The sequence below is a fragment of the Streptomyces sp. NPDC092369 genome, from assembly GCF_044755245.1.
GTDB lineage: Bacteria > Actinomycetota > Actinomycetes > Streptomycetales > Streptomycetaceae > Streptomyces.
Genome location: NZ_JBIVQP010000007.1, coordinates 114,187 through 165,230, shown reverse-complemented (window position 1 = coordinate 165,230; position 51,044 = coordinate 114,187). Strand labels below are relative to the sequence as shown.

Below are 51,044 nucleotides of genomic sequence, written 5' to 3'. Positions count from 1 at the left end.
CCACCCGGGCCCCCCCGCCCGTCACCCGCGTCGTCCCGGTGGCTCAGGCGGCGTCCCGCCCCCCCCCCCCCACTTTGCCCCCGGGGGGGGCCCGGCGGGGCGGGGCCCCCCCACGTCTCCTCAAGCCGCTCCCCAAGTCGCTTCTCAGGTGGGGAAGTTCAGCAGGGCGACCGGCGTGGTCGTGGGCTGCTTCGAACCGCCCGCGGGCTCGACGGTGACGCCCACGCCCGAGGCTCCGTCCACGGCACCCCGCAGGAGTACGGTCTGGTCGCTGCGGCCGGGGTCCATCAGACCGGCGGACCGCATGGCGCCGCCGTCGTTGAACCACAGCTGGTAGACCTTCCCGTCGGCGGGATGCGCCATCTTGGACACGACGAACACGGCCCTGTCCTGACTGCGCGAGACCACGACACTCCCGGTGGCACCGCCGCCCAGCGACGCGGCGCGAGCCCTGGCGTCCGGCGCGGCCAGCACGGCGGCGATCTCGTCCGTGCGCTGTTCGGCCCGGCGCGCCTGGTTCGAGGCGTCCTCGGCCCGCTGGTGCTGCCACACCGCCGTCCCGCCGAGCGCGGCGGCTCCGGCGAGGCACGCGGCCAGCGCCCACCTGGACAGCAGCCGTGCGCGCAGGACCGTACGGCCGGAGCGGGCCGGTGCCGGCCCGCCGGGGGCGTCCTGACGGACGCCGGTGATCCGCTGCAGCACCTCCTGGCGCATCTCCCGGCGGGGCGCGGCGGAGACGGCGAGGCCCAGGCGGACCGCGGTGGCGGTCAGCTCGGCGGTCTCCTGGGCGCACGGTTCGCAGTCCGCGAGGTGTCGCTCGAACGCCTCGCGCTCGTCGTCGGGCAGGGCGTGCAGGGCGTAGGCGCCGGTCATCCGGTGCAGATCAGCGGTGATCATGCGGTCACCCCCAGGCAGTCGCGCAGCCGGATGAGACCGTCGCGCAGTCGGGTCTTGACGGTCCCCAGCGGCACCGCGAGTGCTTCCGCCACCTGGCGGTAGGTGAGTCCGCGGTAGTAGGCGAGCGTGACGGCCTGCCGCTGGATCTCCGTGAGCGTGCGCAGACAGCGGCGCACCTGCTCCCGCTCCAGCCGCGCCTCCACCTGCTCGGTCACCTGGTCGTAGTCGGGTGTACGGTCCAGCAGCGCGGCCTTGTGGTCCCTGGCGGCCGCGGCCTCCACCGAGCGCACCCGGTCCACGGCACGCCGGTGGGCGAGGGTGAGGATCCAGTTGATGGCCGTCCCGCGGTCCTGGCGGTAACGCGGCGCGGTGCGCCACACCTCCACCAGGACCTCCTGGGCCACCTCCTCGGACTGTGCCTGATCGCGCAGCACGGCCCGTACGACACCGAGGACCGGGCTCGCGACGGTGTCGTACACGGAAGCGAACGCCCGTTCGTCTCCCAGTGCCACGCGGCCCACCAGCTCCTGCAGATCTGGCTCCGTCGCGGGATTTGTGCCGATATGCACGGCTTCTTTCACGGGGATCCTCCGTGGTAGAGACATTTCCGGGCGTAATCCGATGCCGCGGAGCCCGCGGATTGGCCTCACGGTGATGAAATCGCAGGTGACACCGGACCGCGCGGGCAGAGAGGGCGGGGAACGGACAATACGGCCCACGATCGGCCAATCCACCGAACGGTCGGTGACGAATCACCGATGTGGGCGGCGATGCCGGCGACGCGAGCGCATGGCGGACGAGGAGCACAGATGGCAGGGCACGAGCACGCATCCGTCGGAGAGACGGCGGACACGTCCCCGCCCGCCCTGGTGACGCGCCGCGTCCCGCACACGCCCCGGGCCGCGGTGCTGTTCCTGCACGGCGGCAAGGAGGACAGCCGAGCGCCCTCCCGCCCGTGGCACCCGGCGGCCGTACGGATGCGGCCTTTCCAGCGGGCCGTCGCCGCGGCGACCCCCGACGACGTGCTGCTCGGCGAGGTCCGCTACCGCGTGCGGGGATGGAACGGCGCCGACGCCGATCCCCTGCACGACACCCGGCGCGCCCTGGCGGAGCTCTCTCGACGCCACGGCGACCTGCCGACCGTTCTCGTGGGCCACTCGATGGGCGGCCGCGCGGCCCTGCGGGCCGCGGATGCGCGGCAGGTCCGCGCCGTCCTGGCCCTGGCGCCGTGGTGCCCCGACGGCGAGCCGGTGGCACACCTGCTGGACAAGGACGTCGTCGTCCTGCACGGCGACCGCGACCGGGTCACCGACCCACGAGCGTCGGTGTCCTTCGTGCAGCGGGCCCGCGCGCAGGCCGCCCGGGCCGACGTCGTGCTGATGCCGGGCGGCGACCACGCCATGCTCCGCCACAGCGGCGAATGGCACCGCACGGCCGCCGCGACCGTCGTCGCTCTCCTGGCGGCCGGCGGTGTCGGCTGAACCGCACTGCGCATCCGTGCGGATGCACGCAACGGTGTCGTCAGTGACGGCCATGCGCGCTGTCGGAGGCGCCGCCGAAGAGTCGGGCGACGGCGCGGAAGGGCAGGGTCACGACGGTGGCGATGGCGCTCCCGATCGAGCGCAGCACGTCAGCTATGGCCTTGAACATGGAGAGTTCCAATCTGGGTCATCGAGTCTTCGGGAACGGCGTCAGGATCCGACGAGGGCCTTGTCGATCGCGTCGACGAACGCGTCGAGGTCCTTGGGTGTCCGGGAAGTGACCAGGGTGTAGTCGCCCGAGGTGTCGCTCACCACGGGCTCGTCGACCCAGGCCGCGGCTCCGGCGTTGCGGATGTCGGTGCGCAGTGAGGCGTAGGACGTCAGGGTCCTGCCCCGGACGAGGTCCGCCTCCACCAGGGCCCAGGGGCCGTGGCAGATGGCGGCGATCGGGCGGCCCGAGGCGGCGAACGCCTTGACGATGGTGAGCGCCTTGTCGTCCAGGCGGAGCTGGTCGGCGTTGAGGGTGCCGCCGGGGAGCAGCAGGAGCTGGTGGTCGCCGGGATCCACCACGTCGAAGGTGGCGTCGGGCCGCACGGTCTCGCCGGGGTCCTTGTCTCCCACCAGCGTCTGGACCGGGTCCGCCGTCGCGGCGGCGACGGTGACGTCCGCACCGTTCTCCCGCAGCCGCCTGAGCGGGACCAGGAGTTCGTCCTGCTCGACACCGTAGTTGGTGACGAGCGCCAGTACGCGGTGGCCGTTGAGGGGCTTGTCAGCCATGATGGTGCGCCTTTCGTCGTGGCAAGTGTGCGAGTGCGTGAGTTCGCGGGCCCGCGGTGGATGCGAGGGGTCAGTGGCCGAGGGCCTCGCGCAACTGCTGCTTGTTCATGGAGGAGCGGCCGTGGACGTTGCGCTTCCTGGCCTCCTCGTAGAGCTGGTCCCTGGTCGGGCTCATGGGGCCGCGGTGCGAGCGTTCGCCGCCGCGTTGCGAAGCGGACTTCTTGTCCTGCGTGGAGGTCCTGCTCGCCTGCCGTGCCTCGCCCGAGCGGGCCCGCTCCTTGTTGACCGTCCGCGCGGCGATCTCCTTCGCGCGTCCGGTGGAGGCTCCCCGCTTCTTCGCGCCTTCCTTGATGTGCTCGTACTGCCGCTCCCGCTTGGGGCTGGAACCTGCCGGCATCACTGCTCTCCTCGCCTCGGAATCGACATGGAGACGTGTGTCCCCACCCCCCGAGTGCTCAGAACGGCGCGAGTCATTACTCATTGCCGCTCCTGATCGGCTCAGTTCGCCTGATCGCAGATGTGTCCGCTGTGCGGTGACGTCAGGGTTTCCCGGGAAAAGAAAAGGCAGGGAGGCGGCGCTCGACCTCCCCAGGTGTTGCGCCGCTCCCCACCAACGCAGTCCAGGTGCCCGCGGAATGCCGCCCTACGCACACCCGGCCCGGGCGGGTACCGCGGTCAGCGCGCGGGGGGCCGCCAGGCGGCTTCGGCGGCCTGGGCGGTGGGGTGGGTGGCGAAGACCTGCTCCAGGCCGACCATGCGGAAGATCCGGGTCACGCGTTCGGGGACCGCGGCCAGCGCGATGGTCGCGTCGGCCGCCAGGGCGTGGTTGCGGGCGGCGATCAGTACGGTGATGCCGGTGGAGTCGCAGAACGTGACGCCTTCGAGGTCGAGGACGAGCTGCCCGCCCGGACGCAGACCGAGCCCGGCCAGCGCGGCGCGGACCTGGGGCGCGGTGTGATGGTCCAGGTCCCCGGTCAGTTCGATGACCGCTCCGGCGGTGGTGGCGCGGGTGCGGAGGGCCAGGTCCTCGGTCACTGCGGCTCCTGACTGGTGGGATGGGGCACGTGGACGGCCAGGAGGGCGGTGTCGTCGTCCACACCGGTGCCGAAGGTGTCGAGCAGGCCGCGGACCGCGTCGGTGGTGTCCGACGCGGTCGTGGGGGCCAGCGCGCGGCAGAAGTCGAGGAGTGCCTCGTCGCCGTACCGGTCCTCGCCGGTGGCGGTGTGGGCCTCGGTCAGACCGTCGGTGTGCAGGAGCAGGGTGTCGCCGGGGGCGAGACGCACGGTGGTGGTGGCGATGTGGGCGTCGGGCAGGACGCCGATGAGCTGTCCGCCGGGGGTGGGCAGGTGGTCGGCGGTGCCGTCCGCGCGCATCAGCAGGGCGGGCGGATGTCCGCCGCTGGCCAGGGTGATGTGGAAGCCGTCCCGGTCGGTGTCGGGGGTGAGCAGCCCGAAGACGACGGTGCAGAAGCGCGGGTCGTCCCCGTTGTACTCGTGGTTCAGGACCGTGTTGAGGTTGGCCAGGACGGCGGCCGGGTCGGGGTCGTAGACCGCTGCGGCACGCAGGGTGTAGCGGGCCAGTGAGGTCAGGGCCGCGGCGGCGGCGCCCTTGCCGCAGACGTCGCCGAGGAAGAGGCCCCAGGTGCCGTCGGCGAGCGGGAACAGGTCGTAGAAGTCGCCGCCCACCTCGTCGACGGACGCGATGTGGTAGTACGCGGCCACATCCAGGCCCGGAACATTCGCCAGGGTGGGCGGCAGCAGCGTCTTCTGCAGGGTGGCGTTGAGGCGCATGAGGCGGTCGCGTTCCAGGTCGGCGTCCTTGCGGGCGCGCAGCAGCTCCGTCTCGTAGGCGCGGCGCTCGCGGGCGTCGAAGAGGGTGGTGCGGATCAGGAGCGGCTGCCCGTCGCTGCCCGTCTTCACCGTCGAGGTGACCAGCACCGGCAGCCGCGAGCCGTCGGCGGCCTTGAGTTCCAGGGCGATCCCGCTGACCTCGCCCTGCATCATGAGCAGCGGGGCGTAGTGGGTCTCGTGGTAGAGCCGGCCGCCGACGGTCAGCAGGTCGGAGAAGTGCCTGCGGCCCACCAGGTCGTCGTGCGCGTAGCCGAGCCAGTCCAGCAGGGTGGCGTTGACCTTGGCGATCCGGCCGTCCAGCAGCGTGGACAGATAGCCGCAGGGCGCGTGCTCGTACAGGTCCTCGGCGCTGTCCTCCAGCAACGCGGAGAACTGTGCCTGCTCATCCCGCGGACCGCGCTGTTCGTTGGGGGTGCCCTCCTCGGCGCCGCTGGTCCCGCACATCATCCGCGCGCGCTGACGAACGCGGCGATCGCCGCGGCGGTCTCCTCCGGGGCGGCGAGCTGGGGGCAGTGCCCGGTCGCGTTCAGCGTGACCAGTCGGCTCCCCGGGATCCGCGCCTGCACGAACGCACCCACCTCGGGCGGGGCGATCGCGTCGCGGGAGCACTGGGCGACCAGGGTTGGCACGCTCACCCGGGCCAGGTCCCGGCGGTTGTCGGACAGGAAGGTCACCCGGGCGAAGACCCGGGCGATCTCCGGGTCGGTACGGCAGAAGCTGTTCGTCAGCTCCTGGCCCAGCTCGGGCCGCTCCGGGTTACCCATGATCACCGGCGCCATGGCACCCGACCAGCCCAGGTAGTTCGCGTCCAGCGACTCCAGCAGCTCGTCGATGTCCTCGGCGCTGAACCCGCCCCGGTAGCCGGTGTCCGGGTCGTCGACGAAACACGGTGAGGGAGCCAGGAGCACCAGGCCTGCGAACGCCTCGGGCTCCCGCGCGGCGGCCAGCACCCCCATCATCGCGCTCACCGAATGCCCCACGAACGTGACCGGACCGAGGGCCAGTTCGCGGCGCAGCTCCAGCACGTCGTCCACGTACCCGTCCAGCGACGAGTAGCGGTCCCGGGTCCACGCCGACGGGTCCGAGTTCCCCGACCCCACATGGTCGAAGAGGACCACCCTGAAGTCCTTCTCCAGCACCGGCACCACCAGACGCCACATGTTCTGGTCGCAGCCGAAGCCGTGCGCCAGCATCACCACCGGCCCACCGACCGGCCCGGTGACGGTCACGTGGTTCCTGCTGCGCACATCCATGCGGCACATCCTCGCAGACGGCACAGGTCAGCCTTCGGCCGTCGGCTCCTGCGTCGGCTCGCTGAGTTCCTCGCGCACGTAGTTCCACACCACCGCGATGAGTGCCGCGACCGGTACGGCGAGCAGGCTGCCCACGATGCCGGCCAGACTGCCTCCCAGCGTCACCGCCAGCAGGATCACGGCGGCGTGGAGGCCGAGCCCACGACTCTGGATCATGGGCTGGAAGACATTCCCCTCAAGCTGCTGCACCACGACGATGATGGCCAGCACGATCAGCGCGTCCGTCAGACCGTTGGAGACCAACGCGATGAGCACCGCGACGAAACCGGCGAACAGGGCGCCGATGATCGGCACGAAGGCGGAGACGAAGGTGAGCACCGCCAGCGGGAGCACCAGCGGCACCCCCACGATCCACAGGCCCAGACCGATCAGCACGGCGTCGAGCAGACCGACGGCCGCCTGGGAACGTACGAAGGAGCCCAGGGTGGTCCAGCCGCGCGTGGCCACGACGGGGATGTCGGTGGCGAGCCGGCCGGGCAGCTGACGGGCGAGCCACGGCAGGAAGCGCGGTCCGTCCTTGAGGAAGAAGAACATCAGGAAGAGCGCCAGTACGGCGGTGACCAGGCCGTTGACGACGGTGCTCACCCCCGTGATCACTGTGGTGACCATGCTGCCGACGCCGTCCTGGGCGCGGGCGACGGCGCTGTCCATGGCCTTGGGGATCTGGTCGTCGCCGATGTTCAACGGCGGCCCGGACGCCCACTCGCGCAGTTTCTGGATGCCGTCGACCACGCCGTCGGTCAGCTCACCGGACTGGGACGCCACCGGCACGGCGATCAGCGCCGCGACGCCGACCGCGACCAGGAGGAACAGCACGGTCACGGCCGACGCGGCGAGCGCGGGCTTCCACCCGTGACGTCGTAGGAAACGGCACATGGGCCAGGTCAGTGTGGTCAGCAGCAGGCCGACGACGAGCGGCCACACCACCGACCACATCTGGCCCAGAAGCCACAGGGTGACTGCGAGCATCGCGAATATCAGCAGCAACTCCGCGGAAAATCGCGCCGATGTACGCAGCGCGGCACGGGTCTTCGTGGAACTCAGGGTGGCAGTCACGGTGGAACCCTATGGGCACTGCCGCCGACGGCAGGACCTGGGCCGTGGAGCGCACACGACAGCTCCGCCCCTCGGGCTCCGGCTCGCCGCGGAAAATGAGGTGTGCGTGGCCCGCCCCGCTGGCAGGCTGCGCCGGTGAACCGTGAACAGATGTCCAGGATCGCCCATGCCGGCCACCCCATTAAGTCGCCGCTCGACGACGAGTCCGTACGCCGGCTGCTGGCCCGCGGCGCGCCGCGCGGCGACGAGCGGGTGCTCGACCTCGGTTGCGGCGGCGGGGAGTGGCTCCTGCGCGCACTGGCCACGGGCCCGCGTCTGCGCGCGGAGGGCGTCGACATCTCCGAGGACGCCCTGGCGCAGGCCCGTGAGGCGGCGAGCCGCCAGGGAGTTGCGGATCGCCTGGTCCTCCACCGGCAGGAGGCCGCGGACTTCGTCGCCTCGCAGCCGTTCGACCTGGTGCTCAGCGTCGGCGCCGCGCACGCCTTCGGCGGTCTGCTCCCCACCCTCGCGGCGGCGCGCAAGCACCTCGCTCCCGGCGGCCGTGTCCTGATCGGTGACGGATTCTGGGACCGTCAACCGTCCCCGGAGGCCGTCGAGATGCTCGGGGACTTCGCCGACCTCGCGACCACCGTGGACCGTGTCGTCGCCAACGGCTGGACCCCCGTCGACGGACACGTCAGCACGCGCCGCGAGCTGGACGACTACGAGTGGGCGTGCTGGGGGACCCTGGCCGAATGGGCCCTGGACCGACCTGCCGACCCGGACAGCGCGGACGTGCTCGCCACAGCCGGCACCCGCCGCTCCGAATGGCTGCGCGGCTACCGGGACACCTGGGGCTTCGTCTCCCTGATCCTGCGCCGGACGGCCGACTGACGGGGCGACCCGGACCGGCCGCCCAGCCCCTCGGGCGGTACACACAGTGCTCCGAACACCTAGTGCGCCGAGGACTCCTCGCGTGAGGCGGGCCAGCCGCGGAGTGCGACGAGGGCCAGCAGCGCCGAGAACAGTGCGGCCGAGCCGCAGACCACGAAGCCGATCGAGTAACCGTGCCCGAGCGCGTCCAGGGCGAGCGGGTGCAGGTCGGCCAGCTTCGCGGACGACTCCGCGGCGCCGTTCACCGCGAGCGGACCGCCCTCCTCCAGTACGGCCGTACCCGCGCCCTTGAGCGCCCCCGGCAGCGCGGAGTCGTGCAGGGACGTCGAGAAACTGCTCGCCGCGCGGCTGAGGGCGACCGCGCCGATGACCGCCGGGCCGAGGGTGAAGCCGAAGTCGCGCAGCAGATTGGTGGTGGCGCTGGCCATGCCTGCCAGGTGCACCGGCACGGTGTTGACGGCCGTTGCCGTGATCGAGGAGACGGTGACGGCGAAGCCGAGGCCGACCAGACCGAGCGGCAGGATCAGCGAGGTGAAGGCGGTGTCGGTGATCGGCAGGGTGGCCGCCAGGTAGTCGCCCGCAGCGATCAGCAGCAGTCCCGCGCCCAGGAGCAGGCCCGGTGCCACCGTGCGCAGCAGGCGTTCCGTCACGGGCAGCATCACCAGAGCGATGCCGTTGAGCAGGACGAAGGCCAGACCCGTCCGCATGGGTGCCTGGTCCTGCACCGGGCCGAGGCGGATGCTGACGGAGTAGGCGGTGCCCAGGAAGGCGAACATGCCGACCACGGCCACGATCGAGGCCACCGCGAAGGCGCGGTTGCGGAACAGATCGAGGCGCAGCAACGGGGACTTGGCGTGCTTCTCGGCCAGGACGAAGGCGGCGAGGAACACGGCCGCCAGCACGAAGGCGACGACGATCGACGGCGAGGCCCAGCCGTCCGTCGGCCCCTGGATGATGGCGTAGAGCAGGGCGAACAGGCCCAGGCCGATGGTGACCTGACCGGCCAGGTCCAGTGAACGGCCTTCGGGGGCACTGGAGTTGACGGCGAACCGGGCGCTGACGACCGCACTGACCGCCGCGACGACCGTGACGACGACGAAGGACCAGCGCCACGAGCCGTAGGTGGCGGTGACACCGCCGAGCAGCGGGGCCAGGAAGCCGCCGGTGGACAGCAGGGCCGCCCACATTGCGATGACCCGTGCGCGCTGGGCGGGCGAGGTGGTGCCGGCGGCCAGGATGGCCAGCGAGGTGGGGAAGAGAGCGGCCGCCCCCAGACCGGCCAGGGCCTGGCCCGCCCAGAGCTGGTGGACGCCGGACGAGGTGGCGCTGACCACTTCGCCGACGGCGAGCAGTGCCGCGCCGCCGACCAGGAGCCGCTTGCGGCCGAAGAGGTCGCCGAGCAGGCCGAAGGTCAACTCCAGTACGGCGACCGGGAGCAGGAACGCGTCGGAGATCCAGGTGAGCTGTGAACCGACGGGGTGCAGGTCGGACTGGAACAGGCCGTTGAGGGTGGCCGGTATGGCCAGACCGATCTGGGCGAGGCAGACGGCGAGGAGTCCGGCGACAAGAGTGCCGGTGGTCAGGCCGGGGCCGGTGGCCGTTGCCGCGGAAGGCTTGGTCGTCGTTGACACGGAGGGCTCCTGAGGGCGCGGGAGGTTCAGGAAGGGGAGGGTTGGTCTCTTCGTGATCGGGAGGCCGGTCGGAAGGTCTGGCCGTAGTCGACGGGGGCGGCCCAGCAGAACGGGAAACTCGAGCGGGGGGCTGGCCAGTGACCGTCAACGGGCGCCGGTAAGGCGGCCCGGCCCGTGGTCATCACCGCGTACCGGTCAGCCGGCTCGGCCGGTAGTCGGTGAAGGCCGCGCCGTCGGGACCCAACTTGTCGGCGGCGCGCTGGAGTTCGGTGGCGGTGGTGGAGTCGCCCCAGTGCCCGGTGTTCAGCCGGTGCTCCACGGCGTGCAGGCCCGCGACCACCTCGGCGGTGGTGAAGTTGCAGTGGCTCGGGCGGGCGACGTAGGCCTGACGCAGCAGTGCGGAGTCGCCGGCCCTGCGCACTCGTCCGGCGAAGGCCGACTCCTGCTCGACGGGGACCAGTTGGTCGGCGGTGTTGTGGATGTCCAGCAGCGGCACGGCCAAGCTCTGTCCGGCGGTGGAGGTCTGCTTCAGACGGTCGACCGCGGTCGGATCGGCCGTGATGTCGGCGCCGCGGGTGAGGTGGTTCAGGTCGGTCCGCAGGTCGAGTCCGGCGTCGCGGTAGAGCGCCTCGACCTGCTTGACGTGCGCGGACCCCCGCAGCAGCCCGGCGCAGTCGACGCCCTTGTTCCACGACGTGTTGCCGCCCACCGACTGCTCCACCGACCAACGTGCCGGAACGATGAAGCCGAGCAGGCCCTGCGCGAGCCAGGCGTACTGCTGCTGCTCCTGGCCCGCAAAGTCGTCGCTCTCGGGCGGGAGTTGGCCGGGCGCCCAGTCGGCCAGGTTGAGGAAGGCGGCGGCCAGCGCGATCCGCGCGCGCCCGGCCGCGGTCTGCTGGGCTGCTACGACAGCCTGCGTGAGCCGGGCGGCGAGTGCGGCGCCGTCGGCCTGGCTGTCCAGGTTCACGAGCTCGTCGGCGTCGGCCGGGTCGAAGAACATGGCGAGGGTGTACTCGGCGTCCAGTTGGTAGTTGTCCAGGTCGACGCCACCCGCGACCAGGCCGCAGAGGCCGAGTGCGCCGTCTATGCGTCCCGCGCCGTCCCGGGCGAGCCGCGCGTTGACCAGGCCGCCCATGGACTGGCCCACCGAGATCACCCGGCTCGGGGTGCCCACGTGGCGACGGAAGGCGTCGAGTGCGGCGAACTGGTCCCGCTCGGCCGAATCGAGCGCCCACATCGAGCCGCCTGGATCGTACGAGGAGCCGGCCAGGGCGTATCCACCGTCGAGCAGGGCCTGCTGGACGGCGGCGGACGGGGCGTCGGCGGCGGTGGTCGGGCCGAAGCCGTGACTGAACAGCAGCAGGGTGCCGTTCCACTGCGCGGGCTTGTCCGCGATCCAGGTGGCGCCGTCGGACAGCGTGCCGGTGAAGTGCTCGGCGGTGGCGGCCTGCGCGGCCGTCGCCGGTCCGAGCAGGGCGGTCGCGAGTGCGGTCGCGCAGGCGGCGGCGAGGATCGAAAGACGTGGGCGTGAGCGGGGACGGGGGCGGGGGTGACGACGGGGACGGGACATGGCGGCGGCTCCGCGGGTCGAGGGGGGACCGAGGTGGGGAGCGTGCTTAAGGGGTGCTTGAGGAGCGTGCTTGAGGGGCGTGCTTGGGGGGCGTGCTTGGGGGGCGCTGCGAATGTAGGTCTCTTTTTTCATTGCCGTCAAGAGACTGACCAATAACGAAGGGCACGGATCCACGTACGGACGCGCGGCACCGGCGTGCGGGTCAGCCCACTGCCAGGGTGTCCAACAGGTGTGCCGCAGCCCGCGCGGCCGGTCGCTCCCAACGGCTCGCCAGGCCCCGGAAGACGGTCTCCGCCTGCCCGGCCGGCCAGTCCGCCGGGAGGTGCTCGGCGGGCAGATGCGGGTCCCGTCGCACGAGGTCCAACCAGTCGGTGTGGAGCAGGAGCTGGCCTGCCAGCTCATCGCCGGAGGCGGCGGCGGGCAGCGGGTCGGTGCGGTCCCAGCGCTCCAGGAACGCCCGGTACCGCGCGCCGATCGCCGGTACGTCGAAAGCCTGCTCAAGCACCTCGCGGACCTCGGTGGGCGACTCCACCTCGGCGCGGAACACCCGCAGATACGACTCCAGGCCGAGCCCGGCCACCATCGCCCGGACGTCGACGGGCGCCGGGGCCACCCAGAGGCCGTTCTGCAACGGGCCGAAGCCCGCCCAGATCAGCCGCGAGCGCAGATCGTGCCGTTCCCGGCTCCACGCCTCGGGCAGTGAGAAGCCGACCATCGTCCACCGGCCGTCCCAGTCCCGGTTGACGGCGCCGGTGCGCCAGATCCGGTCCCTGCCGTCCGTCAGCACCTGGACCGCGTGCGGCGTCAGCTCGAAGTACGTCTTGCGGCCCTGCCGGATGCGCGCCAGCAGACCCCGTTTGACCATCCGGTTCAGCGTGGTCCGTACCGCCTCCTCGGTGCTGCCCACCTTGCCGAGCGCGGCGATCACACTGCCCGACGACACCGCGACGGACCGCCCCAGCACGTGGGCGCCGAAGAAGGTCAGCATCAGGGACTGGGTACGCGGCTCGGGCCCGCTCTCGGCGGCCGGCCCGGCGGCGACATCGACACTGGTCACCGGCACAGCGTAGGCCCGGGGTGCGCGGGCCCGGCCGCTGCCGCGCAAAGTGTGTCATTTCCGTGACGGCAATCCGGCAGTGGCCTGGTATCGCACTGCGAGCCGTCCGGCTGCCCGTGCTACCCGTGCTACCCGTGTGATCCGTGCTGTTCGTAGCGCCGCCACTCGCGTCCGCCGTCGCGAGAGGTCCACAGACCCTCGCCCTTGACCAGGTCGTACGACGCCGTCGGCGCGTCCGCGATGCCGTAGAGGGTCGTGCCGTGGACGGCGAACGACGTGAAGGTCGCCGGCGTCTTCAGCTCATGGAAGGTGTTCGCGGTGCGGTCGTCGGCGAGCCAGTACCGGCCGCCTTCCTCGCCGACCAACAGCCGTCCGTCCGTGAGGAGTTGCGGGACCAGCGACTCCGGGCCGCCTTTGAGCCTGTCCCAGGCGATGCCGCCGGCGCGGACCGTCCGCCAGTGTTCGCCGTCGTCCGTGGTCACCAACAGGCCGCGCACGCGCTCGCCCTGGATGAGGGACAGTGCCGCGGTGCCGCCCCGCGCGGTGAGGACGTCTCCCAAGTACGGCTTCGGGACGGGCGTGGAACCGAGGGTGCGACCGTCGCGCTGCCGTACCACGCTGTAGGGGTCGTCGGTCAGGGGCTGGCGCAGGCTCCAGACCGTGCCCCGCTCGTCGACGATGACGAGGACGGCGTCGCCCGGCACGCCGGACGGGCGCGCGACGGTTTGCGTGGCGGGGCGGTAGACGAGGGTCGGTTCCATCTCGGTGAGCGCGATGTCGCCGGGGCGGGTGCGCACCGGGGTTCCGCTCACGACGACCTTCCGCCGCTTGCCGTGCACGTCGAGGGCGTACATCCCGTCGCCCGACTCGTCCGACGGCACCAGCACGAAGCCCCCGGGCACCCCCTGGAACGCCGGCGGCACGTCCTCGGCGTTGGCGTGTTCCGCGTGCTCGGCGACGGTACGGCCGTCCGGGCCGACGATGCGCCAGGCGGTGGCGGCAGGACCCTCGTCGTCCTCGACATTGCCGGCGTTGTACGTCAGCAGGAGCGAGCCGTCGTCCGCGCGGGCCACACCGTAGGGCGCGCCGGCCGCCTCGATCACGTCGGCGGGGCTGGGGTGCGGGTCCCTGAGAACACGCAGGTACTTCGCCTCACGGCCGCCGGGATTCCCGTCGCCGGAGCCCCCGTCCTCCGTGCCACAGGCGCTCAGCGTCAACGCGGCACTCGCCACTGCCACGAGCCCGACCGTCCGCCACCTGCGTCTCCCCAGCCACCCCATGGCCCCATCCTCACATGAGCGCGGAGCGGCCGGGCTCCGTCGGATGGACAATGGGCAGGCCTCAGGAGGAGGGCGGCGATGGCTGAGCGCATGATCGAGGTGGACGGAGTCGAGCTGTGCACCGAGTCCTTCGGTGACCCGTCGGATCCGCCGGTCCTTCTCATCATGGGCACCGGAGCCTCGATGCTCTGGTGGGAGGAGGGCTTCTGCCGGCTGCTCGCGGCGGGCGGGCGTCGGGTGATCCGCTACGACCACCGGGACACCGGCCGATCGATCACCTACGAGCGGGGTCGGCCCGGCTACACCGGCGCGGACCTGGCCGGTGACGCCATCCGCGTGCTCGATGCGTACGAGATCCCGGCCGCGCACGTCGTGGGTGTCTCGGCCGGAGGAGGGATGGCGCAGGTGGTCGCGCTCGAACGGCCCGACCGTGTTCTCTCGCTCGTCCTGATCAGTACGTCCCCTGCCGTGTCCGGCGACCGCGAACTTCCCCCGCCGACCGCGGAGTTCATGAACTTCGTCTCCACCGCGCAGGCTGATTGGGCCGACTCGGAGTCGGTGATCGACTATCTGGTCGACTACGCACGGGTGCTCGCGGGAGACAGGCGCCCTTTTGACGAGGCCGCCGCGCGCGACCTCGTCCGTCGCGATGTCGAGCGCGCACGCGACTTCGCCGCGGTGACGAACCACGACGAGATCGACACGGGCAAGTTCCCGGAACAGCCTCTGTCGTCGATCACCGCACCGACGCTGGTCGTTCACGGGACGGCGGATCCGATGTTCCCGCTCGCGCACGGCGAGGCACTGGCTCGGGAGATTCCCGGGACGAGGCTGCTGGTCCTTGAGGGGGCGGGCCACGGGGTCGAGGGCGCCGACTGGGAGACGATCGCCGGCGCGATCATCCAGCACAGCGCGGCGGGCGGGACCGGTTAGCGCTGCGACAGGGAAGGTACCGGTCGGACGGCGTCTGTCGGTCTATCGATCGCGGGCAGGATCGCCCACAGACCGGCGACCGGCGGCAGCCCGGCCACGCCGGCGTACGCCATGACCTGCGGAACCAGGTACGCGGCCACCGTGACACCGGCCGGAAGGTCGCTCCGCACCCAGGCACGCCGATAGCCGGCGAGGGCGACGGCTCCGGGCTCCAGGGCGCGCCACCTGGGTATACGGACGCCCGACTGCCGTCTTTCCGAGTGCTGCCTTTCCGCGTCCTGGTATATGTGCCACCTCTCCCCGTTCGCTCCCAGGATCCACCGGCTAGGTCACCGTCGCGGCGGGATCACGCCCGGTGTCGGTGTCGCGCTGCGCTTCGCCGCCGACGCTGGCACTCTGATGAGGACGTCCATGTGGCCGGTGGCGAGGCCGCCTGCCCAGCACCTCGGGACCCCGATCCAGGAGGTGGAGATCATGACCGGCCCGAGCGGGCGGGAGCGCGGTGGCCGCTGGCTAGAGGGTCGCGGCGTGGTCGGGGACGTAGGTCTGCAGGTCGCGCGGCGGACGTTCGTAGCCGGTCGACGCGGGCCGCCGCGGCAGCTCCAGTACCGGCGGGGGCACCTCCCGGTACGGCACGGACGACAGCAGATGGGCGATCATGTTCAGGCGCGCCCGGCGCTTGTCGTCGCTCTCGACGACGTACCACGGCGCCTCCGGGACGTCGGTGTACACCAGCATCTGGTCCTTGGCCCGGGAGTACGCCTCCCAATGGGTGATCGACTCCAGATCCATCGGCGAGAGCTTCCAGCGCCGAAGCGGGTCGTCAAGGCGCTGGCGGAACCGCTCCTGCTGCTCGGTGTCGCTCACCGAGAACCAGTACTTGCGCAGCACGATCCCCGACTCGACCAGCATCCGCTCGAAGGTCGGGCACTGGCGCAGGAAGAGCTGGTACTCCTCCTTCGTGCAGAAGCCCATCACGTGCTCGACGCCGGCCCGGTTGTACCAGGACCGGTCGAACAGCACGATCTCCCCGGCGGCCGGCAGATGCTCGACGTACCGCTGGAAGTACCACTGGCCGCGTTCGCGCTCGGTCGGTTTCGGCAGGGCCGCGATGCGTGCCAGCCGGGGGTTGAGGTGCTCGGACACCCGCTTGATGGTGCCGCCCTTGCCCGCCGCGTCCCGCCCCTCGAAGATCACGACCACTCGGGCGCCCTCCGCGCGCACCCACTCCTGCAGCTTCACCAACTCCGTCTGCAGACGCAGCAGTTCCTTCTCGTACACCTTGCGCGGCAGCCGTGCCGCGTCCTTGCCGGCCATGCCGCCTCCACCACCCGTTGTGCACACCGATGACTTCCGGAGCCTCTGATGCCCAAGGTCGAACACCAGGACAGCACCGTACTTTCCGACGACGAACTGCGCACTCTGGACGCCCACTGGCGTGCCGCCAACTACCTGGCCGCCGGACAGATCTACCTGATGTCGAACCCGCTGCTGACCGAGCCGTTGAGGCCGGAGCACATCAAGCCGCGGCTGCTGGGGCACTGGGGCACCTCGCCCGGGCTCAACCTCGTGTACACCCACCTCAACCGCGTGATCGGCGCTCGGGGGATCGATGTGCTGTGCGTGTGGGGCCCGGGGCACGGCGGTCCTTCCGTGCTGGCCAACTCCTGGCTGGAGGGCAGCTACAGCGAGACGTATCCGGACGTGAGCCGCGACGGGCCGGGCATGGGGCGGCTGTTCCGGCAGTTCTCCTTCCCCGGCGGGGTGCCCAGCCATGTGGCGCCCGAGACGCCCGGATCGATCCACGAGGGCGGGGAGCTGGGCTACTCGCTCGCGCACGCCTACGGCGCCGCCTTCGACAACCCGGACCTGCTGGTCGCCTGTGTGATCGGTGACGGAGAGGCGGAGACCGGCCCGCTGGCCGCGTCCTGGCACTCCAACAAGTTCCTCGATCCGGTCCACGACGGCGCGGTTCTGCCGATCCTGCACCTGAACGGCTACAAGATCGCCAACCCGACCGTGCTGTCCCGCCTCCCCGAGGCCGAACTCGACGAGCTGCTACGGGGATACGGCCACGAGCCCATCCACGTGACCGGCGACGACCCGATGCAGGTGCACCGGGCCCTGGCCGCCGCGTACGACGACGCGCTGGACCGCATCGCCGCGATGCAACGGTCCGCCCGCGAGGACGGCGTCACCGAGCGCGTGCACTGGCCGATGATCGTGCTGCGCACCCCCAAAGGCTGGACCGGCCCCGCTGAGGTCGACGGCGTTCCCGTCGAGGGCACCTGGCGCGCGCACCAGGTGCCGCTGTCCGGGGTGCGTGAAAACCCGGAGCACCTACGGCAGTTGGAAGCCTGGTTGCGCTCCTACCGCCCGGACGAGCTCTTCGACGCCGACGGCCGGCCGGTCGCGGACGTCCTGGCCTGTGTACCCGAGGGCGTCAAGCGGCTCGGGTCCAGCCCGCACGCCAACGGCGGCCTGCTCGTCCACGACCTGCCGATCCCGTCCCTCGACCGCTTCGCCGTTCCTGTCGACAAGCCGGGCACCGCCCTGCACGAACCCACCCGCGTCCTCGGTGACCTCCTCGAACACGTCATGCGCGACACGGCGGCCAGCCGCAACTTCCGCCTGGTGGGCCCCGACGAGACCGCCTCCAACCGGCTGCAGGCCGTGTTCGACGCCAGCGGGAAGGCCTGGCAGGCGCAGGTGCTGCCGGTCGACGAGCACCTGGAGCGGCACGGCCGGGTGATGGAGATCCTCTCCGAGCACCTGTGCCAGGGCTGGCTGGAGGGCTATCTGCTGACCGGCCGACACGGACTGTTCTCCTGCTACGAGGCGTTCGTGCACATCGTCGACTCCATGGTCAACCAGCACATCAAATGGCTGAAGACATCAAGGGAGTTGCCCTGGCGGGCGCCCATCGCCTCCCTCAACTACCTGCTGACGTCGCACGTGTGGCGGCAGGACCACAACGGCTTCTCGCACCAGGACCCCGGTTTCGTCGACCACGTCCTCAACAAGAGCCCCGAGGTCGTACGGGTCTACCTGCCGCCGGACGCCAACACCCTTCTCTCCGTGGCCGATCACGCCCTGCGCAGCCGCGACTACGTCAACGTGATCGTGGCCGGCAAGCAGCCCTGCTTCGACTGGCTGACCTTGGACCAGGCCCGCGCCCACTGCGCGCGCGGCGCCGGGATCTGGGAGTGGGCGGGCACCGAGAACGGCGGCGAACCCGACGTCGTCCTCGCCTGCGCCGGTGACGTCCCCACCCAAGAGGTGCTGGCCGCCGCCCAGTTGCTGCGCCGCCATCTGCCCTCGCTCGCCGTCCGGGTGGTGAACGTCGTCGACATGACCCGGCTGCTGCCCCGTGACGAACACCCGCACGGGATGAACGACTTCGAGTACGACGGGCTGTTCACCACCGACAAGCCGGTCGTCTTCGCCTACCACGGCTACCCGTGGCTCATCCACCGGCTCGCCTACCGTCGCGCAGGCCACGACAACCTGCACGTGCGCGGCTACAAGGAGTCCGGCACCACGACCACGCCGTTCGACATGGTCGTCCGCAACGACCTCGACCGCTATCGCCTGGTCATGGACGTCATCGACCGCGTCCCCGGCCTCCCCGTGCGCGCCGCCGCGGTCCGCCAGCAGATGGCCGACGCCCGCACCCGCCACCACGCCTGGATCCGCGAGCACGGCACCGACCTGCCGGAGATCGCGGACTGGTCCTGGAACGCCTGACCGTCCCCGGGTCCGACACCGTGACCCCGTTCCCTGCGGCCCGATGACAAGGCCGGCGGCAAGCACTGCGTTCTTGTGAGCACTGCCTGAGCCCGGAGTCCCGGCGGCCCTACGGTCCGGCCATGAAGACGAGCCGCAGCAGAGAAAGGACGTGGCGCGGTGCCGCGCTGGCGGTGCTGCTGACCGCCGGCGCGCTCACCGCGGCCGCGCCGCCGGCCCAGGGAGAGAGCGCGCGGACCGAGACCCCTGTGGCGTCGACCCATCCGGCGGACGGTGTGGTCGAGTCGGTGGTGCGGGTGAAGGTGCCGTTGCCGCAGTCGTTCGGCGCTCGTCCGGGGGCGTGCGACCGGCTGTCGTATCTGCGCTACCGCGCCGCCGACGGGCCGCCCGCGTCGGCCGACGCCGACCGGATCCTCGTGGCCCAGCCGGGCATTCTGGAGGGGGCCGGAGCGTTCGACAGCGTTGCCCGCAACACCGTCGCCCAAGCCGCCGCGCGGGGGCGGCACATCGAGTTCTGGGCCCTGGACCGGCGCTCCAACTGCCTTGAGGACCCGACCGGCATCGCCTCGGGCGACCAGCACACCGCCGTCGACTACTACTACCGGGGCAGGGCCGTCGGCGGCCGGACCTTCGCCGGGTTCGTCGGCAACGACCGGCTCGGGTGGATGGCCAAGCTCGGCATCCAGCAGACCGTGCGCGACCAATACGACCTGCTCGCCGCCGAGTTGCCCGATCAGGGAGTCCGCAAGAACAAGGTGCTGTGCGGCGGGCACTCACTCGGTGGCGTGATCACCGGGTACTTCGCGGCGGCCGACTTCGACGGGAACCCCGCCACCACGGCCGACGCCGGGCAGAACCAGTGCGCCGGGTACTTCGCCCTCGACACGACCGTCTCCACCTCGCTGGCGGACCTGAGCGGAAGCATCCCGGACGACACCAACCTGCCCGACATCGGGCTCGGTTACGGAGTCGTACAGGCCGGGCTCGACAGCGGCGTCCTGCCGCGTTCGCTCTCCGCGCCGGTACTGCTCAATCCCGAGACCATGACCCTGCTCGCCATCACCGGGCTGGGGGCCGTGCAGGACCCGGACGGTGAGGCGGACCTGCCGTCCTATCTGCCGTCCAACGTGAACATCGAGGCCACCAACCGCTTCCTGTTCTCCAAGGACACCGCCACCTTCCTCACCGGCTCACCCGCGGTGAAGGACTTCCGGCTCACCAACGACGCGGTCCTCGGGGCGCTGATGGACGACAACTCCGTACCGCTGGCCTTCCTGCAGAGCAGCGTGGGCTTCTTCGACGGCGGGCCGATCGTCGACAAGAACTTCCCCGCTGCCAACGGGAGTTCGCAGCAGTCGCAGGTGTTCGGGGTCGAGTACAAGGCCATTCCTGCGCAGCCGCACGGGCCGCTCTACACCTGGCGCGATTACGACCGTGTCGGCGACGCCGACGACCCCGGGTACCGGTCGGCCGACGGCACCCCGTTCACCGACGCCGGCAAGGAGGTCACCGACATCCATGAGCTGGCCCGCAGCATGGGGGAGCAGCCGTTGGACTTCACCGAGCAGTACTTCCCGACCAAGCTGGTCACCGACATCGAGCTGGCCTCCTCGCCGCAGGTGAAGCAACTCGTCGTGCATCCGCAGGGGTTGACTGCCAACCCGACGCTCACCGTGCTCGCGGGCGACGGTCTGCTGGCAGGGCGGATCCCGGCCGACCTGCATCCCGTGATCGCCCCCGGCTACCAGCACCTCGACGTACTGACCGCGGCGCCCGTCCAGAACGACGGCCGGCCCGAGGTCGTGTCCACCACCCTCGCCGCGTTCGCCGAGACGCCGAGGTAGCAGCCGTCATCCGTGCAGTCGTCATCGCACACCGGTAGGGCCCGGGAGGATCGACTCCCGGGCCCTGCGGTGTCGCTGGGGATCAGAGCCGCGGATCAGACCTTGCCCGCGGCGAACGTGGCCGCCGCGTCGGCGTTCGCGGTGTAGCCGAGGTGGGCCAGGACGTCGGTTCCGCCGTTCTGGCAGATGGGGTCACCGCCCGCGCAGAAGTCGATCGTGCGGCTCTGGTAGGTGCCCGTGACGCTCCTGCCGAGGGCGCGGATCGGGTTGCCGAACAGCAGCACCGCGGCGACCCGCGGACCGACGGCGGCGGGAATGGTGGCCACGATCGGGCTGCCGACCACCGCGCCGTCGCTGCTGATTCCGATCGAGTTGTCGACGACGTTCGCGCCCTGCGAATAGCCGACGAGAATGAAACGCTGATTCGGGCAGGCGGACGCCTGCGAATTGACGTGATTCACCAGATCCGCGTTTCCCTGTGCGGCCGACGTCAGGGAAAGGTCGGCCGGATAGTTCACCGCGTAGTTGGAGAGATTCCTGCCCGTGATTTTCTTCTGGAGCGCGGAGAACACCGGGTCGCCGACGATCAGACCGAGCGTGCCCGGTTCGAAGGTGCCGCGCGCCGCCACGACGTCGATGTCCGAGCAGGCGGCGGCCGATGCCGAGGGTGCGGTCAAGGTGGCCAATCCGGCCCCGCCGACCAATGAGAGCGCCGCGAGGCACAAGCGAATACGCATGGGGATCCTTTGAGGGTGGGGCGCGTGAGACGCGCCTGTGGAAAGGACATCCCGAAGGTATTCGCGTTGTCTTACCCGGTGTTATGGACGGGAATTCAGAAACTTCCCTTGTTTTTGTCGGGGCGTGAGTCGTCGCCCTCCTCTCGCGACGCGGCGGAACGCAGCGCGAGGATCAGATTCAGGCGGGTGTCGGGAGAGCGCAGGGAATCGCCGAAGAGCTTCTCCAGCTGCCGCAGGCGATAGCGGACCGTCTGCGGGTGGATGTGGAGACGCGCGGCGACGTCGGGAACGTTGCTGCCACTGAGCAACCACGCGAGCAACGTCTCGGCCAGCCGCGCGCGTTGCCCCTCGGAGGCGGCGTCGAGCGGCGCGAGGGCCCGCGCCTCCAACTGGGCGAGCAGCGGCTCGTCACTGTGCAGCAACAGGGTCGACAGGTGATCGGCGCACAGCACCACGCCCTGCCGGGGCAGCACCCCGCGACCCATGAGCCCCAACGCGCGCGTGGCCCAACGCAGCGACAGCGCCGCCCGGTCGACCGGAACCGTGGGTCCGATCGCCGCCGGACGGCCACCGAGGCCCAGGATGAACGACCGCCCACCGAACCTGCCGTAGCCCTCCGGATCCGGCACCAGCACACGCGGCGGCCGTGACTCCATGTCCACGAGTGCTCCGGGCATCGCCGGCAGTCGGTCCTCCGCGCGCGGATCCGCCGGGCCCGCCAGCGCGACGACGGCGACCCGCGAAGGCACTCGCCACCGCGCGCCGTGTGCCAGATCCTGCACCGCCTCCAGCGGCACCGGCCCCTCGCCGAGCAGCAGATCGAGCAGCCGTCCGCGCCGCCGATCCAACTCGCCCGTGCTGTGCGACTGTGCCTCCGCGTAACCGGCCGCCGCCGCCTCCGCCACCTCGTGCACGGTCCGGAACGCCAGCTCCCCGAGCGTGGCCACCACCGCGGAATCCAGGCCGAGTTCCTCCGCCGTGCGCCCCATCAGCCGCCAGGCGTGCATGCCGCCCACGCGCAACGCGGACTGCAGCGCGTCCAGGCTGCGGCCCTCCAGGGCCTCGCCGCGCCCGAGTTCCTCGTAGTAGGCGGCCGCCATCGCGACCCCCTGGGCGCGCGGGTCCGCGATGTGGTCCACGAACAGGGTGAGCGCCTGCACCACCCCGGACCTGAGGTTCTCGCGATAGGTCTCGTCGTCCGGCCGCGCGTACTCGGGTACCTGGCTGCGGACCACCTCCGCCACTTCGTCGGCCACGACCGGGAGTTGGGCGCGCAGCAGCTCGGCCAGGTCGCGCGGAACCGGGACGGGTCCGGGTTCGACGGGTACTCCGCGCGGGGTGGGGACAGCCACGACGGACGCTCCTTTCCCCCGGAGGCGACTCACCCAGGGGCCGTTGCCCGTGGGATGAGGGGGACGTCCTGTGTTGGACGGGCGTCCCCTGCGCTCCGTTCCGTGCCCCGGCGGCACCGACATCACTCCGGCAGCCCCAGCGCACCGGCGAGCATCGGCCATGCGGCCGTGAACTCCCCTTTCCAGTAGGCCCAGCTGTGTCCTCCGCCCGCGTAGTAGTGGGTGGTCACGGGGATGCCGAGCAGCGCGAGAGCGTGGGTGAAGAGGTGCGCGGAGGGCCACAGCAGACTCTCCAACACCTCCGGCAGCCAGTCCCCGACACCGCCGGCCACACCGCTGCCCTGGGACACGTACAGGGGTGTGCCGCGCAGCCCCGTGGCGCGGGCGCGCGGATTGAAGTCGCGCCAGGTGAGCGCGCCGAGAATCGGGTTGCCCCACAGAGAGGCGGGCGTGAGGTTCTCCCGGGCCACGATGGCGTCCACGAGGGGCGGCACGCCCAGGGCCGTGGTGTCGAGGATGCCGCTGAAGGAGGCAGCCGCGGTGAACGCGCCCGGGTGGCGGGCCGCGTGCGCCATCGCGCCGTAGCCTCCGGTGGACACGCCCGCGACGGCCCGCACGCCGGACGCCCGGTAGTCGCGGGTGAGCAGCGCCGCTACCTCCTGGACCTGGAAGGTCTCGTAGTCGGGACCGGAGCGCCAGGCACTGGGGATGCCGGTCGGTCCCGCGTCCGGCATGGCCACGATCAGGTCGCGGCCCGCGGTGAAGGCCTCGATGTCCGTCTCCCGGGTCCAGGACGTGTAGTCGTCATGGGCGCCGTGCAGCAGGTACAGGACGGGGTACGTCCGACCGGTCTGCGCGTCGAAGCCCGACGGCAGGATCAGCCGTACCGGCGCGCTGCGGCCCAGCGCGGAGGAGGACACGGACACGTCGAAGGTGCGGGCTCCGACCTGGGTGGCCGCGCGGGCGCGTCCGGCGCCGACCGTGACGCCGAACAAGGCGGCCAGACCGGTGGCCGCGGCGGCTTTGGTGACGGCGCGACGGGACATTGCGGAGGCTCCGGAGGCGCGGGCGGCTCCGTCGGCTCCGGCGGCGGGATGGTGCGGCATGGCGGCTCCTCAGTCCGGTTCGGCGGGGGCGCCCGGCGGGGCGAGCAACTGCCGAAGATGGGCGGCGATCTCGTCGACGTGCGGCGGGTCGAGCAGCGACAGGTGATGCCCCGCCACCGGTACGACCGTCAGACGCGGGCACGGCTCGTCCCAGCCGAGCGCGTCGTCGTCCCGTTCGTACGCCGGGTCGCGCACGGTGTGCGGAGCCGGTTCCGTGGCCCGGTACAGGACCACGGGACCGTCGTAGCGCTGCGGCCGATGGGCCTCGCCGATCCGCAGGTCCAGGTAGGAGGCACGTTGGTGCTCCAGCGCGGCGGGCGGCACCTCGGCGACCTCGCGCAGGGCCCGCAGCACGAGGTCGATGCGCTCGTGGTCGTCGTCCATCGCCACGAGTTCGTCGTACGGCAGCGGCAGTTGGACCCCGTAGGCCTCGGCGACGTGTCGCGCGAAGCCCGTGAGGTGGGCGCGGATGCGGTCGGCGGGTGTGCGATCGGGCTGGGGGAGGGGGCGTACGGAATCGATGAGCACGACGAGTTCCACGTCCCGTCCGGCGGCCGTGAGGTGCCGTGCCGTCTCCTGGGCGACGAAGCCGCCGAAGGACCAACCGCCCAGCACGCAGGGGCCGTTGGGCTGGACGGCGCCGATCGCCTCGGCGTAGTGGCGCGCCTTCTCCGCAACGGTTGGGGCGTCCTCGATCCGGTCCAGCCCGTGTACCGGCCGATCCCCGCCCAGGTGTTGGGCGAGTGCGCGGTACACGTCGGAGCTTCCGCCGGCGGCGTGGAACAGGAAGATCGGGGGGCGCGTGCCGCCTTTGCGGAACGTGCGAAGGAGTGCAGGCGTGTCTGCCGACCTCCTTATCCGGTCGGCCAGTTCGTCCACCGTGGCGGCGTCGAACAGGTCGCGCAGCCGGAGGTCGATCCCGAAGTCGCGCTCCAGGGCGGTGCGGACGCGGACGGCCAGCAGGGAGTCCAGGCCGAGGTCGGACAGCGCCGTGGCGGGTGTGATGCGGGCCGCCGGATGGCCGGTGACGGAGGCGATGTGCTGGCTCACGCGGGCGGCGGTCGAGGGAGCCGTCTCGCTCGGGGGCGCCGCGGACTCGGCCCAACGGGCGGTCGTGGGCGCCGGGACAGGGGCCCGGCCGTCCGTCCACCAGTACCGGACGTGCCGCCAACGTGGTGTCGGAAGGTCGATGACCCGGCCGGCCGGCGTCGGCAGAGACAGCCCCGCCGTGTACAGAACGGCCAACTCCGCGAGAAGTCCGGCGGATCCGTCCGCGTCGCGCCGCAGCGAGCCCACCGCCAGCGCGCCGGGTATGTTCTCGGCGACGGATCCGGCCAGCACCGGATGCGGCGAGATCTCGACGAAGGCGGCGTGGCCGTCGGCCGCGGTTGCCGCGAGGGCAAGGTCCAGACGCACAGGGCGGCGCAGGTTGGCGGCCCAGTGGGCGGCGTCGAACGCGCAGTCGCCGCGCGGGTCGTCGAGGACGGTGGAGTAGAGGGGGATGCGGGGAGGGCGGCCCCGGACGTCCGAGAGGGTCTCGGTCAGTTCCGGCAGCAGCGGGTCCACCTGGGGTGAGTGCCCGGCGCCGACGACCCGCATGGCCCGGGCGGCACGCCCTTGCTCCTCCAGCCGGTGCACGAGCCGGTTGACCGCGGCCTCGTCACCGGTGACGACCTTCTGCCGGGGCGAGGAGTGAACGGCGACCCACACTCCGGGGAAGTCCCGCTCCAGCATGGGCAGTTCGGCGTCCGCCAGATCCACGACGGCCATCGCACCGCCGTGCAGCCGGCTGAGCAGCCGGGCCCGTGCGGTGATGACCCGAGCCGCGTCCGACACGTCCAGCGCGCCCGCGCAGACCGCGGCGGCCACCTCGCCCATGGAGTGGCCGATCACGGCGACCGGTTCGACGCCGTACGAGCGCCACAGGTCGGCGAGAGCCAACTGCAGCCCGAACAGCACGGGTTGGGAGACGTCGAGGCGGTCGAGATCTCCGGCGGAGGCCAGGTGCTCGTGGAAGGAGAAGCCGAACTCGCCGGCGAGCCGTGCGTCGAGTTTCTCCACGACGGCGGCGAAGGCGGGTTCCTCCGCGAGCAGCCGGCGACCCATTCCGGGCCACTGGCTTCCGTATCCGGAGAACACCCATACCGGGCCGCGCCCGACGAGATCGCGGTCGCCGGTCGACACCCGTGCGTCTGGCCCGCCCTGTGCCAACGCGTCCAGTGCGTCGGCCAGTTCGCAGCCGTGACGGGCGATGACGGCGGCCCGTACAGGCCCGCGCCCTGCGCGTCCCGCGAGCGTGCGTGCCACGTCGGTGGGGCGGGCCGCGCTCCCCTCCGGGGCGCGGAGCCACGCGGCGAGGCGGGCCGCGGTGTTCCGGACCCGTTCGGTGTCGATGTCGGACAAGAGGTGGAGGCGGGTGGCCGGTTGGTCCGTCGGGGGCGGCGGGAGGACTCCGGGTCGCCATTCCTCCAGTACGGCATGGGCGTTGGTGCCGCCGAACCCGAAGCCGGACACTCCGGCAGTGGCCGTGCCGCCGTAGCGGGGCCACGGTTCCGGCTCGGTCACCACCCGCAGTCGGGGATCCGTCAGGGCGCTGCCGTTGCCGTGCAACGACGGGGGGACGAGATCGTGGTGGAGCGCGAGGACCGTCTTCACGAGACCCGCGAGACCGGCCGCGCATTCCAGGTGGCCGAGGTTCCCCTTCACGGAGCCCAGCAGCAACGGCTGTTCGAGGTCACGGTCCGCGCCGAGCACCGCGGCGAGCGCGCCCGCCTCGATCGGGTCGCCCAGGGGGGTGCCGGTGCCGTGGGCCTCGACGTAGTCGACGTGGGCCGGGAGCAGCCCGGACCGGACGTACGCGGTGCTCAACAGGGCTTGCTGGGCCGCCGGGTTGGGGGCCAGGAGGCCGTTGGAGCGGCCGTCGGAGTTGACGGCGGTCGCGCGGATGACGGCGAGGACGCGGTCTCCGTCCCGCTCCGCGTCGGCCAGTCGCTTCAGCAGCACCGCCGCGCAGCCCTCACCGCGCCCGATGCCGTCGGCCGCCGTCGAGAACGGCTTGCAGCGTCCGTCCGCCGCGAGTGCGCCCGCCCGCTCGAAGGCGACGCCGACGGAGGGCGACAGCAGGACGTTGACGCCGGCGGCGATCGCCGTGTCGCTCTCGCCGGTGCGCAGGCTGACGCAGGCGTGATGCAGGGCGACCAACGAGGAGGAGCAGGCGGTGTCGACGGCCATGCTCGGGCCGCGGGTGTCGAGGACGTACGCCAGTCGGCCCGCCGCCACGCTGAGCGCCGCGCCCGCCGGAGCCCACGGATCGACGGAGTCCGCGTCGGCGCCGGTGAGTTGGCCGTACTCCGGGGCCGAGACGCCGACGTAGATGCCGGTGGCGGTGCCCGCCAAAGCGGTGGCGGGCACCGCCGCGTGGTCGAGGGTCTCGCGGACGACCTCCAGGAGGATCCGTTGCTGCGGGTCCATCACCGCGGCCTCGCGCGGAGTGATGCGGAAGAAGTCGGCGTCGAACCCGGCGATGTCGTCGAGGTAACCGCCGTACGCGGGGGCGTCGGCGGGCGGGAACGCCGTGAAGTCGCCCCATCTGTCCTCGGGGACGCGCCCGATCGCGTCGCCCCCGTCGATGAGCAGCCGCCAGTAGTCGCCCGGGCCGTGCACCCCGCCCGGCAGGCGGCAGCCGACGCCGATGACCGCGACGGGCTCGTCCGGCGCCCTCGGGGGAAGGGCGCCGGACGAGGATCGGGTGAACTGTGCTTCCGTACCGCACAGTTGGGCCACCAGCGCGTCCCCGGTGGGCGCTTCCCACACCAGGGTCGCCGGCAACTCGCGGCCGGTCAGCCGGGACAGCTCGCCGGCCAGCACGACCGCGTCCCGCGAGGACATGCCGAGGTCGGCCAGCGGCCGGTCCATGGGGATGTCGTCGACGGAGGCGCGGTCGCCGTTCCACTCGGTGACGAGCTCCGCGATCCGGCGGCGCAGGGCTTGCGCGTCGGCGGCCTTTGCACTGCGATCTCCGTCGGCAGCTCTCCTGGTGCGGCCCCCGTCGGCCGCGCTCGCACCGCCGCCCCCGCCGGCGGCCGTCATACCGCCGTCTCCGTCGCGTAGGCGCCCTCCAGATACCGGGCCCGGGTCAGGGCCCGTGACACCTTGCCGCTGGACGTCCGGGGAACTGCGCCCGGCGCGACCAGGACCACGTCGGCGAGCCGCAGCCCGTGCCGGGCGGAGACGGCCGCGCGTACGGCACGGGCCAGGGACGGTACGTCGATGTCGGCGAGGCTGGTGGTCCGCGCGTGCTCCGCCACGATCACCACCCGCTCGCCCCCGCCGCCCGGCACACCGAAGGCGGCGAGCCGGTCGCGGCGCACGGCCGGGTGCGCGTCCTGGGCGGTGGCCTCCACGTCCTGCGGGTAGTGGTTGCGGCCGTCGACGACGATGAGGTCCTTGAGCCGGCCGGTGACGACCAACTGCCCGCTCAGGATCGTCCCGAGATCCCCGGTGCGCAGCCAGCCGCCCGGCGCGTCCTTGCCGAGCGTGGCACCGAAGACGCGCCGCGTCTGAGGCTCGTTGTTCCAGTAGCCGCGCCCCACGTTGGGACCCTGCACCCAGATCTCGCCGACCTCCCCCTCGCCCAGGACCGCGTGGGAGACGGGATCGACGACACGGACCCGCTGGCCGGCCGGGGTGCCGCAACCGGCAAGGAGCACGGCCCGTGGGTCATCGGGCCGCGCGGGCAGGGCCTTTCCGGCGGCGAGGGCGTCACGGTCCAGCGCGAACCGGTCGAGCGGTTCGCCCGGCCGGGCGGCACTGACGAAGACGGTGGCCTCCGCGAGCCCGTACGACGGACAGTGGACCTCCGCCGCGAGCCCCCGCGCGGCGAACGCGGCGTGGAAGCGGTCGACGGTGCCGGGCCGCACGGGCTCGCTGCCGTTGATCAGCGCGGCGACCCCGTCAAGGCGCAGCTCCGCCTTCTGCGCCTCGGTGACGGTCGAGGCGCAGTAGTCGTAGGCGAAGTTGGGCGCGGCGCTCAGCGCGCGCGGGTGCGCGGCCAACAGCCGCAGCCAGCGCGCCGGTTCGTGCAGGAACGCGGCCGGGTCCATGAGCACCGACAGCAGCCCCCGTACGACGGGCGCCGCGACGCTCAGCACGAGCCCCATGTCGTGGTAGAGCGGCAGCCAGCCCACGCAGGTCACGGGCTGCGCGTCGGCGCGGTAGGCGGCGAGCGCCTGGCGGGCGTTGGCGACGACGTTGGTGTGGGTGATCTCGACTCCGGCCGGAGTGCGGGTGGATCCCGAGGTGTACTGGAGATACGCGGTCGCGCCGGGGTCGAGCACGGGCGCCCGCCAGTCCTCGGCGGCGGCATCGGGAACCCGGTCCGCCGCGAGGACCGGCACCCGGGCGCGCTCGCAGAAGTCCGTGACCTCCTCCAGGACGCGGCCGGTGGTCACCGCCAGCGCGGGCCGGGCGTCGGCCAACACCCCGACGAGCCGGTCCCCGTGGCCCGGCAGACCGGGCGGGTACAGCGGCACGGCGACCATCCCGGCGGTCAGCGCGGCCAGGAAACCGGTGACGTAGTCCGTGCCCTGCGGGCACAACAGGGCGACCCGCGCCCCGGGTTCGGCCTGCTCGGCGAGCCGGGCGGCCAACGCCCGCACCCGCAGGTCCAGTCGCTGCCAGGTGAGGGTGCGGTGCACTCCCCGCGAGTTCGGGGCGGGGTGGTCGACGAAGGTGAACGCGCGGCGGTCGGGGGTGGTTTCGGCCCAGTGCCGCACATGGTCGGGCAGGGTCCGGTACGCGGGGGCGAGCGGGGGGCGGCGGCTGTCCATCGGGCGTGGCTCCTCACATCGCGGTGTCGGCCGGCGATTCGGGTGGATCAGAGCGGTGGGACCGAGCGGTGGGACCGAGCAGGGGTGAGCGAGGGTGAACAGGGCGGTCAGAGCGGGATGTTGCCGTGCCGGCGCTCCGGCATCGGGGCGCGCTTGCCGCGCAGTGTGCGCAGGGCGCGGCAGAGGTGGGCGCGGGTCTCGCGCGGGGCGATCACCGCGTCGACGTACCCGCGTTCGGCGGCGAGGTACGGGGTCCCGTGGGTGGACTCGTACGTGGCGATCAGGCGGGCGCGCAGTGCCTCCGGGTCGTCCGCGGCGGCGAGTTCACGTCGGTGCAGCACGCCGACGGCGCCCTCCGCGCCCATGACAGCGATCCGGGCCGTGGGCCAGGCGAGGTTGACGTCGGCGCCGAGATGCTTGGAGCCCATCACCGCGTACCCGCCGCCGTACGCCTTGCGCACCACCACGGTGACCTTGGGGACGGTCGCCTCGGCGTAGGCGTACAGCAGTTTGGCGCCGCGCCGGATGATGCCGGCCCGCTCCTGGCGGACGCCGGAGAGGTAGCCGGGGACGTCGGCGAAGGTCAGCAGCGGAATGCCGAACGCGTCGCAGAACCGTACGAACCGCGCCGCCTTCTCCGAGGCGTCGATGTCGAGGACACCGGCCGAGTGCAGCGGCTGATTGGCCACGACACCGACGCTGCCGCCCTCGACGCGGGCCAGGGCGCAGATGATGTTCGGCGCGAACAGCTCCTGCACGTACAGGAGTTCACCGTCGTCGACGACCGCCTGGAGGACGTCACGCATGTCGTAGGCCTGACCGGTCCGGTCGGGCACGACCTGGTCCAGCCCGTCCCCGACGGGCGTCGCCCCGGGCGCGTACCGCGGGGGCCGGTCGAGGTTGTTGGCGGGCAGGTACGACAGCAGGTCGCGTACGGTGTCGAGGGCCTCCTCCTCGTCGGCGGCGAGGAAGTGGGCGTTGCCGTTCACGGAGTTGCTGGTGCGGGCGCCGCCCAGCTCCTCGGCGGTGGTGTGCTCGCCGGTGACCGCCTCGATGACGTCGGGACCGGTGACGAACATGTGGGAGGCGCCGTCCACCATGACCGTGAAGTCGGTGATCGCGGGGGAGTAGGCGGCACCGCCCGCGCACGGCCCGAGGACGACCGAGATCTGCGGGATCACCCCGGACGCCTTCACATTGCGGCGCACCAACTCGGCGTAGAGGGCGAGGGATGCGACGCCTTCCTGGATGCGGGCGCCGCCGGAGTCGTTGAGGCCGATGACGGGACAGCCGGTCTTGAGCGCGAGGTCCATCAGGGCCACGGTCTTCTCGCCGAACGCCTCGCCCATGCTGCCTCCGAAGACCGTGGAGTCCTGGGCGAACACACAGACCGGCCGCCCGTCGACCGTGCCGTACCCGGTGACGACCCCGTCACCGTAGGGGCGGCGGGCGCCGTCCCCCGTGGCTCTGGCCCGCACGAACAGACCGGTCTCCGCGAAGGAGTCCACGTCCAGCAGCCGCTCGATCCGCTCCCGGGCGCCGAAGGCCCCGCCTCTTCTCGGCGTGGCCGGAGCCAGGGCCTGTGCCCGGCGGTGTTCCAGGTCCGTGATGCGCTCGGCGGTGCGGTCCGCCGCATGTGCCGCTGTCGCCCGGGATGTTGTCGCCTCTCGCGTCACAGCCACCTCCGAAGGGGTTCTCGAATATGGCAGTGATTCGGGAGCGGTCCTCGGTGATGGCCGTTCTGTTTGCGGGAGTTGAGTCCTGGGCGACGGAGGTTCGTCCTGAGGTGACAAAGGCTGCAGTCAGGACCGCGCTTCCTGGGCGTGGGGGTTGGCGGCCGTGCCCTCGGTGCTGAGCAGGACGACGGTCGAGGTGGGACCGAGGGCCAGTGCGGTACGGCGTTCAGCGGCGCCCTCGCCGGTCAGGGTGGCCCGGGCACCTGCCAGGGAGGCCGCGCCGCACGGACCCGCGGCGACACCGACGGCGGCGAGATCACGTGCGGCGCGGGCGCTGTCGGCGTCCGTGACCGCGACAGCGGCGTCCAGACCGTCGCGCAGGAACGGCCAGGCCAGGCTGGAGATGGTTCCGCAGTTGAGACCGGCCATGGTGGTGGCACCGGTCGGCACGCTGACCGGCCCCCGGCGGCCCAGGCTGGCCAGGACACAGGCCGCGGTGTCGGGTTCCACGGAGAGCAGGGCGGTCGGCACGCGTCCTGCCGGTCTGCTGCGGTAGTGGGCGACGGCGGCCTGCGCGAGGGAGCCGACACCTGTCGGGACTGCCACCAGGTCGGGAGTCCCGGCGCCCGCGGCACCGAGTTGTGTGTCGATCTCGGCGAACAGGGTGGAGTAGCCCTCCACGATCCAGCCGGGAATCCGCTCGTATCCGGGCCAGGCCGTGTCCTGGACGAGCACGCTGTCCCGTCCGCGCGCCGCCGCGTCGGCCGCCCGGCGCACGGCCTCGTCGTAGGAGCCCGGCACGAGGGTGATGCGCGCGCCCTCGTCCTCGATGGCGGTCACGGCCGCCGGGTGGACGCCCCGCGGGACGAAGACATGGGAACGCTGCCCGAACAGCCGCGCCATCCGGGCCACGGCCCGGCCGTGATTGCCGTCGGTGGCGGTGACCAGCCGCAGCTGGCCATCGGCGCCGCCGTCCGCCCGCTCCGTCAGCACCCGGTGGACCGCCCAGGATGCACCCAGCGCCTTGAACGCGGGCAGCCCCAGACGCGAGGACTCGTCCTTCACGAACACCCGGCCGACCCCGAACTCCCTTGCCAGGGCTGGGAGGTCGGCCAGCGCGGTGGGCGCGTAGCCGGGCTGCCCGGCATGGAAGTCCCGCACCTCGGCCGGGGGTGGCGCACAGGTCCACGTCCTGGCATCGGGTCGGACGAACCACGGCAGACGGCGCGGCGGGGTCGCGTCGCCGGCGACGAAGGGAATCTTGGACACGCGATCATCGTGTGGCCCGACCACGGGGTTGGTCCAGCGTCACGCGGTGTCCGTGCGACCGCACGCAGTCCTCGGCGTCCTCGTCCGCCGCGTCCCCGCACGGGTGGCCGTCGTCACCATCCACGCGACGGATCAGTGAGCGGTTGGTAGCGTTCCGGCATGACCGAACGCGAGCACCGTGTCGTCGTCGAGGGGTCCCGGATCACCACACCCCGGCTGGTCCTACGGCCGTGGACCGTCGAGGACGCGGAGGACGCCCTGCGGGTCTACGGCACCGCGGACGTCGCACAGTGGCTGGCCCCGGCGATGGCACGGGTGCCGGACGCGGCGGCCATGCGGACCGTCCTGGAGCAGTGGGCCGCCGGGGATCTGGACGCCCCGCAGGGCCGGTGGGCGATCGAGTCGCGGGAGGACGGGTCGGTGGTCGGCGGGGTCGTCCTGCTGCCCCTGCCGCCGGACCGCCGTGACCTGGAGATCGGCTGGCAACTCGCGCCCGGCGCCTGGGGGAAGGGGCTGGCCGCCGAGGCCGGTCACGCGGTGGCGCACTACGCCTTCGAGGCGGGCGTCGACGAGCTCTTCGCGGTCGTACGGCCCCGCAACGAGCGCGGTGCCGCGACGGCCAAGCGCGTGGGGATGGAGTGGGTCGGGGAGACGGACAAGTACTACGACCTGCGCCTCCAGGTGTACCGGCTCCGGCCGGGCGACCTCGACGTCCCGTCGCTGCGGCCCGGACAGTAGGACGACGAAAGGGGGCGCCGGCCGGGCCGGCGCCCCCTGCTCACCTCTCGCGACCGGGGATCACGAAGTGGTGAGGTAGGCGCGCCGGATCGTCTGGACCAGCTTGTTGCCCGCCCGGTCGGTCAGTTCGGCGCGCAGTGACACCGAGCCCGGTTCGGCCGGGTGCTTCAGCGTCAGATGCGTACCGCCGACGGCCTTGGCGGAGTGCCAGGTGGCGCCGTCGTCGTAGGAGACCTGGAAGGCGAGCCTCGCGGGCTTCTGCCCGGCCGCCGCGCCCTTGACGCTGAACGGCACCTTGAAGGTCGTACCCGCCTTGGCCGTGCTGGCCAGGGTCAGCTTCGGGGAGAAGGTGACCGTCGACAGCGGCAGCGCGGCGAAGTCACCCTCGGGAGTCGCGGCCGAGCGGAAGGTCCACTCCGCCTGGACACGCGTGCTGACCGGGTACACCGCCGGGTCACGGGAGCTGTCCACGCTCAGTTTGTACGCGGCGTCCCCGGCCGGGACGGTGTACTCGGTGAGGCCCTCGGTCGGCGGGATGCCGTAGTCGTCGGCGATCTCCCGGCCGTCCACCGTGAGCGAGGTCTTCACCGACGTGGAGTCGGCGTCGCCCCAGTGCCCGGAGCCGTCGCCGAACAGCGGCACATAGGCCCTGATGGTGTTGCCGTTGCGGGCGAGACCCGGGAAGCCGGTGGCCGGTCCGGGCTCCGCGGAGCCGTTCAGCACGGGGCCGAAGACGCCCACGTTGAACCGCTCCTGGTAGGTGTGACCGGCCTTCCAGCGCTGCGGCATCCGCATCAGGAAGTTCTCGAACACCGAGTCCCGGTCCTCACCCGAGACCGACCACATACGGCCCGACCACTTCACGCCGTTGTCGAGGATGTACTCGGTGGTCCGCAGCGGCAGATCCCCGCGCAAGTCGGTGTAGCTGCGCACGAGTTCACCGCCCGGCCCGTGCGGCGAGACCTCGACCTGGGCGCGCCGGCCCTCGACCGGCTCACCCGCCTCGAAGTCGACCTTGGCCAGCTGCTTCCGCGTCACGGTGGCGGTGAAGCCGGACAGGTCGCTGCCGCGGTTCCAGCCCAGGTGGTAGCTGACCGGCCGGCCCTCCGCGTCCAGCCGCGACCAGGTGCCGGCGAACAGGGCGTACAGCCCGTCGACGGGCTCCCCGGTGCCGAGCCGCCCGAACCGCGCGCCCTGGAAGGTCGGCATCAGGTACTGCAGGAAGCCGTCGTTCAGATCCGCGCCCCGCTGGAAGCCGATCGCGGCCGTCGCGTCGACGGCCTCGGCGGCCGGGTCCGGCAGGGTGACGTCCACCGGCTCCGCCTGTCGGGCGTCGACGGTGACGGTCCTGTCCCCGTCCAGCCGGAACTTGGGCTGGACCAGGATGGCGTGCGCGGCGGACGAGATGCTCGGGTGGATCACCCCGCTGAGGATGTAGTCGCCCTTGGGCAGCCGGACCGTCAACTCACCGTCCTGCTCGTCGGCGTAGTCGGCGTAGAAGTCGCCGGTGAAGCCCGAGACGGAGGTGACGGCGTCCCCGGTCGGCTCGCCGTTCTCGTCGATGTGCTTGAGCGTCAGGCTGTACGACTCCACCTCGCGCTCCGCACCGACGGCCGTCCGCACCTGGACCGTGCCGTCGGCGGAGGTCGCCGCGACCGAGCCACCGAAACTGCCGTCTGCGGTGCCGGCGCTGGTGTCCGCCGTGACCTCGGCGCTCGCCTCGCCGCCCGCCGGGACGGTGATCGTCCGGGGTGAGACGGTGAACATGCCCTCGGCGGCGGGCTTGCCGTCCACCGCGTAGGCGTCGACGGAGAGGTCGAGAGTGACCGGCTCGGTACCGAGGTTCTGGTACGTGAGCCGCTTGGTGACCGGCTTGTCGTCGGTGTGCGGCCACTGCTGCTCGCCGAAGCCGATCGACTGCTGCTCGGTGACGACGCTCTGGTCCAGCGCCCGCACCAGATCGGTGCGGCCGGTGCCCTGCTGGAAGGAGCTGTACGCGCCCGGCTTCGCGGAGGCGGTGAGGACCTGCTTGATGCGCTCACCGGTCCAGTCCGGGTGCTGCTGGGCGAGGAGGGCGGCGGCACCCGCGACATGCGGGGTCGCCATCGACGTACCGTCGAGCGTGAGGTAGCCCGGGGTGTCGGAGGGGAACTCGCCCTCCAGGAAGCTGCCGGCCGCGGCGGCGGCCGTGATGGCGACACCGGGCGCGGTCAGGTCGGGCTTGACCCCGCTGTCCCCCACGCGCGGGCCGCGGCTGGAGAACGGGGCGAGCACATCGGACTTGTCGACCGCGCCGACGGTCAGCGCCGCGTCGGCGCTGCCGGGCGAACCGACGGTCCTCTCGCCGAACTCGCCCTCGTTGCCCGCCGCGATGACGAACAGCGTGTCGGACTCGGCGGAGAGCCGGTTGACCGTCTCCTCCATCGGGTCGATACCGGGCGTGTCCTCACCGCCGAGGCTGAGGTTGGCGACATCGGCGCCCTGCGCGACCGCCCACTCCATGCCGGCGATGATCCCGGAGTCGTAGCCCGAGCCGTTGTCGTCGAGGACCTTGCCGTTGATGAGTTGCGCGCCCGGCGCGACGCCCTTGTACCTGCCGCCGGACTTGGCGCCCGTCCCGGCCGTGATCGACGCGACGTGGGTGCCGTGGCCGAACTTGTCGCCCGTGCTCCCGGAGTCGGAGAAGTCCTGCGCCGCGACCACCTTGCCCGCGAGGTCGGGGTGGCTGGTGTCGATACCGGTGTCCAGGACGGCGATCTTCGTGCCGGTGCCGTCGTAGCCGGCGGCCCAGGCGGTCGGCGCGCCGATCTGCGGGACGCTCCTGTCGAGGCTCGCCTTGCGCCTGCCGTCCAGCCAGACCTTCTCCACCGCCGTCGAGTCGGTGAACTCCGTCGTGCCGCTGTCGCCCGCGGTGTCGGTCACGGCGTTCCAGAAGTCGCCGGCCCGCTTTTTGACCGGGCGGATCACCTTGGCGTTGACGACGGGCAGCGACCGGCCCATCCGGGCACCGGCCCCGGTGAACGGGCTCATCGAGGGCGCCTTCTTGCCCTTGAAGGTGACGATCAGCGGTACGTCGGTGCGGCGCGCGTCGTCGTAGCCGTCCGCCAGCAGCTGGGTCACGTCGAACAGCCGGACGTCCAGCTTCCCCCGCGCGATCAGCAACTCGGCGTCGGAGGGCACCACTTGGGTGTGCTCGCCGACCGTGCGGATCGAGAACGTGCCCCGCTCCCGGCCCTTGGCCCGCTCGACACCGGCGACCTTTCCGGCGCCGTCCAGCAGGACCCGGTCACCGGTGATCAGCGTCACGGTCTTCACCGCGGCGGCGGTTCGGGCCGCGCTCGTGCCGACCGACCCGGCTCCGGTCCCCGCTCCGGACGCCGTACCGGCGGGCAGGCCGGCCAGCACCAGGGCCGAGGCGGCGATGCCTGCGGCTGCCACGGCATGTCTGTGCTTCACACGTAACTCCACTTGTACTCCTGGGAATTGGGGTCGATCGAAGGGGGTGATCGATGGTCAGGGGACCGCGGGGCCGGTGATGTAGCGGCCGTCGGCGGTGTAGGGCCAGACGTTGGGGACGCAGCCGTGCATGCCCTTGATCTGCTGCATCATCGCGGGGGCGGGATCGCCCTTCGCGGGGCAGGTGACATGGCCGTGGCCGAGGAAGTGGCCCACCTCGTGGTTGATGATGAGCGCCCGGTAGGCCGTGACGTCCTTGGCGTAGACGGGAGTTGCCTCTTCCCAGCGCTTGAGGTTGACCATGACGTTGTGGGCCACGCTGCAGTTGACCTCGCCGCCGGTCTCCAGGCCGTACTGCCCGCAGACGTTGTCCACGGTGCCGGGAGTGGCGATCTTGACGACGAAGTCGGTGGCGCCGGTGGAGACCCGCTGGAAGCCCGAGTGTCCGTCGGCCGTCCAGCCGCGCGGGTCGGCGAGGACGCGCTCGACCTGCTCGGCGATGTCCGCCGGGGACAGGTCGATGCCGTCCTCCACCTCGACCTTGTAGCGCAGGGCCCTGCCCTTGCCGACGCGCTCGCTGCCACCGGGTGCGGTGACGAACGTGCCCGGACCGTTGCGGGGGATGGCGGGGCCGGAGGAACTCGGCGTCCCCTCGGCCTTCCCGGTGGCGCTCGCTGTCGGCTCCGTCGGCGACCGTTTCCCGTTCGAGTCGGCCGGCAGCCAGGCCACCACCGCGCACCCGACGACACCGAGAACCGCCAACGCGGCCAAACCCCCCGTCAGTTGTCTCCGCCCGTGCCGCGTGGCGGCGTGGGCGGATCCCTTCCGACGACGGCTTGGGGGTTTCTCCTTGTGCGCTGTCACGATCGTTTACGGTGCGACCGCAATGTGATCGGATCTGGCCCAGAAGATAACGAGACGATAACGCCCGCCTTGGTCATCTCCCTGTGGATACTGTGCGCATGGCACGAGTACTGCTGATCGAGGACGACCGCGCCGTGCGCGAGGGCGTCGACCTGGCCCTGCGCCGACAGGGCCATGACGTCGCCGCGACCGCGACGGGGGAAGAGGGCATGGACCGGTTGAGGAGCTTCCGGCCGGACATCGTGGTCTTCGATCTGATGCTGCCCGGCATGACCGGTCTGGAGGTGTGCCGGGGCATCCGGGCCGTGGACCAGACGCTGCCGATCATCATCGCCACGGCGCGGGGCGACGAGGTGGACATCGTTGTCGGCCTGGAGGCGGGCGCCGACGACTACGTGGTCAAGCCGGTGCTGGCCCGGGTGCTGGACGCCCGCATACGTGCCGTCCTGCGCCGTGCGGGCGGAGCGCCGGCCGGGACGGGGCTGCCGAAGATCGACACCTACGGTGAACTCGCCGTGGACCGGGCCGGGTTGACCGTCACGCTGGGCGGGGCGCCGATCGCCCTCGCCCCTTCGGAGACGCGGCTGCTGCTCACGCTCTCCGCCTCGCCGGGGCAGGTGTTCAGCAGACAGCAACTGCTGGAGGCGGTCTGGGAGCACGACTACCACGGTGACGCCCGCCTGGTGGACGCCTGCGTCAAGCGACTGCGCACCAAGATGTCCGAGCCGCCCAAGGCGCCGCGGTACATCCACACCGTGCGCGGCTTCGGCTACCGTTTCGCGGCGCCGTGAAGACGCGCGGAACGCGCCGCGCGCGCCGGCTGCGCGGCCTGCGCCCGCGCCTGGTGGTGGCCTTCGGGCTCGTCGCCACCGTCGCCGCCGCCACGACCGGCGCGCTGACCTTCCGGGAGGCCCGCACCGGCGTGCTCCAGCAGAGCCAGGACGCCACGATCAGACAACTGCGCACCCAGATCAACGAACGCGCACCCGCACTCGGCTACCCCCCGGACCAGTCGGCGCTCCAGCGCTTCGCGGCCGACGTGGCCGCCACCGAGGCACCCGGCGACTGGCGCGTCCTGGCCACCTACAGAACCCTGCGCGCCCCCTCCGTCGCCGGCGACACCTTCCCCGAGCTGACGCCCGACGTGCGCGAGGCCGTCGCGAGCAGCCGGGCCACCGTGTTCCAACGCGTGCGCGAGAGCGGCCGCACCTCGCTCGTCGTCGGCATGTCGGTCACCTTCGGCCCTCCCGACGGAGCCCGGACGGCGTCCGGTGTCCGGGTGTTCCTGGTCGTGCCGCAGACCGAGGAACAGGCGTACGTGGACGCCCTGGTGACCTCCGTCGAGCGGGCCATGGTGCCTGCCCTGCTGCTCGCCGTGGTGCTCGCCCTGTTCGCCGCGCGGGGCGTGCTGCTGCCGGTGCGGGCGCTGCGGGACGCCACCCGCAGCATCGCCGAGGGCCGGCTGGACACCCGGCTCGCGGTCAACGGGTCCGACGAACTCGCCGATCTCTCCCACACGTTCAACGAGACGGCCGCCGCCCTTGAGACGTCGGTGGCGGAGTTGCGCGGGATGGAGGCGCGGGCCCGGCGCTTCGCCGCCGACGTCTCGCACGAGCTGCGCACCCCGCTGGCCGCGATGTCGGCGGTGACCGATGTCCTGGACGAGGACGCCGCCGGGCTGGACCCGGACACGGCCACCGCGGTGCGGCTGATCAGCGGGGAGACGGTCAAACTCGCCCGTCTGGTCGACGACTTGATGGAGATCTCCCGGTTCGACGCGGGCGCGGCTGAGCTGCACCTGGACGAGATCGACCTCGCCGAGTCGATCCGCCGCACCCTCGCCTCGCGCGGCTGGTCGGACACGGTGGAGACGCGGCTGCCTGCGCCCGACGTGGTGCGGGGACGCGTCGACCCGCGCCGTCTGGACGTGGTCGTCGCCAACCTGGTCGGCAACGCTCTGCGGCACGGCACCCGTCCCGTGCGCGTGAGCCTGGAGGCGAGCGGACTCGACGCTGCCGGCCGCCTCGCGGTCATCGAGATACGGGACGGCGGCCCGGGCATCCCCGAGGACGTACTGCCGCACGTCTTCGAGCGGTTCTACAAGTCGGACACCGCGAGAACCCGCTCCGAGGGCAGCGGCCTGGGCCTGTCGATCACCGCCGAGAACGTGCGCATGCACGGCGGAACCGTCCGCGCGGCCAACCATCCGGCGGGCGGTGCCGTCTTCACGGTCGAACTCCCGTTGCGGCGGGACGAGTCGTCCGAGGAGAACCTTTCATGAAGGCCACGCACCGGCTCCCGCTGCTGGTGGCACCGTCGCTGCTCGCGCTGTCCGCCTGCGGGATCCCCGCGACCGGCGTGGTGGAGGCCGGCGGCCCGGCCAGCGGGATCGCCTCGGTCGCGTCCGTCTACTTCGTCCGGGACGGCGGCGCGCTCGTCGCGGTCCCGCGCACGACCGCCGAGCCCGGGGACGCCGGGACGGCCCTGGACCTGCTGCTGCTCGGCCCGACCGACCGGGAGCAGTCCGAGGGCCTGGCCAGCGAGGTGCCCGGGATGCCGAGCGTCGCGCCCGTCCCGACGTCCAAGGCCGACGCGGTCGACGGGAGATCCGACGAGACCGGGGACGACGCGCCGACCGTGACGGTGCGGGACGACACCCTCTCCATCGAACTCCCCGGCGGCATGGGCCGGTTGACCGGCCTCGCGATACGGCAGCTGATCTGCACGGCCGCCGCGGCGCACCGGGTCGCCACGCAGTCCGCGAACCCGGTGACGGTCGACGTGACCAGCGTCTACGGACAGCAGACCAGGGGCTCGGACAAGGGCTGCCCCGATCCGTGAGCCCGGTGTCCCGATCCGTCGGCGCGGCGCCGCGTTCCGCGAACCAGGCGCCGCGCCCCCTCAGTCCGTCGCGTCCCCGAACGCCTTGAGGATCCGCTCCGCGGCCAGTGTCGCCGTCAACTTCCCCTCGCGCACCTGCTGTTCGAGGTCGGGCGCGACTTCCCGCACCTTCGGGTCGGCGTGCAGACGGCCCAGGAGTGTGTCGCGGACCATCGTCCAGGTCCAGTCGACCTGCTGGTCCCGGCGCTTGGCGGCGAGCCGCCCACTTGATTCCAGCAGCGCGCGGTGCTGTTCGAGTCGCTCCCAGACGGTGTCCAGGCCGGTCTGCTCGCGGGCGCTGCAACTGAGCACGGGCGGTGCCCAGTACACGTCCTTGCCGTGCATCAGCCGCAGTGCGCCCGCCAGTTCACGCGCCGCCGCCTTGGCGTCCCGCTCGTGCGGACCGTCCGCCTTGTTCACGGCGATCACGTCGGCCAGCTCCAGCACGCCCTTCTTGATGCCCTGCAACTGGTCGCCGGTGCGGGCCAGGGTGAGCAGCAGGAAGGAGTCGACCATGTTGGCGACGGCCGTCTCGGACTGGCCCACGCCGACCGTCTCCACCAGGACCACGTCGTAGCCCGCCGCCTCCATCACCACGATCGACTCGCGGGTGGCCTTGGCGACCCCGCCGAGCGTCCCGGCGGTGGGGGAGGGCCGGACGAAGGCGGCCGGATCCACGGCGAGGCGTTCCATGCGGGTCTTGTCGCCCAGGATCGAGCCGCCGGTGCGGCTGGAGGACGGGTCGACGGCGAGCACCGCCACCCGGTGTCCCAGCGCGGTCAGCATGGTGCCGAAGGCGTCGATGAACGTCGACTTGCCCACCCCGGGCACCCCGCTGATCCCGATCCGCCGGGCCCGGCCGCTGTGCGGAAGCAGTTCGGTCAACAGCGCCTGGGCCAGGGCCCGGTGCCGGGGATGGGTGGACTCGACGAGCGTGATCGCACGGGCGACCAGCGCCCGCTTCCCGTCGAGGACACCCTTCACATACGTCTCGAGATCGATCGCTGCCATGCGGGGCTACAGATCGTGGCCGAGGTCGGTCGCCAGCCGTTTCACCAGGTCGTAGGCCGCGTCCGGGATCACCGTGCCGGGCGGGAAGACGGCCGCCGCGCCCATCTCCAGGAGCGTGGGCACGTCCTGCGGCGGGATCACACCGCCGACCACGATCATGATGTCCTCGCGGCCCTCCTCGGCCAGGGCTTCCTTCAACGCCGGTACGAGGGTGAGGTGTCCGGCGGCCAACGAGGACACCCCGACGATGTGCACGTCCGCCTCCACGGCCTGGCGGGCCACCTCGCCCGGGGTCTGGAACAGCGGGCCGACGTCGACGTCGAAGCCGAGGTCGGCGAAGGCGGTGGCGATCACCTTCTGGCCGCGGTCGTGGCCGTCCTGTCCCATCTTGGCGACCAGGATGCGCGGCCGGCGCCCCTCGGCCTCCTCGAAGTCGGAGACCAGGGTCCGGGTGCGGTCCACGGAGGGGGACTCGCCTGCTTCGTTGCGGTACACGCCGGAGATCGTACGGATCTGGCTCGCGTGCCGTCCGTACACCTTCTCCAGCGCGTCGGAGATCTCGCCCACGGTCGCCTTCGCACGGGCCGCGTGCACGGCCAGCTCAAGGAGGTTGCCCTCGCCGCCGGCCGCCCGGGTCAGCGCGTCGAGCGCGTCGTGGCAGGCCCGCTCGTCCCGCTCCGCGCGCAGCCGCCGCAGCTTCTCGATCTGCTGGGCGCGTACGGAGGAGTTGTCGACCTTGAGAACGTCGATCTCCTCGTCGGTCTCCACGCGGTACTTGTTCACGCCGATGACCGGCTGGCGTCCGGAGTCGATACGCGCCTGGGTGCGGGCGGCGGCCTCCTCGATACGCAGCTTGGGGATGCCGGCGTCGATGGCCTTGGCCATGCCCCCCGCCGCCTCGACCTCCTCGATGTGCTGCCAGGCCCGCCGGGCCAGGTCGTACGTCAGCCGCTCCACGTACGCGCTGCCGCCCCACGGATCGATCACTCGCGTTGTCCCCGACTCCTGCTGGATCAGCAGCTGGGTGTTGCGGGCGATACGAGCCGAGAAGTCGGTCGGCAGCGCGAGCGCCTCGTCGAGGGCGTTGGTGTGCAGCGACTGGGTGTGGCCCTGCGTGGCCGCCATCGCCTCCACGCACGTACGCGTGACGTTGTTGAAGGCGTCCTGCGCGGTCAGCGACCAGCCCGAGGTCTGCGAATGGGTGCGCAGGGAGAGGGACTTGGCGTTCTGCGGGTCGAACTGCTTGACCAGCTTGGCCCACAGCAGGCGCGCGGCCCGCAACTTGGCGACCTCCATGAAGAAGTTCATGCCGATCGCCCAGAAGAAGGAGAGCCGGGGCGCGAACGCGTCCACGTCCATCCCCGCGTCCCGCCCGGCCCGGATGTACTCCACGCCGTCGGCGAGGGTGTACGCCAGCTCCAAGTCGGCCGTCGCGCCCGCCTCTTGGATGTGGTAACCGGAGATGGAGATGGAGTTGTAGCGGGGCATCCGCTGGGAGGTGAAGGCGAAGATGTCGGAGATGATCCGCATCGACGGCTTCGGCGGATAGATGTAGGTGTTGCGGACCATGAACTCCTTGAGGATGTCGTTCTGGATGGTCCCGGCCAGCTTCTCGGGCGGCACGCCCTGTTCCTCGGCGGCGACGATGTAGAGCGCCAGCACGGGCAGCACGGCGCCGTTCATCGTCATCGACACGGTCATCCTGTCCAGCGGGATGCCGTCGAAGAGCTGGCGCATGTCGTAGATCGAGTCGATCGCCACGCCCGCCATGCCGACGTCACCGGTCACGCGCGGGTGGTCGCTGTCGTAGCCCCGGTGCGTGGGCAGGTCGAAGGCGACCGACAGGCCCTTCTGCCCGGCCGCCAGATTGCGCCGGTAGAACGCGTTGGACTCCTCCGCCGTGGAGAAGCCCGCGTACTGGCGGATCGTCCAGGGCTGGTTGACGTACATCGTCGGGTACGGGCCGCGCAGATACGGCGCGATGCCCGGGTAGGTGTCCAGGAAGTCCAGGCCCTCCAGGTCACGGCCGGTGTAGAGCGGCTTGACCGCGATGCCCTCCGGGGTCTCCCAGAGCAGGTCGGAGCCGTCGGCGGCGCGCTTGACGGACGTACGCCACTCGTCGGTGCCCCCGTCGGTGTGCGGGGTCCCCAGGTCGATCCCGGTGAAGTCGGGGATTCCCATCACGACACTCCCATGCGGTCGAGGGTGGCGGAGAGCACGGCCACGGCGTCGCAGCCCGCGAAGACGTAGGCGTCCACGTCGGTGTACTGCCCCGGACGGCCGGCGAGGAACACCTGTCGGGCGCCCGCGGCCCGCAGTGCCCCGGCGGTCTGCGCGGCCTGCTCCTCGTAGAGCGCGTCGCTGGAGCACAGACAGGCCTCCGTGGCGCCGCTCTCCTCGAAGGTACCTCCGGTGACCGGCTCGATGCCGCCCGCCTGGAAGAGGTTCGAGGCGAAGGTCGAGCGCGCGGTGTGCGCGGCGGCGGGGCCGATCGTGGCCAGGAAGATGCGCGGCCGGGAGCCGGTGGCCGCGAGGTGCGCGTCGGAGCGGGCGCGCAGTGCCTCGTACGCGTCGTCCCGGCGGACCCGGGGCAGGCCGCCGGCCGGCGGCTCGGGTGCGGGGGCGCGCTGTACGGGCTTCTCGCCGAGGTGGGGGAACTCGCTGACGCCGGTGATGGGCTCACGTCGCTTGGCGAGCTTCGCGCTGCGTGCGGCCCAGGTCTCGGCCAGGTCCTCGGCGAGCCGTCCGGAGCGCAACGCGGCGTCCTGGCCGCCGAGTTGCTCGATGTGCCGGAAGAACTCCCAGCCCGCGTGGGCGAGTTCGTCGGTGAGCCGCTCCACGTACCAGGAGCCGCCGGCCGGGTCGATCACCCGGGACAGGTGCGACTCCTCGACCAGGATCGTGGAGGTGTTGCGGGCGATGCGGCGCGCGAACGCGTCCGGCAGGCCCACCGCGTGGTCGAAGGGCAGAACAGTGACGGCATCGGCGCCACCGACCCCGGCGGCGAGCGTGGCGATCGTCGTGCGCAGCATGTTCACCCACGGGTCGCGCCGGGTCATCATCACCGGCGAGGTCACCGCGTGCTGCACCTGCCCGCCCGCGCCCGGCGCCCCGGACACCTCGGCGACCCGTGCCCACAACCGGCGCGCGGCCCGCAGCTTGGCGATCGTCAGGAACTGGTCGGCGGTGGCCGCGTAGCGGAACTCCAGCTGCCCACAGGCCTGTTCGACGCTCATGCCGTGTCGGGTCAGCTCCCGCAGATAGGCGACGCCGGTCGCCAGCGAGGTGCCGAGCTCCTGCGCGGCCGAGCCGCCGGCCTCGTGGTACGGCAGCGCGTCCACGGTCAGCGCCCGCAGCCCCGGGTACTCCTCTGCGCACAACCGCGCGAGCCCGGCCAGATCCGGCAGGTCCAGGGCCTCGCCGGTGCGGGCCTCGTGTCCCAGCGGGTCGGCGCCGAGGTTGCCGCGCGCCGCCTCCTTGGCGACGCCCCGCTCCTCGTACAGCCGCAGCAGTTCCCGCGCGGCGGCCTCCGTGTCCCGGCCCGCGTCGAGCACGACCGGCGCCAGGTCCAGGTACACGCCGTCGAGCACCTGACCGAGGGAGGACACCGGAATGCCGTTCCCGCCCACGGTCAGCCAGAGCGAGGTGACGCCGTTCTCCAGGTCCGCGAGGACCGCCTCACCGGTCGGGGAGGCGTGCCGCTGCCGTACGTCCCAGCCGCCGAGGGTGGTGCCCTCGGGCCGGCCGCCGCGCACGAAGGGCGCGAAACCGGGCAGGCCGGGGTCGGGGGCGGTGTCACGCGGGGTGTACAGGGGGCGGGTGCGCAGCCCGTCCTCCAGAGGGGTGGACAGGGCGTCTTCCGCTGCCGTACCCGAGACGTCCTTGCCCGACTTGCGCAGCACGCCCTCCACCAGGCGTTGCCACTGCTCGTGCGTAGCGTCAGGGAACTCGGCGGCCAGGGAAAGCCCGTCGTCAGGCAGGACCGTCATGCTCGGATGCTAGGGCAGATCACTTGCGGCGCAGCGAGGCACACCGTGTGAGCTTTCCCTCGCCGAGGGTGTGACCGGGACCTCTTCGCACCCGCGTTTCAGGATTCGGGCAGGGCGCGCGCCGCGAGGGTGTCGCCGAGGTCGTACAGCGGGGTGCCCTCGGCCCAGCGTTCCAGGCGGGGACCGTCGATGAGGTGGACGTGGCCCTGGCGGGCCGCCCAGCGGACGTCCCTGGCGGCGAACGTCCCCCGGTGCACGACGAGACGCAGATCGGGGCCGGCCGTGCCACGGCCCTTCGAGCGGCGGCGCCAGACCGGTTCCTCGTCGGGCAGCGGCTCGGCCACCGGGCGGAACCCCACGACGAGCAGCCGCCCCTGGTCGTCGCGCGCGGCCAGCGCGGGCCGGTCCTGCGCGGGCAGCGGCAGTACCCGCCAGCCGTCCCTGCGCAGCATCCGCGCCACGGCGAGCACCAGCTCCGGGACGTCGAGCTCGGTCAGTTCCTCGGGCGTGTAGTAGCCGCGCCGGCGGCGGGCCAGCGGGCGGCGCCGGCGGTGGACCGTGACGGCCACGAACGTGAGCAGGACGAGGATCGCGGCAGGGGCGAGCGGGCCGAACGCGCGATACGACAGGGCGAGCGCCGTGACGCCGGCGCAGACGACGACCACGAGTCCGGCGAGCCCGGACAGCACATCGCGGAACCGGGGACCGTACCGCCCCGACCTGCGTAACTCGCGTACGGTCTGCCGGCGCCGGGCCCGGTTCGACCGGCCCATCGCCGCGTGCTCCTCCGCCTGCGCCATGGCAGCCAGCTCCCCCCACCCCTGCCCACCTCGTCGTTGGAGAGATGGGTACCCGCCAACGAGCCTGAATCTGCGGGTAGTTGAGATCCGGCCAGGACCTGGCCCAAGTGCGTGGGGCAACGGTCGCCGGGAGCCTTTGACCAGGGGGCGGGTGGAAGGGAAGGGTCACGGTTGGCGCGTGATGCCGACCTCCACGGTCAGGTTGCCCCTGTTGTCCTGGGAGCAGAGTCCGGCGTAGTCGTTCATCGCCAGTTCGAGCGTGCCGTTCCCGGTCGCCCGGAAGGTCACCTTCCGCCCGACGGCGTGGATCGGGTGGCCCTGCTTGCCGCCGAGGCGGGCCAGCAGGCTGCCGAAGGGGGAGGCGGGCCTGATCTTGCAGCCCGTCGCGCCCGCGAGCACCTTGTCGGTGGTCGCGTCGTAGCCTGCCGGGCCGGTCATCGGCATGTTGCGGTAGTCGGCCGTCCACTGCCCCGAGACGAACCGCACGGTGACCCGGTCTCCGCGCCGGACGCTCACTCCAGTCACCGGCTGCCAACTGGTCGCCGACTTGACGACGTACGTGGTGGTCGTCGTCTTCGGGCCGTCCTTGAGCGGCAGCGTCCCGGTGAGGAACAGCCCGCCCACGACACCCGCCGCCAGCACCGCCGTACCGACGAGGGCCCACAGCACGCGCCGTGGACCCGAGCGGGACGACCGCCCCGGCGGCTCCTGTGCGGGCTTGAGCGATGTGGTGTGCGTCGCCGTCGGGACGGTTCCCCAGGGCGGGGCGGGCCGTTGGCGGCCGCTGGTCACCGTGTCCGCGTCGACCGACGAGGGCGAGGACCGCGGCACGCGTACCGTCGGCGACGGCAGAAGGTCGGCGGTCGTCTCGCCCGCCGCGACCCGCCACAGTGCGGCACGCGCGGTGGCCGTCGGCGGGCGTTCGCCCGGGGACTTGCGCAGCAGGGCCTCGATCACCGGGTGCAGCGGGCCGAGTTGCCCGGACAGGACGGGCTCCTCGTACGCGACCGCGTGCAGCGTCGCCGGGTGGGCGGGCCGGCGGAAGGGGGACCGGCCGCCGCATACCGTGGCGAGGGTCGCGCCCAGTGACCACAGGTCGGAGGCCGGCCCGACCTCGGTTGCCATCACCCGCTCGGGCGCCATGAACTCCAGGGAGCCGACCAGTTCGCCGGTCGTCGTCAGCAACTCGCCGTCGTCCAGGGCCGCGATGCCGAAGTCGGTGAGGACGGCGTTGCCGTCGCGGCGCAGCAGGACGTTGGCGGGTTTGACGTCGCGATGCAGGGTGCCGGCCGCGTGCACGGCCGCCAACGCGTCGAGCAGTTGCACGCCGAGGGCGGCGGCGTGCTGCGGCGTGAGCGGTCCGCTCTCGGCGAGTCGCTGGGCCAGCGAGGGTCCCTCGACGAGTTCCATGACGATCCACAGCCGGTCCTCGGACTCGACCAGGTCGTGGACGCCCACCACGTGCGGATGCGACACCCGGGCGACCGCACGTGCCTCACGGATCGCGCGGCGCACCCGGACGCGGTGCTCCTCGTCGCCGTGGGTGAGGATGTGCAGTTCCTTGGCGGCGACCGCGCGGTCGAGGAGTTGGTCGTGGGCGCGCCAGACGGTGCCCATGCCGCCTCTGCCGAGGACTTCGTGGAGCTGGTACCGCCCGGCGATCAGTCGTCCCGAGCCGCGGTGCGCACTCGTCGCCGCCTGGGGATCGCCCTCTTCGGATAACACGCGCTCGCTCACGTTTCCTTCGCGGCGGTGTCGATGTCCGCCGTTGGTCATTTGGCTCGAACTGTTCGAGCGGGGCTGAGCATAGCGGCGGCAGTGGCCTCCTCGGGATCGTCCGGGAGATCACTGCCGCCGCCACCGCCTAGCGCGTCACGCGGCGGGCTTGTAGAACGCGTAGGTGGCGGTGTACTTCACGCTGACCTGGTCGGTTCCGGTGCAGGCCGTGGTGGGGGCGACACCGCCGCCCGTGTTCAGGCGCTGGATGTAGGAGACACCGCCGAAGGTCCCGGTGCCGCGGGTGGCGGTGGCCTTCAGGAGCAGCTCCGGGATGGTGCCGGTCTTGGGGGAGTTGGCTATCGCGGAGCCGTTGACCGCGCTGCCGTCCACCGTGGAGACCCAGACGGGTCCGCGGGAGTGGAGGGCGACGGAGCGGTGGGTGCGGTCGTGCCTGGCCCACAGGGTGGCGGCCGGCTCCAGCAGCGTCCAGGCGCCGTTGGTGCAGGTGTAGGTCTGGACGCCGGCGGCGGAGAAGACGCCGGTGAGCTTGTTGCCGTCGGGGACCTTCAGCGCCTCGGGAACGTCGACGGTGGTGACGGGGCGGGTGGTCTGCGGGGTCGCCGCCTGACCGGCCGTCGCGCCGAGGAACGTGCCGACGGTCGCGACGGCCACGGCCGTGGTGGTGAGAACCACGCGCTTGGCATGCTTCATTGCTGTACCTCCAGAAGAATTTCCGAGCATGTTGCGCGGGTAGGGGCGCGGCGACCGTACGAGTCCATGCGCCGGAACCTCGCGCGTACGAAATCAGGGGGCCGGCCAACCGGTCCTCGGCCCTCGATGCCGCAGTGTAGGGGTGAACTCCCCTGGCGAGGCCGCCAATTGCTGACGATTCGGTGACGTGCCTACCCTTTCGGTCCTCGCCAATTGCCCATTGGGGCAAGGTGCTTTGCGCGCAAGTCCCCTGATCCGAATGCCGGGAAATCCTGACGGGAATTCAACAACAGGCCGCATCCATTCTGTTGCCGATGCTGCCACTGGCCCGGACGACTGGATCGCCGAGGCCGGGCGGTGAACCGCACAGGGCGCCGAACTGCCGTATCAGCGCCGCGGTTCACCGCGATCGGTACGAGACTCAGGCCCCGTCCCCTTCCCCGCTGTCGGCCCCGTCCCGCTCACGGGGCGTCTTCAAGCCGGCCTCGATGGCCACCGCCAGCCGGTTCTCCGCCGGTGGCAGCGGGCAGGTGGCCAGGTCGGTGTAGGCGCACGGAAGGTTCGCGGCGCGGTTGAAGTCCAGGACGACCGTGCCGTCGGCGGCCGGCGCGTCGAGGGAGAGGGACCGGTTGGCGGCGTAGGTGGTCACGCCGGAGGTGGCGTCGGTGAAGAGCACCAGCAACCGGCCCGGGCCGTGTCCGGGGAACGCGGTCAGGGCCAGGGGACGCCCGTCCAGTTCGAACTCGACCCGGCCCGGTGCGTCGTACACATGCTCAAGTCCCTCGACCGCGGCGCCCACCGTCGTCGGACGCGGTTCGTCGAAGGCGGTGTAGTGACCGCTCACCACCCAGCGGGGGTCGGGCGCGTAGGCGGGGGTGCCGGCGAAGGCGGTGCGCAGCGGCGCGTCCGGGTGCCGCGGGCGGACGATGTCGTGTCCGCCACGCTTGGCCACCTCGATCACGGCATCGCCCCAGACGGCGTTGACGCCACCGCGCTCGGGCAGCACGCCGAAGCGGTGCTCGCCGGTCACCGGTGTTCCGTCCACGACGAGTTCCTCGCCCTCGTCGAGCGTGACGGCGACCCCGGCGGCGTCGGTCCACCAGGCGCCCGGCGCGTCCGGGAAGCGCTGCGGGCGGTCGTCGAGCCAGTGCAGGCCGGTGATGGCCAGGAATCCGTGCGGAGCGGCGAGCCGTTCCTCCTGCCCGCGGTACCAGTCCAGCCAGTCCTGGGTGAAGGCCTGGAGATCGCTGGTGGTGGGGTCGACGGTCTTTTCGCTGAGTTCGGTCATACCAGTGCCAACCCTGCCCACCCGAAAGGGGATTCCGGCCCGCGTGTGACAGGTTCTTTTCGGGATGGTGGAGATCTTCGACGGTCGAGGCCCTGCGGCGGGAGTGCTCAGGAGCGAGCCGTCGAGCCGGTGACGAGCCGGCCGCTGACCACGAGCGTGACCAGTGCTTCCGGGCAGCATGGTGCGCAGGTGAGGTCCTCATGGCCGAGCCCGCTTCTCGGCGCGCGGGACGCGCGTCAGCGCGGTGAGCCGGGCAGCGCGACGAGCAGCCGCTTGTCCGTCACCACGGCCAGCGACAGGGTGCGGTAGCCGACCGACTCGAACAGGATGGTGATCCTGCCGTCGCCCTCGCTCATGACCTCGCCCTGGCCCCACCGGTCATGGCGCACGCGGACGCCCGGCAGGTAGGCGTGCTCGCCCGCGGCGGAGTGTCCGGCCGACTCCGCCGCCCGGGCGGCTCCCGCGGAGGCGCCGGCGCGCGCATCGGACCCGGTCCGACGTCGCCGGCGTACGGCCGCCCTGTCCGGCCGTACGGCGTCCCCGGACCGCCCGCGCCGCAGCCCGCTCGCGCGCTTGGCCAGCGGGTCCGCGCAGTTGTCGCACCCTCCGCACGGGACGGTGACGGAGTCGCCGAAGTATCCGAGGAGGAACCGCCGTCGGCAGTCGGTCGTCTCCGCGTACCCGCGCATCATGTCGACCCGCGACTGTTCGAGTCTGCCGTGCGTGGCGTGGACGTCGAGGGCATTCTGCACAACGGTGTCGACGTCGTCGTCCGAGCGGCCGCCGTCGCCGTCGACCGCGCCGATGAAGCGGCTGCCGTCCCGCTCGGTACGGACCGCCCCGGCCTCCTCCAGGAGGTTCAGCACGGCGGACAGTGCCGTCGCGCTGAGGTCGCAGTCGGCGCGGAGCCGGGTCGCGGGCACGGCGCCCGCCTCGGCGCGCAGGCGCTCGGCGACGCGGCGCAGGGCGTCGGTGTCGGGAGCGCCGGCGGCGAAGAAGCGTTGCAGGCCCAGATCCTGCGAGCGGTAGGCGAGGATCGCCCTGGCCGGTGCCCCGTCTCGGCCCGCGCGGCCGATCTCCTGGTAGTAGGCGTCCAGTGAGCCGGGGACGGACGCGTGCAGGACGAACCGCACGTTCGCCTTGTCGATGCCCATGCCGAACGCCGAGGTCGCCACGACCACATCGAGTTCACCGGAGCTGAACCGGTCCTGGGTCCGGCCGCGTTCGGCCGCGGAGAGGCCCGCGTGATAGCTCGCCGCCGACAGGCCGAGGTCGCTCAACTGCTCGGCGTAACTGTCCGCCGCCTTCCGC

General features: G+C 72.1%; 40 protein-coding genes and 1 pseudogene (1 of these 41 running past the window's edge). 9 read left to right on the top strand and 32 right to left on the bottom strand.

The genetic code is table 11. The features are described 5' to 3' along the window. Window positions 1-144: 144 nt before the first annotated feature. Window positions 145-897, bottom strand: a complete 753-nt coding sequence (locus ACIQI8_RS35795) for an anti-sigma factor domain-containing protein (protein WP_402360121.1) — start codon at window positions 895-897, stop codon at window positions 145-147. Beyond that, a complete protein-coding gene (locus tag ACIQI8_RS35790) occupies window positions 894-1,478 on the bottom strand; it encodes a sigma-70 family RNA polymerase sigma factor (RefSeq protein ID WP_402360118.1) in 585 nt (194 codons plus the stop codon). The genes ACIQI8_RS35795 and ACIQI8_RS35790 overlap by 4 nt, the downstream gene beginning before the upstream one ends. Before the next feature lie 228 nt (window positions 1,479-1,706). Here ACIQI8_RS35790 and ACIQI8_RS35785 point away from each other — a divergent pair, with 228 nt between their 5' ends. After that, window positions 1,707-2,378, top strand: coding sequence for an alpha/beta hydrolase (locus ACIQI8_RS35785; RefSeq protein WP_402360115.1), 672 nt, complete (start codon window positions 1,707-1,709; stop codon window positions 2,376-2,378). A gap of 40 nt (window positions 2,379-2,418) precedes the next feature. On the opposite strand, the gene ACIQI8_RS35780 is transcribed toward ACIQI8_RS35785, so the two are convergent. From ACIQI8_RS35780 to ACIQI8_RS35750, 7 genes are all read right to left on the bottom strand, one after another. Then, window positions 2,419-2,547, bottom strand: coding sequence for an LPFR motif small protein (locus ACIQI8_RS35780; RefSeq protein ID WP_402360112.1), 129 nt, complete (start codon window positions 2,545-2,547; stop codon window positions 2,419-2,421). A gap of 41 nt (window positions 2,548-2,588) precedes the next feature. Beyond that, on the bottom strand, window positions 2,589-3,155 hold the full coding sequence (locus ACIQI8_RS35775; protein WP_402360109.1) for a type 1 glutamine amidotransferase domain-containing protein: 567 nt from the start codon (window positions 3,153-3,155) through the stop codon (window positions 2,589-2,591). 70 nt (window positions 3,156-3,225) lie between these two features. Beyond that, on the bottom strand, window positions 3,226-3,552 hold the full coding sequence (locus tag ACIQI8_RS35770; protein WP_402360106.1) for a plasmid stabilization protein: 327 nt from the start codon (window positions 3,550-3,552) through the stop codon (window positions 3,226-3,228). A 278-nt stretch (window positions 3,553-3,830) separates the two neighbouring features. After that, window positions 3,831-4,190 carry an STAS domain-containing protein gene (locus tag ACIQI8_RS35765; protein ID WP_402360103.1) on the bottom strand — a complete coding sequence of 120 codons (360 nt, stop codon included), beginning with the start codon at window positions 4,188-4,190 and terminating at the stop codon, window positions 3,831-3,833. Then, the gene (locus ACIQI8_RS35760) at window positions 4,187-5,449 is read right to left on the bottom strand and encodes a PP2C family protein-serine/threonine phosphatase (protein ID WP_402361334.1); all 1,263 of its coding nucleotides are present in this window, start codon (window positions 5,447-5,449) and stop codon (window positions 4,187-4,189) included. Before ACIQI8_RS35760 ends, ACIQI8_RS35765 begins: the two co-directional genes overlap by 4 nt. Continuing rightward, the gene (locus tag ACIQI8_RS35755) at window positions 5,449-6,258 is read right to left on the bottom strand and encodes an alpha/beta fold hydrolase (protein ID WP_402360100.1); all 810 of its coding nucleotides are present in this window, start codon (window positions 6,256-6,258) and stop codon (window positions 5,449-5,451) included. The genes ACIQI8_RS35760 and ACIQI8_RS35755 overlap by 1 nt, the downstream gene beginning before the upstream one ends. 27 nt (window positions 6,259-6,285) lie before the next feature. Continuing rightward, window positions 6,286-7,374: an AI-2E family transporter gene (locus tag ACIQI8_RS35750; protein ID WP_402360097.1), complete on the bottom strand. Its 1,089-nt coding sequence runs from the start codon at window positions 7,372-7,374 to the stop codon at window positions 6,286-6,288. Window positions 7,375-7,509: 135 nt separating this feature from the next. Between ACIQI8_RS35750 and ACIQI8_RS35745 the strand changes: the two genes are divergently transcribed. Beyond that, complete coding sequence (locus ACIQI8_RS35745; RefSeq protein ID WP_402360094.1) at window positions 7,510-8,247, top strand: SAM-dependent methyltransferase; 738 nt, start codon at window positions 7,510-7,512, stop codon at window positions 8,245-8,247. 59 nt (window positions 8,248-8,306) lie between these two features. Here ACIQI8_RS35745 and ACIQI8_RS35740 read toward each other — a convergent pair whose 3' ends face one another. From ACIQI8_RS35740 to ACIQI8_RS35725, 4 genes are all read right to left on the bottom strand, one after another. Continuing rightward, window positions 8,307-9,878, bottom strand: a complete 1,572-nt coding sequence (locus ACIQI8_RS35740) for an MFS transporter (RefSeq protein WP_402360091.1) — start codon at window positions 9,876-9,878, stop codon at window positions 8,307-8,309. Window positions 9,879-10,059: 181 nt separating this feature from the next. Further along, window positions 10,060-11,448, bottom strand: coding sequence for an alpha/beta hydrolase (locus ACIQI8_RS35735; RefSeq protein ID WP_402360088.1), 1,389 nt, complete (start codon window positions 11,446-11,448; stop codon window positions 10,060-10,062). 202 nt (window positions 11,449-11,650) lie between these two features. Then, window positions 11,651-12,511 carry a PaaX family transcriptional regulator C-terminal domain-containing protein gene (locus tag ACIQI8_RS35730; RefSeq protein ID WP_402360085.1) on the bottom strand — a complete coding sequence of 287 codons (861 nt, stop codon included), beginning with the start codon at window positions 12,509-12,511 and terminating at the stop codon, window positions 11,651-11,653. 122 nt (window positions 12,512-12,633) lie between these two features. Then, window positions 12,634-13,743 carry a hypothetical protein gene (locus tag ACIQI8_RS35725; protein ID WP_402360082.1) on the bottom strand — a complete coding sequence of 370 codons (1,110 nt, stop codon included), beginning with the start codon at window positions 13,741-13,743 and terminating at the stop codon, window positions 12,634-12,636. A gap of 120 nt (window positions 13,744-13,863) precedes the next feature. Here ACIQI8_RS35725 and ACIQI8_RS35720 point away from each other — a divergent pair, with 120 nt between their 5' ends. Next, a complete protein-coding gene (locus ACIQI8_RS35720) occupies window positions 13,864-14,718 on the top strand; it encodes an alpha/beta fold hydrolase (RefSeq protein WP_402360079.1) in 855 nt (284 codons plus the stop codon). Window positions 14,719-14,765: 47 nt separating this feature from the next. On the opposite strand, the pseudogene ACIQI8_RS35715 reads toward ACIQI8_RS35720, so the two are convergent. Continuing rightward, window positions 14,766-14,951, bottom strand: a pseudogene (locus ACIQI8_RS35715) (SulP family inorganic anion transporter); the annotation flags it as partial. A gap of 280 nt (window positions 14,952-15,231) precedes the next feature. Continuing rightward, window positions 15,232-16,035 carry a polyphosphate kinase 2 gene (gene ppk2 / locus ACIQI8_RS35710; RefSeq protein WP_402360076.1) on the bottom strand — a complete coding sequence of 268 codons (804 nt, stop codon included), beginning with the start codon at window positions 16,033-16,035 and terminating at the stop codon, window positions 15,232-15,234. A gap of 48 nt (window positions 16,036-16,083) precedes the next feature. On the opposite strand from ppk2, the gene ACIQI8_RS35705 reads away from it, so the two are divergent. After that, window positions 16,084-18,465, top strand: coding sequence for a phosphoketolase (locus tag ACIQI8_RS35705; RefSeq protein WP_402360074.1), 2,382 nt, complete (start codon window positions 16,084-16,086; stop codon window positions 18,463-18,465). Between the two features lie 122 nt (window positions 18,466-18,587). Next, entirely contained in the window at window positions 18,588-20,309 is a 1,722-nt protein-coding gene (locus tag ACIQI8_RS35700; RefSeq protein ID WP_402360071.1) for a hypothetical protein, read from the top strand. Between the two features lie 95 nt (window positions 20,310-20,404). Here the strand turns inward: ACIQI8_RS35700 and ACIQI8_RS35695 are convergent, their stop codons facing one another. From ACIQI8_RS35695 to ACIQI8_RS35665, 7 genes are all read right to left on the bottom strand, one after another. Beyond that, window positions 20,405-21,046, bottom strand: coding sequence for a cutinase family protein (locus tag ACIQI8_RS35695; protein WP_402360068.1), 642 nt, complete (start codon window positions 21,044-21,046; stop codon window positions 20,405-20,407). A 95-nt stretch (window positions 21,047-21,141) separates the two neighbouring features. Further along, window positions 21,142-22,398, bottom strand: a complete 1,257-nt coding sequence (locus ACIQI8_RS35690) for a PucR family transcriptional regulator (RefSeq protein WP_402360065.1) — start codon at window positions 22,396-22,398, stop codon at window positions 21,142-21,144. A 122-nt stretch (window positions 22,399-22,520) separates the two neighbouring features. Continuing rightward, window positions 22,521-23,504 carry an alpha/beta hydrolase gene (locus ACIQI8_RS35685; RefSeq protein WP_402360062.1) on the bottom strand — a complete coding sequence of 328 codons (984 nt, stop codon included), beginning with the start codon at window positions 23,502-23,504 and terminating at the stop codon, window positions 22,521-22,523. A gap of 9 nt (window positions 23,505-23,513) precedes the next feature. Further along, window positions 23,514-27,593 (bottom strand): type I polyketide synthase, encoded by a 4,080-nt coding sequence (locus ACIQI8_RS35680; RefSeq protein WP_402360060.1) that lies wholly within the window; start codon window positions 27,591-27,593, stop codon window positions 23,514-23,516. Beyond that, entirely contained in the window at window positions 27,590-29,332 is a 1,743-nt protein-coding gene (locus tag ACIQI8_RS35675) for a fatty acyl-AMP ligase (RefSeq protein ID WP_402360057.1), read from the bottom strand. The genes ACIQI8_RS35680 and ACIQI8_RS35675 overlap by 4 nt, the downstream gene beginning before the upstream one ends. Before the next feature lie 107 nt (window positions 29,333-29,439). After that, complete coding sequence (locus ACIQI8_RS35670; RefSeq protein WP_402361332.1) at window positions 29,440-31,008, bottom strand: acyl-CoA carboxylase subunit beta; 1,569 nt, start codon at window positions 31,006-31,008, stop codon at window positions 29,440-29,442. Between the two features lie 126 nt (window positions 31,009-31,134). After that, window positions 31,135-32,268 (bottom strand): diaminopropionate ammonia-lyase, encoded by a 1,134-nt coding sequence (locus ACIQI8_RS35665; RefSeq protein WP_402361329.1) that lies wholly within the window; start codon window positions 32,266-32,268, stop codon window positions 31,135-31,137. Window positions 32,269-32,436: 168 nt separating this feature from the next. On the opposite strand from ACIQI8_RS35665, the gene ACIQI8_RS35660 reads away from it, so the two are divergent. After that, a complete protein-coding gene (locus tag ACIQI8_RS35660; protein WP_402360054.1) occupies window positions 32,437-33,015 on the top strand; it encodes a GNAT family N-acetyltransferase in 579 nt (192 codons plus the stop codon). Between the two features lie 60 nt (window positions 33,016-33,075). Here the strand turns inward: ACIQI8_RS35660 and ACIQI8_RS35655 are convergent, their stop codons facing one another. Then, window positions 33,076-36,471 (bottom strand): S8 family peptidase, encoded by a 3,396-nt coding sequence (locus ACIQI8_RS35655; protein WP_402360050.1) that lies wholly within the window; start codon window positions 36,469-36,471, stop codon window positions 33,076-33,078. A 57-nt stretch (window positions 36,472-36,528) separates the two neighbouring features. After that, window positions 36,529-37,233, bottom strand: coding sequence for a DUF3152 domain-containing protein (locus tag ACIQI8_RS35650; RefSeq protein ID WP_402360047.1), 705 nt, complete (start codon window positions 37,231-37,233; stop codon window positions 36,529-36,531). A 200-nt stretch (window positions 37,234-37,433) separates the two neighbouring features. On the opposite strand from ACIQI8_RS35650, the gene ACIQI8_RS35645 reads away from it, so the two are divergent. From ACIQI8_RS35645 to ACIQI8_RS35635, 3 genes are read left to right on the top strand one after another with little or no spacing between them, the layout of a single operon-like run. Beyond that, entirely contained in the window at window positions 37,434-38,126 is a 693-nt protein-coding gene (locus ACIQI8_RS35645) for a response regulator (protein WP_402360044.1), read from the top strand. Continuing rightward, window positions 38,123-39,616 (top strand): sensor histidine kinase, encoded by a 1,494-nt coding sequence (locus tag ACIQI8_RS35640; RefSeq protein WP_402360041.1) that lies wholly within the window; start codon window positions 38,123-38,125, stop codon window positions 39,614-39,616. The genes ACIQI8_RS35645 and ACIQI8_RS35640 overlap by 4 nt, the downstream gene beginning before the upstream one ends. Continuing rightward, on the top strand, window positions 39,613-40,176 hold the full coding sequence (locus ACIQI8_RS35635; RefSeq protein WP_402360038.1) for a hypothetical protein: 564 nt from the start codon (window positions 39,613-39,615) through the stop codon (window positions 40,174-40,176). Before ACIQI8_RS35640 ends, ACIQI8_RS35635 begins: the two co-directional genes overlap by 4 nt. Before the next feature lie 60 nt (window positions 40,177-40,236). On the opposite strand, the gene meaB is transcribed toward ACIQI8_RS35635, so the two are convergent. The 8 genes from meaB to ACIQI8_RS35595 all read right to left on the bottom strand — a co-directional run. Continuing rightward, complete coding sequence (meaB, locus tag ACIQI8_RS35630; RefSeq protein WP_402360035.1) at window positions 40,237-41,226, bottom strand: methylmalonyl Co-A mutase-associated GTPase MeaB; 990 nt, start codon at window positions 41,224-41,226, stop codon at window positions 40,237-40,239. 6 nt (window positions 41,227-41,232) lie between these two features. Then, a complete protein-coding gene (gene scpA / locus ACIQI8_RS35625) occupies window positions 41,233-43,407 on the bottom strand; it encodes a methylmalonyl-CoA mutase (protein WP_402360032.1) in 2,175 nt (724 codons plus the stop codon). Continuing rightward, entirely contained in the window at window positions 43,407-45,215 is a 1,809-nt protein-coding gene (locus ACIQI8_RS35620) for a methylmalonyl-CoA mutase family protein (RefSeq protein WP_402360029.1), read from the bottom strand. The genes scpA and ACIQI8_RS35620 overlap by 1 nt, the downstream gene beginning before the upstream one ends. A gap of 98 nt (window positions 45,216-45,313) precedes the next feature. Beyond that, window positions 45,314-46,015 carry a hypothetical protein gene (locus tag ACIQI8_RS35615; RefSeq protein ID WP_402360026.1) on the bottom strand — a complete coding sequence of 234 codons (702 nt, stop codon included), beginning with the start codon at window positions 46,013-46,015 and terminating at the stop codon, window positions 45,314-45,316. Window positions 46,016-46,180: 165 nt separating this feature from the next. Next, complete coding sequence (locus tag ACIQI8_RS35610; protein ID WP_402360024.1) at window positions 46,181-47,740, bottom strand: serine/threonine-protein kinase; 1,560 nt, start codon at window positions 47,738-47,740, stop codon at window positions 46,181-46,183. 147 nt (window positions 47,741-47,887) lie between these two features. After that, complete coding sequence (locus ACIQI8_RS35605) at window positions 47,888-48,445, bottom strand: DUF3455 domain-containing protein (protein WP_402360021.1); 558 nt, start codon at window positions 48,443-48,445, stop codon at window positions 47,888-47,890. Window positions 48,446-48,866: 421 nt separating this feature from the next. Then, window positions 48,867-49,733 (bottom strand): DUF1684 domain-containing protein, encoded by an 867-nt coding sequence (locus tag ACIQI8_RS35600; RefSeq protein WP_402360018.1) that lies wholly within the window; start codon window positions 49,731-49,733, stop codon window positions 48,867-48,869. Window positions 49,734-49,969: 236 nt separating this feature from the next. After that, window positions 49,970-51,044, bottom strand: the 3' portion of a protein-coding gene (locus tag ACIQI8_RS35595; protein WP_402360015.1) for a RecQ family ATP-dependent DNA helicase. It continues 731 nt past the right edge of the window; 1,075 of the gene's 1,806 nt are visible here — the last part of the coding sequence; its start codon lies beyond the right edge, outside the window — the gene reads right to left on this strand; it ends in the stop codon at window positions 49,970-49,972.

Excerpts from the sequence above, each read along its gene's own strand:
- ACIQI8_RS35720 (WP_402360079.1), top strand. The coding sequence starts at position 13,864 with ATGGCTGAGCGCATGATCGAGGTGGACGGAGTCGAGCTGTGCACCGAG.
- ACIQI8_RS35620 (WP_402360029.1), bottom strand. The coding sequence starts at position 45,215 with ATGACGGTCCTGCCTGACGACGGGCTTTCCCTGGCCGCCGAGTTCCCT.
- ACIQI8_RS35700 (WP_402360071.1), top strand. The coding sequence starts at position 18,588 with ATGAAGACGAGCCGCAGCAGAGAAAGGACGTGGCGCGGTGCCGCGCTG.
- ACIQI8_RS35775 (WP_402360109.1), bottom strand. The coding sequence starts at position 3,155 with ATGGCTGACAAGCCCCTCAACGGCCACCGCGTACTGGCGCTCGTCACC.
- ACIQI8_RS35635 (WP_402360038.1), top strand. The coding sequence starts at position 39,613 with ATGAAGGCCACGCACCGGCTCCCGCTGCTGGTGGCACCGTCGCTGCTC.
- ACIQI8_RS35705 (WP_402360074.1), top strand. The coding sequence starts at position 16,084 with ATGCCCAAGGTCGAACACCAGGACAGCACCGTACTTTCCGACGACGAA.
- ACIQI8_RS35755 (WP_402360100.1), bottom strand. The coding sequence starts at position 6,258 with ATGGATGTGCGCAGCAGGAACCACGTGACCGTCACCGGGCCGGTCGGT.
- ACIQI8_RS35760 (WP_402361334.1), bottom strand. The coding sequence starts at position 5,449 with ATGTGCGGGACCAGCGGCGCCGAGGAGGGCACCCCCAACGAACAGCGC.
- ppk2 (WP_402360076.1), bottom strand. The coding sequence starts at position 16,035 with ATGGCCGGCAAGGACGCGGCACGGCTGCCGCGCAAGGTGTACGAGAAG.
- ACIQI8_RS35795 (WP_402360121.1), bottom strand. The coding sequence starts at position 897 with ATGATCACCGCTGATCTGCACCGGATGACCGGCGCCTACGCCCTGCAC.
- ACIQI8_RS35680 (WP_402360060.1), bottom strand. The coding sequence starts at position 27,593 with ATGACGGCCGCCGGCGGGGGCGGCGGTGCGAGCGCGGCCGACGGGGGC.
- ACIQI8_RS35695 (WP_402360068.1), bottom strand. The coding sequence starts at position 21,046 with ATGCGTATTCGCTTGTGCCTCGCGGCGCTCTCATTGGTCGGCGGGGCC.
- ACIQI8_RS35615 (WP_402360026.1), bottom strand. The coding sequence starts at position 46,015 with ATGGCGCAGGCGGAGGAGCACGCGGCGATGGGCCGGTCGAACCGGGCC.
- ACIQI8_RS35605 (WP_402360021.1), bottom strand. The coding sequence starts at position 48,445 with ATGAAGCATGCCAAGCGCGTGGTTCTCACCACCACGGCCGTGGCCGTC.
- ACIQI8_RS35660 (WP_402360054.1), top strand. The coding sequence starts at position 32,437 with ATGACCGAACGCGAGCACCGTGTCGTCGTCGAGGGGTCCCGGATCACC.
- ACIQI8_RS35675 (WP_402360057.1), bottom strand. The coding sequence starts at position 29,332 with ATGGACAGCCGCCGCCCCCCGCTCGCCCCCGCGTACCGGACCCTGCCC.
- ACIQI8_RS35645 (WP_402360044.1), top strand. The coding sequence starts at position 37,434 with ATGGCACGAGTACTGCTGATCGAGGACGACCGCGCCGTGCGCGAGGGC.
- scpA (WP_402360032.1), bottom strand. The coding sequence starts at position 43,407 with ATGGGAATCCCCGACTTCACCGGGATCGACCTGGGGACCCCGCACACC.
- ACIQI8_RS35770 (WP_402360106.1), bottom strand. The coding sequence starts at position 3,552 with ATGCCGGCAGGTTCCAGCCCCAAGCGGGAGCGGCAGTACGAGCACATC.
- meaB (WP_402360035.1), bottom strand. The coding sequence starts at position 41,226 with ATGGCAGCGATCGATCTCGAGACGTATGTGAAGGGTGTCCTCGACGGG.
- ACIQI8_RS35780 (WP_402360112.1), bottom strand. The coding sequence starts at position 2,547 with ATGTTCAAGGCCATAGCTGACGTGCTGCGCTCGATCGGGAGCGCCATC.
- ACIQI8_RS35785 (WP_402360115.1), top strand. The coding sequence starts at position 1,707 with ATGGCAGGGCACGAGCACGCATCCGTCGGAGAGACGGCGGACACGTCC.
- ACIQI8_RS35600 (WP_402360018.1), bottom strand. The coding sequence starts at position 49,733 with ATGACCGAACTCAGCGAAAAGACCGTCGACCCCACCACCAGCGATCTC.
- ACIQI8_RS35735 (WP_402360088.1), bottom strand. The coding sequence starts at position 11,448 with ATGTCCCGTCCCCGTCGTCACCCCCGCCCCCGTCCCCGCTCACGCCCA.
- ACIQI8_RS35685 (WP_402360062.1), bottom strand. The coding sequence starts at position 23,504 with ATGCCGCACCATCCCGCCGCCGGAGCCGACGGAGCCGCCCGCGCCTCC.